Genomic DNA, 50,685 nt, shown 5'->3' with positions numbered 1-50,685 from the left:
GATCTTCGTGAAGGGCGAGGTCATCAAGACGGTGCCCGAGTCGAAGATCGTCGAGACGCTGATCGAGGAAGCGATGAAGATTGCGGAGCAGATGGAGAAGGCGGGCGTGACGTCGGGCGAGCCGCAGGTGTCTGTGGCGGGCTGATTTCCCCCCACCCCGCCCCTTCCCTAAACCCTCCGGGGGTGGGTGGGGCCGGGCCCCCGGGCCCCGTGCGGCATTTCGCTGCGCGTTTGCCTGCGGCCCGGTGGCGGGCTGGTCGCGCAGTTCCCCGCGCCCCTTAGGTAGGTAGGGCCGCAGCCGGAGACCTCAGCTAAGCCACCGGTGCTTTTAGGGGCGCGGGGAACTGCGCGAGAAGAGGCCACGACCCGCAGACGAAAGCGGGGTTAGGGGCGCGGGGAACTGCGCGACCAGCCACCCACCGACCCGCAGACAAAGGCCGGGCCAAAAGAGGGGCGGCCGCAGACGAGGGCCGGGGCAAAGCGGTCGCCGCGGACGGGCGCTCGGCCGGGTACAGTGCGGAGATCAGCAGACCGTATGGTGAGGCCCCACGTGTTGACGCAGACCACCACCCGGGTCCTCGAACCCGGCGACCTCGGCGCGGCGCTCGCCGTCCTGGAGAGCGATCCGGTCGCCAACGCCTTCGTGGCCTCGCGCGTCCAGGTCGCCGGCCTCGACCCCTGGCGGCTCGGCGGCGAGATGTGGGGCTGGTACGCCGACGGCAAGCTCCGCTCGCTCTGCTACTCCGGCGCCAACCTCGTCCCCATCTGCGCCACCCCCGAAGCCGTCCGCGCCTTCGCCGACCGCGCCCGCCGCACCGGCCGCCGCTGCTCCTCCATCGTCGGCCCGGCCGAGCCGACCGCCCAGCTCTGGAAGCTCCTGGAGCCGCACTGGGGCCCGGCCCGCGACGTCCGCCCGCACCAGCCGCTGATGGTCACCGAGCGCATGCCGGAGGGGATAGACCCCGACCCGTACGTCCGCAGGATCCGCAAGGACGAGATGGACGTGATCATGCCCGCCTGCGTGGCCATGTTCACCGAGGAGGTCGGCGTCTCGCCGATGGCGGGTGACGGCGGGCTGCTCTACCAGGCCCGCGTCGCCGAACTCGTCGGCTCCGGCCGCTCCTTCGCCCGCGTCGAGGACGGCAAGGTCGTCTTCAAGGCCGAGATCGGCGCGGCCACCGCGCGCGCCTGCCAGATCCAGGGGGTCTGGGTCGCCCCCGAGCACCGGGGCCGGGGCCTGTCGGTCACCGGCATGGCCGCCGTGCTGCGCTACGCGCTCGCCGACGTGGCCCCCGTGGTCAGCCTCTATGTGAACGACTTCAACACCGCCGCCCGCGCCTGCTACCGCCGCGTCGGCTTCCGGGAGACCGGGGCGTTCATGAGCGTGCTCTTCTGACAGTCTCTCCGGACGGCCCCCGGACAGTAGGGTGCGGACCATGGCACCTTCCTTTGGAGCCGGTCCCCGGACCCCCGAGGTGACGGTCGGACCGCTCGACCTCGCCGCCCGCGTGGACGAGGCCCTCGCCGTGCAGGCGGTCGCCTTCGGGCTCAGCGCGGAGGAGGTCGGCGTGCGCCGCCACATCGTGCTGCGCCACCTCGCCTGCCCCGGCGCACGCGCCCTCGGCGCCACCACCCCTGACGGACGGCTCGTCGGCTTCGTGTACGGGATGCCCAACGACCGCGCGCACTGGTGGTCCACGGTCGTCGAGCCGTATCTGCGCCACAACGGCACCGACGCCTGGCTGGACGACTCCTTCGTGATCACCGAGCTCCACGTCCACCCCACCCACCAGGGCCGGGGCGTCGGCCGCGAGCTCATCACCAGGATCACCGACAGCGCGACCGAGCCGAGGTCGATCCTCTCCGCCATCGACACCGAGAGCCCGGCACGGGCGCTCTACCGCGCGCTGGGCTATCTCGACCTCGCCGGCCAGGTCCACTTCCCGAGCGCGGCGAGGCCGTACGCGGTGATGGGCGCGCACCTGCCGCTGCGGCGGCCGTAAACCGATTTCCACGCGCGCGTGGCGCGCGGATAACCTCCTGGCACCACCCGTGTACGTACAGGAGAGTTCCCCATGGCAGCCGCCCAGGTCCAGCGCATGTCCCGTCTGATGGTCAAGACACTGCGCGACGACCCGGCGGACGCGGAGACGCTCAGCCACAAGCTGCTGGTCCGCGCCGGATACGTCCGGCGCAACGCGGCCGGCATCTGGACCTGGCTGCCGCTCGGCAAGAAGGTCCTGGACAACATCTCCCAGATCATCCGCGAGGAGATGGACGCCATCGGCGCCCAGGAGGTGCTGCTCCCGGCGCTGCTGCCCAAGGAGGCGTACGAGGCGAGCGGCCGCTGGGACGAGTACGGCGACCTGCTGTTCCGGCTCAAGGACCGCAAGGGCGGCGACTACCTCCTCGGGCCCACCCACGAGGAGATCTTCACCCAGACCGTCAAGGACCAGTGCACGTCCTACAAGGACCTGCCGGTGATGCTCTACCAGATCCAGACCAAGTACCGGGACGAGGCGCGGCCGCGCTCCGGGGTGCTGCGCGGGCGCGAGTTCCAGATGAAGGACTCGTACTCGTTCGACACCACGGACGAGGGCCTGGCCGAGTCGTACGCGCTGCACCGCGAGGCCTACCGGAAGATCTTCGCCCGGCTCGGCCTCGACTACCGGATCGTCTCGGCGGTCTCGGGGGCGATGGGCGGCTCGGCGTCGGAGGAGTTCCTGGCCCCGGCCGCCGCCGGTGAGGACACCTTCGTGGACTGCCCGGCGTGCGAGTACGCGGCGAACACGGAGGCGGTGACCTTCGTGGCGGCGCCCGTGGACGCGTCCGGGGCCGGTCCGGTGGAGGAGCTGGACACGCCCGACACCCCCACCATCGAGTCCCTGGCGGCCCACCTGGGCGTCCCGGCCTCCGCCACCCTGAAGAACCTCCTGGTCAAGGTGGACGGCGAGATCGTGGCGGTCGGCGTGCCCGGCGACCGCGAGGTGGACCTGGGCAAGCTGGGCGAGCACCTCGCGCCGGCGGTGGTGGAGCTGGTGACGGCGGAGGACTTCGCGGACCGGCCCGATCTCGTACGGGGCTACGTCGGCCCGCAGGGCCTGGACAAGGTCCGCTACATCGCCGACCCCCGGGTCGCGCCGGGGACGGCGTGGGTGACCGGTGCCAACAAGGCGGACACGCACGCGCGGAACGTGGTGTGCGGGCGGGACTTCTCGGTCGACGACTACCTCGACGTGGTCGTCGTCGAGGAGGGCGACCCGTGCCCCGCGTGCGGCGCGGGCCTGAAGCTCGACCGGGCGATCGAGATCGGGCACATCTTCCAGCTGGGGCGGAAGTACGCGGACACGTTCCAGCTCGACGTGCTGGGCCAGCAGGGCAAGCCGGTCCGGGTGACGATGGGTTCGTACGGGATCGGCGTCTCGCGCGCCGTCGCCGCGCTGGCCGAGCAGACGGCCGACGCGCAGGGCCTGTGCTGGCCCGCGGAGGTCGCGCCGGCGGATGTGCACGTGGTGGCGGCGGGCAAGGCGCTCCAGACGGAGGTGGCGCTGGAGGCGGCGTCGCTGCTGTCCTCGGCGGGGCTGCGGGTCCTGGTGGACGACCGGGCCGGGGTGTCGCCGGGCGTCAAGTTCACGGACGCGGAGCTTCTGGGCGTGCCGCGGATCCTGGTCGTCGGGCGGCGGGCCGGGGAGGGCGTGGTCGAGCTGAAGGACCGGCGGACGGGTGAGCGGGAGGAACTGCCCCTGGAGGAGGCGGTGTCGCGCTTGCGCGGCTGAGTCCCTCGTTCCGGGGGCTCCGCCCCCGGATTTCCCCCCGTTCGCGCCCCTGACCCGCCCGGCTTTCGTCTGCGGCTGCGTGGGTGGCTGGTCGCGCAGTTCCCCGCGCCCCTAACCCCGCTTTCGTCTGCGGCCCGGTGGCCTCTTCTCGCGCCGTTCCCCGCGCCCCTAAAAGCGCCTGTGGCTGAGCTCGGGTCTCCGGCTGCGGCCGACTACCTAAGGGGCGCGGGGAACTGCGCGAGAAGAGGCCACTGCCCGCAGACGAACGAGGTTTTTCAGGGGCGCGGGGAACTGCGCGAGCAACCCACCACGCACCCGCAGACGAAGGCCGGGCGGATCAGGGGCGCGGGGAACTGCGCGACCAGCCACCCACCGACCCGCAGACGAAGGCCGGGCCAAAACGGGGGCGTGAGCGACCCGCCACGCAGCCGCAGACGAGGGCCGGGGCCGGCTACAGCCACGTCGCGAACTCCAGCAGGAGCTCCGCCTCCTCCGTGCGGCCCGCCGCCCGCGCGCGGAGGCCGGACTCGACCGCCCGGAACAGGGTCCAGCCGTGCAGCCGCGCGGGGTCGACATCCAGCGCGTCCGCGAGCTTGTTCACCCGGCGGCGCGCCACCGACGCCCCGCTGGGCGCCGCGATCAGGTCCTCCACGCGGTCGCGGACCAACCGGGCCAGGTCGTAGGCCCGTTCACCCACCACCGGCTCCGGCCCCACCGTCAGCCACGGCGCGCGCTCCGCCGAAAGCACCTTGCTCTGGCGGAAGTTGCCGTGCAGGAGGAGTTCCTCCGAAGCGGAAGCGGTCAGGTGGTCGCGGGCCTCCAGGGCCGCCGCGGCCAATGGCGCCAGCTCGGGCGGCAACTCGCCCCGCATCGGCACCGATTGGCGCTCCGTGCGCGCCGCCACCGACTCGAAGGCGTGGGCCGCGGGCGGCTCCACCCACAGGCGCCGCAGCGTCCCCGCCGCCTCCAGCAGCGCCTTCGCCTCCGGCAGGGAGCGCAGGGACACCTCGGGGTGCAGGCGCTCCAGCAGAAGGGCGGAGGCGGCGTCCGGGGGCAGGAGCCGCGCCGCGTCCGAGCTCGTGTCCGGGGGCAGGAGCTGCGCCGCGCCCCAGCCGGCCCAGTGCCGCAGCGCGTCCCGCTCCAGCTCCGGCCGTGCCTCGGCGGGCGCCAGCTTCAGGGCCGCCGCGGTGCCGTCCTGCCGCCATACGAGCAGGACCAGGCTGCTGCGGCCGCCGGGCGCCTGCACCCGGTCCACCGTGAGGCCGAGCCCCGTCACCGCCGCCTCCGCGAGCTCCGGCAGCTGCCCGAGCCGGCGCGCCGCGACGGCGTCCCCGTACGTCTCGCCGAGCGCGCGGACCAGCCGCTCAGGCGGTTCGAAAGCCATACGTGCGTCGTCCCTTGGTCAGCTAGCCGGTCGGGCCCGGACGTTCGGCGAGCCCCGGAAAGGCTACGCTGCCGCCCCGCCACCTCCCCGCCCGCACCGCCGCCTCCCGCAGCGCGGCCGCCGCCTCCCGGCGCAGCGCGCCCCGGGCCGCCCGGACCAGGTCGGAGTAGACCCCCGCCACCCGGTCCTCCAGCTCGGCCGCCAGCCGTACCGCGGCCGCCGCGTCCGGCACCGGGAACGGCAGCGCGTAAGCGGCCGCCGACGCCACCGGCACCCCGCCCAGATCCCGCACGGTCCGGGTGAGCGCGTCGCGGCGGGCGCGGTGGGCGGCGTACGCCTCCCGGGCCTCGGCGCCGCGTGGCTCGGCGACCCGGCCGCCCAGCACCCCGTACCCGTACACCGCCGCGTGCTCCGCCGCGAGCGCGGCCTGGGCCGCTTCCAGGGCGGACATCAGCCGCCCTCCCGCCGGGTCAGCAGATACGCGTGCACCGCGCCCGCCGCCGCGACCGAGGCCAGCAGCCGGGCGAGTTCGGGGGGCGCGTCGGTGAGCGCCGCCGTATGGGCGTCCGAGACCTGGCGCGCCGTCGCCGCCAGCTCGCGCAGCGCCTCGGTCGGGTCGTCCGGCACGGGGGAGGAGGGCGGAGCGGATGGGCGCGGGTGGTCAGCCGCGAGGGCCGTCGTGTGCCGCGCCGCCTCCTCGCGCAGCGGGGCGAGCCGGTCCCGTACCGCCGGATGACGCAGCGCCACCGCCTCGTACCGGTCGCGCAGCGAGGCGCTCGCCGCCGAGGTCCGCAGCCGCAGGGCCGTCTCGGCCCGGGCCGCCCGCGCGCGGGCCCGCTCGGCCGCGACGCGCTCGGCGTCCGGCGCGCCGGAGTCCTCCGTACAGGCGGCGAGGAGGCCGGTCGCGGCGGCCGCGCCGGTCGCCGCCAGGGCGGCTCTGCGCGAGGGCGCGGTCCTGGTCACCGGCACGTCTGTCTCCCCTGTGGGCTCCGGGCCCGGGGGCCGCCACGTGATCACCGCAGGCGAGCGTACCCGCGCCCCGCTCCGGGTGGACGGCAACACCCCCCGGGACCGGATACCCTTTGATTCGACACGCGACGAACCCACAACAGCACACGCGGCCGAGGAGTCACCCGGATGAGCACGACCCAGAGCGAGAGGCTGCGCGGACTGCTGGAACCGCTCGTCAGCGCCAAGGACCTCGATCTCGAGGAGATCGAGGTGTCCAAGGCCGGGCGCCGCCGCATGCTGCGGATCGTCGTGGACTCCGACGAGGGCGTGGAGCTGGACACCTGTGCCGAGCTGAGCCGTGCCGTCTCCGACGCGCTCGACGAGAGCGACGTGATGGGTGACGAGGAGTACGTCCTCGAAGTCACCTCCCCCGGCGCCGAGCGCCCCCTCTCCGAGCCGCGCCACTACGTGCGCGCCACCGGGCGGCTCGCCCGGCTGACGCCGACCGAGGGCGGCGAGCTGGTCGCCCGCATCCTGGGCGTCGACGACGAGGGCGTGGACCTGGAGGTGCCGGGTGTGAAGGGCCGCAAGGCCACCGCCCGCCGCCTCGCGTTCTCCGAGATCGCCAAGGCGCGTGTCGAGATCGAGTTCAACCGCAAGGACAAGAAGGAAGAGGAGGCGTAGCCATGGACATCGACATGAGTGCCCTGCGGGGTTTGGTACGGGAGAAGGAGATCTCCTTCGACCTGCTGGTCGAGGCCATCGAGTCGGCCCTCCTCATCGCCTACCACCGCACCGAGGGAAGCTTCCGCCGCGCGCGCGTGCAGCTCGACCGCGAGAACGGTCATGTGACCGTGTGGGCGAAGGAAGACCCGGCCGACCTGGAAGAGGGCCAGGAGGCCAAGGAGTTCGACGACACCCCGACCGGTTTCGGCCGGATCGCGGCCACCACCGCCAAGCAGGTCATCCTCCAGCGTCTGCGCGACGCCGAGGACGACCTCACCTTCGGTGAGTTCGCCGGGCGCGAGGGTGACGTGATCACCGGTGTCGTGCAGCAGGGCAAGGACCCCAAGAACGTCCTGGTCGACATCGGCAAGCTGGAGGCCATCCTGCCGGTGCAGGAGCAGGTCCCGGGCGAGGAGTACACCCACGGACTGCGCCTTCGTACGTACGTCGTACGGGTGGCGAAGGGCGTGCGCGGTCCCTCGGTGACGCTCTCGCGCACCCACCCCAACCTGGTGAAGAAGCTCTTCGCCCTGGAGGTGCCGGAGATCGCGGACGGCTCGGTGGAGATCTCCGCCATCGCCCGCGAGGCCGGCCACCGCACCAAGATCGCGGTGCGCTCGACCCGCAGCGGCCTCAACGCCAAGGGCGCCTGCATCGGCCCGATGGGCGGCCGGGTGCGCAACGTCATGGCCGAGCTGCACGGCGAGAAGATCGACATCGTCGACTGGTCGGACGACCCGGCCGAGATGGTGGCCAACGCGCTCTCCCCGGCCCGGGTCTCCCGGGTCGAGGTGGTGGACCTCGCGGCCCGCTCCGCGCGGGTGACCGTGCCCGACTACCAGCTCTCGCTGGCGATCGGCAAGGAGGGCCAGAACGCCCGGCTCGCCGCGCGGCTCACCGGCTGGCGCATCGACATCCGGCCGGACACGGAGCAGCCGTCCGAGCAGGACTGAACAGTCGGCCGCGGGGTCCGGGAATAGTGCCGGGCCCCGCTGCCGTTGCCGTCATGGCGATCTTTTAGGACAACGGCCGTTCGATTTTTGCCCCAAAGGGGTGAGGTCGGTACGGGGAGGTAGACTTAAACGTGTCTGGCCGGACGCATGCCCGCGCATGCCCTGAGCGCACCTGTGTGGGGTGCCGGGAGCGAGCGGCCAAGACCGATTTGCTGCGCATCGTGGAGGTCGAGGGCGCTTGCGTCCCCGATCCTCGCGGTACGCTGCCCGGCCGGGGTGCGTACGTTCACCCCGCCTCGGTCTGTCTCGACCTGGCGGTCCGCCGCCGGGCGCTCTCCCGGGCCTTCAAGGTCAAGGAGCAGCTGGACAGCGAGGCCGTGCGTCAGCACGTCGAGCAGGCAGCACCGTAAGAAGAAGTACGGCACGGAACCCCGTGCGGTCAGGTACCTCGCGAGTTGGAAGTAGGTCGAGATTGCGATGAGCACTCGATGAGTACGCGATGAGTACGCCCATGAAGTAGCGACGGTCCGGCGGTAACCCGGACCTAAAAGGAGCGAAGTGGCTAAGGTCCGGGTATACGAACTCGCCAAGGAGTTCGGGGTTGAGAGCAAGGTCGTCATGGCCAAGCTCCAAGAACTCGGTGAATTCGTCCGTTCGGCGTCCTCGACGATCGAGGCGCCGGTTGTACGTAAGCTGACCGACGCTTTGCAGGGGCCCGGTGGCAACGCCGGCAAGTCCGCTGCCAAGCCGAGCGCGCCCCGCAAGGCGGCGCCTGCCAAGCCCGCTGCGCCCTCCCCGGCGCAGGCGGCACGTCCCGCTGCCCCCAAGCCCGGCGCCCCGGCCCCCAAGCCGGCCGCCGCCGAGGCCCCCAAGAGCAGCACCCCCGCCGCGGCGCCGGCCCCCGGCCCGCGTCCGGGTCCCAAGCCCGCGCCGGCCAAGCCCGCCCCGGCGGCTCCGGTCCCCGCGGCCGAGTTCTCGGCTCCGGCGGCCCAGGCCCCCGCGCCGCAGCAGCAGGCCCCGCGTCCCGCGGGTGCCACCCCCGGCCCGCGTCCGGCCGCCCGTCCCGCCGCCTCCGGCGGTCAGGGCGAGCGCCGCGACGAGCGTCAGGGCGGCGAGCGCCAGGGTGCCCGTCCGGGTGCCCCGCGCCCGCAGGGCCAGGGCGCCCCGCGACCGGGCGGTGCCCGTCCCGCGGGTCCGCGTCCCGGCAACAACCCCTTCACCTCCGGCGGCTCCACCGGCATGGCGCGCCCGCAGGCGCCCCGTCCCGGCGGCGGCGCCCCGCGTCCCGGCGGTGCCGGTGCCCCCGGTGGCGCCCCGCGTCCGCAGGGTGGCCCCGGTGGCGCTCCGCGTCCGCAGGGCCAGGGTGCTCCGCGTCCGACCCCGGGCGGGATGCCCCGTCCGCAGGGCGGCGCCCCGCGTCCGGGCGGTGCTCCGGGCGGTAACCGTCCCAACCCCGGCATGATGCCGCAGCGTCCCGCTGCGGGTCCGCGTCCCGGCGGCGGCCCCGGCGGCCGTGGTCCCGGTGGCCCCGGTGGCCGTCCGGGCGGCGCCGGCCGTCCCGCGGGCGGCGGCTTCGCCGGCCGTCCGGCCGGTCCCGGCGGCGGCGGTCGTCCCGGTGGCGGCGGTGGCTTCGGCGGCCGTCCCGGCGGTGGCGGCGGCGCTCCCGGTGGTGGCGGCGGCTTCGGTGGTGGGCGTCCCGGCTTCGCCGGTCGTCCCGGCGGCCCCGGTGGCCGTGGCGGCACGCAGGGTGCCTTCGGCCGTCCCGGCGGGCCCGCCCGTCGTGGCCGCAAGTCGAAGCGTCAGAGGCGCCAGGAGTACGAGGCCATGCAGGCCCCGTCGGTCGGCGGCGTGATGCTGCCCCGCGGCAACGGCGAGACCGTTCGCCTGTCGCGCGGTGCGTCCCTCACCGACTTCGCGGAGAAGATCAACGCCAACCCGGCGTCGCTGGTCGCGGTCATGATGAACCTCGGCGAGATGGTCACTGCCACGCAGTCCGTCTCCGACGAGACCCTCCAGCTCCTCGCGGGCGAGATGAACTACGAGGTTCAGATCGTCAGCCCGGAGGAGGAGGACCGCGAGCTGCTCGAGTCCTTCGACATCGAGTTCGGCGAGGACGAGGGCGGCGAGGAGTACCTCGTGGCGCGTCCGCCGGTCGTCACCGTCATGGGTCACGTCGACCACGGAAAGACCCGACTGCTCGACGCGATCCGCAAGACGAACGTCGTGGCGGGCGAGGCCGGTGGCATCACCCAGCACATCGGTGCCTACCAGGTCGGTACCGAGGTCAACGGCGAAGAGCGCAAGATCACCTTCATCGACACCCCCGGTCACGAGGCGTTCACCGCCATGCGTGCCCGTGGTGCCAAGTCGACCGACATCGCGATCCTCGTGGTCGCGGCCAACGACGGCGTCATGCCGCAGACGATCGAGGCGCTCAACCACGCCAAGGCCGCCGGCGTCCCGATCGTCGTCGCGGTCAACAAGATCGACGTCGAGGGTGCGGACCCGGTCAAGGTCCGCGGTCAGCTGACCGAGTTCGGTCTGGTGGCCGAGGAGTACGGCGGCGACACCATGTTCGTCGACATCTCCGCCAAGCAGGGTCTGCACATCGACTCCCTGCTGGAGGCCGTCGTCCTCACCGCCGACGCCTCGCTCGACCTGCGGGCCAACCCGGAGCAGGACGCGCAGGGCATCGCGATCGAGGCGCACCTCGACCGTGGCCGCGGCGCCGTCGCCACCGTCCTCGTCCAGCGCGGTACCCTCCGCGTCGGCGACACGATGGTCGCCGGTGACGCCTACGGCCGAGTCCGCGCCATGCTCGACGACAAGGGCGAGAACGTGGAAGAGGCGGGTCCGTCGACCCCGGTCCTCGTCCTCGGTCTCACCAACGTCCCGGGCGCCGGCGACAACTTCCTGGTGGTCGACGAGGACCGTACGGCCCGTCAGATCGCCGAGAAGCGCGCCGCCCGCGAGCGCAACGCGGCCTTCGCCAAGCGCACCCGCCGGGTGTCCCTCGAGGACCTCGACAAGGTGCTCAAGGCCGGTCTGGTCCAGGACCTCAACATCATCATCAAGGGCGACGCGTCCGGTGCGGTCGAGGCTCTCGAGTCCTCGCTGCTCCAGCTCGACGTCGGTGAAGAGGTCGACATCCGCATCCTGCACCGCGGTGTGGGTGCGGTCACCGAGTCCGACATCGACCTGGCGATGGGCTCCGACGCCATCGTCATCGGCTACAACGTCCGTGCGGCCGGCCGTGCCGCGCAGATGGCGGAGCGCGAGGGCGTCGACGTCCGGTACTACTCGGTGATCTACCAGGCCATCGAGGAGATCGAGGCGGCCCTGAAGGGCATGCTGAAGCCGGAGTACGAGGAGGTCGAGCTCGGCACCGCGGAGATCCGCGAGGTCTTCCGCTCGTCCAAGCTCGGCAACATCGCGGGTGTGCTCATCCGCTCCGGCGAGGTCAAGCGGAACACGAAGGCCCGCCTCCTCCGGGACGGCAAGGTCATCGCGGAGAACCTCAACATCGAGGGTCTGCGCCGCTTCAAGGACGACGTCACCGAGATCCGCGAAGGCTTCGAGGGTGGTATCAACCTCGGAAACTTCAACGACATCAAGATCGACGACGTCATCGCGACGTACGAGATGCGCGAGAAGCCGCGCGGCTGATCGTCGTATCGCGTTCGGGGCCGGTCGGCGGAAGATATTTCCGTCGATCGGCCCCGGCCGTTGCGTGTACGGTTCTGGTGTCCCCGCCAAGTCGTTGGTGGGGCCACCTACCCCGGACCGGCGGGATATCCGGACACTTATGTATGTGGGGACACTGTCCTTCGATCTGCTTCTCGGCGACGTACGGTCGCTGAAGGAAAAACGCTCCGTCGTCCGGCCGATCGTGGCCGAGCTCCAGCGCAAGTACGCGGTGAGCGCGGCGGAGGTCGGCGGCCAGGACCTCCATCGCAGGGCCGAGATCGGCCTGGCGGTGGTGTCCGGCGACACGGGGCACCTCACAGACGTACTGGACCGGTGCGAGCGTTTGGTCGCCGCCCGGCCGGAGGTGGAGCTGCTGTCGGTGCGACGCAGGCTCCACAGTGACGAAGACTGAAACCTGAGCTCGAAGCAAGGCAAAGAAGGAGAAGGACCAGTGGCCGACAACGCGCGGGCGAAGAAGCTGGCGGACCTCATCCGGGAGGTGGTCGCCCAGAAGCTGCAGCGCGGCATCAAGGACCCGCGCCTCGGTACGCATGTGACCATCACGGACACCAGGGTCACCGGCGACCTGCGGGAGGCCACGGTCTTCTACACGGTCTACGGCGACGACGAGGACCGGGCCAGCGCGGCCGCCGGGCTGGAGAGCGCCAAGGGCATCCTGCGCTCCGCGGTCGGCGCCGCCGCCGGCACCAAGTTCACGCCGACCCTGACGTTCGTGGCGGACGCCCTCCCGGAGAACGCCAAGACGATCGAGGACCTGCTCGACAAGGCGCGGGCCTCCGACGCCGCGGTGCGCGAGGTCTCCTCGGGCGCCAAGTACGCCGGCGACGCCGACCCGTACAAGAAGCCCGGTGACGAGGACGACGAGGGTACCGCCGCCGAATGAGCCAGAACCGGACGCCGGACGGGCTTGTCATCGTGGACAAGCCGTCCGGCTTCACTTCGCACGACGTCGTGGCCAAGATGCGCGGGATCGCCAGGACCCGCCGGGTCGGCCACGCGGGCACGCTCGACCCGATGGCGACGGGCGTGCTCGTCCTGGGCGTCGAGCGGGCCACCAAGCTGCTCGGGCACCTCGCTCTGACCGAGAAGGAGTACCTCGGTACGATCCGCCTCGGCCAGGACACCGTCACCGACGACGCGGAGGGCGAGATCACCTCGTCCACCGACGCCTCGAAGGTGACCCGCGAGGGCATCGACGCCGGTGTCGCGGCGCTGACCGGCGCCATCATGCAGGTCCCGTCGAAGGTCTCGGCCATCAAGATCGACGGCAAGCGCTCCTACGCGCGCGTGCGCGGCGGCGAGGACTTCGAGATCCCGGCCCGGCCGGTGACCGTCTCCTCGTTCCGCGTCTACGACGTGCGCGAGGCGGTGGCCGAGGACGGCACCCCCGTCGTCGACCTGGTCGTCTCGGTGGTCTGCTCCTCGGGTACGTACATCCGCGCCCTCGCCCGTGACCTGGGCGCCGGGCTCGGCGTCGGCGGGCATCTGACGGCGCTGCGGCGCACCCGGGTCGGCCCCTACGGCCTGGACGCGGCGCGCACGCTCGACCAGCTCCAGGAGGAGCTGACGGTGATGCCCGTCGCCGAGGCCGCGGCCGCCGCCTTCGCTCGTTGGGACGTCGACGAGCGCCGCGCCGGGCTGCTCCTGAACGGGGTGCGCCTGGACATGCCCGAGGTGTACGAGAGCGGCAAGCCGGTCGCCGTCTACGGCCCCGGGGAGAAGCTGCTCGCGCTGGTGGAGAGCCAGCGCGGCAAGGCGAAGAGCCTGGCGGTGTTCGGCTAGGCGTGTCCCGGCCGGGACCCGTCCCGGGATCTCAAACGTGTGGCGGGCTCCTTGCGAGCCCGCCACCGGTGTTTTCACCCCCGCGGGCAGGCGCTCGTAGTGAAAGAGGGGTGCACTGGGGGGCGCTTTCGCCGCGCGTTCTTCTCGGGCGGATCATCCCAGAACTACCGTTTCGGACATGGGACGCGGGGACGGTGACGGGGGCCGGGAGACGCTGGTACGGATCTGCGATCTGGCGGGACGTACCCGGGGCACCGGCTTCGTCGCCGACGACCGCGGCACCGTGGTCACCAGCCACGAGGTGGTGGACGGGCTCACCAGGGTGGTGCTGCACGCGCCCGGCGAGCGCACCTGCCTCGCCGAGGCCGACGCCGTCACCCCGCTGCCGGAGGCCGATCTCGCGCTGGTGCGCACCGAGGGGCTGGACGTGCGGCCGCTGCCGGTGGCCGCCCGGGAGTCGGTCACGGCGGGCACATATGTACGCATCGCCGCGCACGGCTGGCGCGAGGCGCGGGTGCTCGGCGAGTCGCCCGTCACCTACACCGCCACCGACCGCTTCCATCTGCTGGGCTGCGCGCTGGAGTTGGCGATCGGCACCGAGGGCGCCGACGCGCTGCGGCTCGGCGGCGAGGCGGCGGGCGGGCCGGTCCTGGACGCGGCGACGGGCGCGGTGCTCGGGGTGCTCGGCACCGCCCTGCACGCGGCGCACCGCGCGGCCGGGTTCGCGGTGCCGCTGCGCCCCGACCGGGGCCCGCTCCAGGAGCTGCTGCGGCGCAACGCGGCGACCGTGCCCGCGTACGGCGAGGATCTGAACCTGGCGGGCGCGCTCCAGCTCACCGCGACCTCGGTCGGCTCGGCGGGCGGACCCGGCGAGCGCCAGGACCCGGTCGAACGGCGTCTGACCGTACGGCACTTCACGGACTTCGCGGCCGGCACCGCCCGGGTGCTCGGCCTGGTCGGGGACCCCGGCACCGGCCGCACCACCGAGCTGGCCGCCCTCGCCGCCCGCCGCGCCCGGGGCGCCGAGCCCGCCCCCACGGTGTGGCTGCGCGGCGCGGACCTGCGCGCGGGCGACTCCTCGGTGGCCGACGCCGTGGCGCGGGCGCTGCGCCAGGCGGGCCGGATCGTGGCGGCCGCCGGGGCGCCCGGCGACATGGAGTGCGCCACCCCCGACCGGGTGGCCCGGCTCGCCTTCGAGGCGGGGCGCCCGCTGCTCGTCCTGCTGGACGGGCCCGAGGAGATGCCGCCCGTCCTCGCGTACCGGCTGGCCGAGTGGACGGCCGGGACGGCGGCGTGGCTGCGGGCGGCCGGGGCGAGGCTCGTGGTCGCCTGCCGCCCCGAGCACTGGGAGCAGGCCGGGGCGCTCTACCCGCCGGACGCGCTGCACCCGGCCGAGGCGGCCCGGCTGCCGCACGCCGTGCGCATCGGCGACCTCTCCCGCAAGGAGGCCGCCCGGGCCCGCGAGCGCTACGGCATCCCGGAGGGGGCGCTCGCGGAGGGGGCCGGGCGCCATCCGCTGACCCTGCGGCTGCTCTCCGAGGTGCGGGACGCGCTGCCGGGGGAGGTGCCGGGGCGGCCCGGGCGCGAGGACGTCTTCGCCGCCCATCTGGATCTGATGTGTCTGCGCATCGCGGTACGGCTGGCGGCCGCCCGGCGCCCCCCGCTGCGCGGCACGGCGGTGCGGCGGCTGGCCGCGCGGGTCGCGGGCCGCGTCCACGAGGCGGCCCGGCGCTGTCTGGGCCCGGGCCAGGGCGAGCTGGACCGCGAGAACTTCGAGGAGATCTTCCCCTGGCGCACCGGCTGGGCCTCGGCCGTCCTCACCGAGGGCCTGCTGGTCCCGGCGGGCTCCGGCTACCGCTTCGCCCACGAGGAGCTGGCCGACTGGCTCCAGGCCGCCCACCTCGACCTGGACGCGGCCCTGCACGCCCTGGTCCACCGCTGGTGCGAGGACGCGCCCGCCGCCGAGGACCGCGCCCCGGCCCGGCTGCCCTCCCGCCCGGGCACCAGCGGCCCGGACGGTGACGGCACGGCGTACGTACCGCCACCGCCGGGTTCGCGGGGCGCGGGGGGTGCGGGACCGGACGCTGCCGCGCCGCCGGATGCCACCGGGGCGCCGCCACGGGTCGTTCCCGACCAGCGCCGCTCCCCCCGCCGCGAGGACGGCAGGCGGGGGAAGAGGTTCCGGCCGGGTCCGCCGCCGCCCGCGCCCGGGGCGGAGCCCGCGCCCCCGCGGGACGAGCCGCGCACCCTGCCCGTGCCCCGGCACCGCGTCGGCCCGGTCCTCCAGGCCCTGCTGCTGCTCGACCGCGAGCACGGCGCCGACCGGCTCGCGCCCCGGCTGGAGAAGCTGGTCGACGCGCTCGACCGGCTGGTGGCGGCCGGGCCCGGGACGGGCGAGCCGGACCGGACGGACGACGCCGGCTGGTGGGCCGTGCACCTGCTCGCGCAGACGCTGCTGAGGGTGCCCGAGCCCCGCCCGTATCTGCGGGTGCTGCGGGTGCTCGCGGACCGGATCAGCGAGCGGTCGGTGAGCGCGGGCGGGCCGGAACACCTGGGGGTGCTGGGCGCGTTCGGGCCGTGGTTCTGGCAGCGGCTGCGGATCGGCGACGACCGCCGCATCGAGCTGATGCGGCGCCTGGTGCCCGCCGACGGGGCACCGGGCGCGGCGCCGGAGTGGGAGCGGTACCTGGACGCCGTGGACCGGCGGCTCGCGGCCGAGCCCCGGAGCGTACAGCCGCTGCTGTGCCGGTGGTTCACCGACGAGCGGCCGCTGCCCGCGCCGCCGGGCAGCGAGATGCGCCCGACGGTGGCCGGGGCCGCGCAGGCGCTGCTCTACGCCCGCCGCTCGCTGGCCATCGACGACCTCACCGAGGCGCTGGTCGCCACCGCGCACGCGCGCGCCGACGAACTGCTGGCCGCGCTCGCCGAGGACGAGCCGTCCGCGCTCTGCCGGGCCGTGGACCGCTGGGCGCACGACGACCGGCCCGAGCGCCGGGTGGCGGCCGCCGCGTACGGGCCGCGCGTCGCGCCGTACGTCACCACCGGCGCCGACCGCGACCTGCTGCGCTACGCCGCGCTCGCCCTGCTCGCCCGGTCCGCCGACACCCCGCTGCACGGCGCCGCGCTCGGGCTGCTCGTCCGCGACCCGCGCACCCGCGCCCGCTACCTCGACAAGACGCTCGCCCGGTACGCGGGCGGCGACCCGCGGCTGCCCGCCACCGCGCTCATCGCCGCCCTCGCCACCCACCCCGAGCCGGTGCTCGCCGCCTTCCAGGCGCGCCTGGAGCAGCCGGGCGACGGCGCGGCCGAGGTGCTGGAGGCGCTCGCCGAGATCAACACGCCCGCGCTCGCCCGCCGCGCGGCCGCACTCGTCCGCGGCTACGCGGACCGCCACCCCGAGGGCGCCGCCCACACCGCCGCGTTCGTAGAGCGCCGCCTGGAGTACGGACCGGCGGCCCGCGCCGTGCTCTTCCCGCTGGTCACCTCCGTACTGCGCGGATGTTCCCCCCAGCTGCGCCGGGCGCTCGCGCCGGTGCTCGCCGCCCCCGGCAGCCGCACCTCGCGCCCCCTGCGCGCCGAGCTCCTGGACGTACTCCTCGAGTACGAGCGGTACGAGTCGCGGGACCCGGCGGTCCTGCACGCCCTGCTGAGGGCCGCGGCGCTGGGCGCCGACGCGCGCCCCGAGGCCCGCACCCGCGACCTCGTCCACCGCACCGGGCTGCTACTGACCCGGACTCCCGAAGGGGCCTCCTGCTTCGACCGGCGGGTCGTCGAGCTGGCCAGGGAAGTACCGGAATTCGCCGTTCAGGTGGCGGGCTGGCTGCTCCAGGCGCCGCACGAGTGGTCGGCCGTGATCGGCCCGAGCGCCCGCCGCACGGTCGAGACACTTGCGGTGCCCATGCCGATGAGGGCCGAGCCCGCCGGGCATGGCAGTCTTAGACCTGTGTGAGAGGTCGACTCTCACGTACACGGGTTCGGATTTCGGGCGAGTTTCGGGCGAGGAGCGGTCACAGTGCAGCGCTGGCGTGGCTTGGAGGACATTCCCCAGGACTGGGGACGCAGCGTCGTCACCATCGGCTCCTACGACGGGGTGCACCGCGGTCATCAGGTGATCATCGGGCGGGCCGTGGAGCGCGCCCGTGAGCTGGGCATCCCCTCGGTCGTGGTGACCTTCGACCCGCACCCCAGCGAGGTCGTGCGCCCCGGCAGCCACCCGCCGCTGCTCGCCCCGCACCACCGGCGCGCCGAGCTGATGGCGGACCTCGGTGTGGACGCGCTGCTGATCCTCCCGTTCACCAGCGAGTTCTCCAAGCTGTCGCCGGCCGAGTTCGTGGTCAAGGCGCTGGTCGACAAGCTGCACGCGCGCGTGGTCGTGGAGGGCCCCAACTTCCGCTTCGGCCACAAGGCGGCCGGGAACGTGGCGTTCCTCGCCGAGCTGGGCGAGACGTACGACTACGAGGTGGACGTCATCGACCTCTTCGTCAGCGGCGAGGCGGGCGGCGGGCAGCCGTTCTCCTCGACCCTGACCCGGCGCCTGGTCGCCGAGGGCGACGTGGCGGGCGCCGCCGAGATCCTGGGCCGCCCGCACCGGGTCGAGGGCGTCGTGGTGCGCGGCGCGCAGCGCGGCCGCGAGCTGGGCTACCCGACCGCGAACGTGGAGACCCTGCCGCACACCGCGATCCCCGCGGACGGCGTCTACGCCGGCTGGCTCACCGCGGACGGCGAGCGGATGCCCGCCGCGATCTCGGTCGGCACCAACCCGCAGTTCGACGGCACCGAGCGCACGGTCGAGGCGTACGCGATCGACCGCGTCGGGCTCGATCTGTACGGGCTGCACGTCGCCGTCGACTTCCTCGCCTACGTCCGCGGCCAGGAGAAGTTCGAGTCGATCGAGGCGCTGCTCGAAGCGATCGCCCGCGATGTGAAGCGCTCGACGGAACTGATCGAGGCGGACGAGGCGCGCGGCGCCTAGGACCGGTCAAACGCTGGTCAACCAGCGACCAGAAACCGCCCAAGACCTGGCATCCATTGACCATGGGTGAAGGCTTTGGGCGGTTTTCGTCGTATTGACGGATCGCGGCGGCGCATAAGTTGAGACACGTGGCTGAACCACGAGTGTCCCGGATCCTCGGCATCGTCGGCGTCGACGTGGCCAAGAGCGCGCAACCAGGCGTCCCGCCGTACCACACGCCGGTCTTCGTCCCGGCCCACCCGCGCTATCCGGCCGGGGGCGCCGCCCCGCGCGTCGACTTCGAACTGCTGCGGCCGCCCTCGGGACCACCGGTCCCGGTGGCCTTCAGCACCGTGGCGAAGCTGGTCGAGGCGCTGGGCCCGATGCAGCCCTGGATCGCCCTGTCCCTCGGCCCGTTCGCGGAGGCGATGCGCGAGGCCCGGCTGCCGAAGGTGCGCCTCGACCCGGAGGTGGCGCCGGGCGGCCGCAGATGGCGGCCTGAGGACCTGGAGCGTACGTACGGAGAGAGCGGGGCAGGGGCATGAGCGCCGATGTGAAGGTCATCCTGGGCGACCTCGACTCGATGGCGTCCACCTTCCACAAGGAAGCCGGTGTCTACCGGGGCATGCACGCCAACGTGAAGCCCGCGGTGGCCGGTTCGGGCGACCCCGGGTGCGACGCGGCGATCAAGTCGATGGCCGACCTGATAGCGGGCCTGCACGACAAGCTGGCGGACCGGCTCGACGACAACAGCGACAAGGTGAAGTACGCGCACGACTCGATGCAGCGCAACGACATCGACGTGCACGGCCTCTTCGAAGACCTGATGTGAAGGGCGCGCGGTGAGCGACAGCTGGGTGGGCGGGGACATCGGCGGCATCCGCGCGATGGGCGACGCCTACAAGAACGCCAAGCACGACCTCGAATCGATCGTGAAGCCGCTCGGCACGGTCGTCGAGCAACTGGCCAAGGACGCGGCCTGGGAGGGCGAGGCGGCCGAGTCGTTCCGCGCCAAGTGGAGCGAGGACGCGCTCACCGCGGGCGGTTTCGCGGAGCTGGTCCACGCGACCAGCGAGATCCTCACGGACCTGGCCGACCACCTCTCCTCGGCCGAGAGCGCGCTCCAGAACGCCGAGGACGTGGCCGTGAAGGCGGGCGTCCCCATGGGCCCCAAGGGCGTACCCGGCCAGCTGATGACCAACAACCCGCCCAGCGCCACCGAGCAGAAGGCGATCGACGCGCTCCACGACTACGGGACCGTACGCGACGAGATCCTGCACACCGCCCAGCAGGCCCGCCTCGACGCGGCCGAGGCGCTGAACAAGCTGTACGAGGAGGACACCTCCAAGGTGTCGCCCGGGGACAAGGTCACCATCGCCGACTATCTGCGCGGCCTGTACGCGTACGACTCCGAGCGCACCCGGGTCAAGGGCCATGACGCCGCCGACAAGCTGGACGCCGCCAAGAAGGAGGCGGACGAGGCGAAGAAGGACCTGCGGGCCGAGCGCAAGGACTGGCAGAAGCAGGGCAGGACCCTCCCCAAGGACTCCCCGGCCAGGCTCGCCTACAAGGACGCGCTCACCAAGCTCGACAGCCTGGAGACCGACATCGCCCGCGCCGAGCACGGCAGCTCGGCGCTGCCCTACGACCACGCGCTCAACGTGAAGGTCGTGGACGCGGCGGACGCGCTGCGGCTGGGCAAGGGCCTGGAGAAGCTCCCCGACTTCCTCAAGGAGATCCCGGTCGTCGACGTCGCCGCGGCCAGTGTCTGCGGCCTTTTGGAGGCGAAGGACGACCACGACAAGGGCTGGTCGTGGACGCATTCGGTGGTGGTGGACGGGGGTGCGGCGCTGGGAGGCCTCGCGGCGGGCGCGGCAGCCACCGCGGCCGGGGTGGCCCTGGCGGCGAGCGCGGAGGTCACCGTGCCGGTGGCGGTGGTCGCCGGGGTCGGTGGCGCGGTCGTCATCGGCGCGACCGACCTGCTCGACGAGGCGTTCCACGAGCACTGGAGCGAGGACATCCACGACCACGGCGTCATCGGCGGACTCTGGCACGGCAGCGGCAATGTCCTGTCGGACACCGGCAAGGACATCGAGCGGCTCGGGGACGACGCGGCGGACCTGGGGAAGAAGGCGTGGAATGGTTTCAAGGGTCTCTTCTGAGCGAGCGGCCCCGGCCCCGGCCAAGTTGCCCATGCTGGGCAGGAGTTGGTACCGGCGGGGCGCGGGTTACTGGGCGCGCAGGATCGCGCTGGGAGCCTTCGTGCTCTTGGTCATGAGCGTGATGCTGGCCGTGCTGCTCATCGCCTTCGGCGATACGGTGAACGGCCTCCCCGGCGTGTGGCCGCTCCTCCTGTGGACCGCCATGGCGGCGCTGTGCCTCGGCTCGGCGGCCTGGGGCTGGATCCGGGCCCGGCGCCAGATGCGGGAGAAGCTGGCGCAGGTGGCTTCACCGGAGGAGTCCTGGAGGGCCCACCGCACCGGCCAGCGCGAGGTCGGCACCGCCCTCAGCAGCCCCTGGCGAGCCCTGGTCCTGCTGGCACTCCCGTTCCTGGCCCCCCTGTTCGCCTGGCTGCTGGGCACCTTGTGCGCGGCGACGTTCGTACGGGAGCTGCCGTCGGAGGTGGGCGCCCGGAGAGCACTGGCCGCGCATCGGTAGTACCTCGCCCCGTCCCCTTGAGGGGCGCGGGGAACTGCGCGAGAAGCGGCCACGGCCCGCAGACGAGTACGGGGTCAGGGGCGCGGGGAACTGCGCGACCAGCCGTCCACGGTCCGCAGACGAAAAAGAGGCTTACAGCCCGAGGGGCCCGTACCGTCGCCAAGACGGTACGGGCCCCTCGGTGTTGCCGGACTACTGCTGGGGCGGCTGCTGCCATCCCTGCGGGGGCTGCTGCCCGTACGGCTGAGGCGCCTGCGGGTGCGGGTACGGTTGCGGCTGCGGCTGCGGCTGCGGCTGCGGCTGCGGCTGAGCGGGGAACGGCTGCCCCGGGGCGGCCTGGCCGGGAACGCCCTGCCCGGGCACGGGCGGCGCGTACTGCCCCGGCATCGGCGGAGCCATGTGCGGCGGCGGATTGACCCCGTCCCCCGTCCACAGCCCCTGCTGCTGCTGAGCCCGTACGAAGTCCTCCGCCACCAGCGCCGACAGGTTGAAGTACGCCTCGCGCGTCTTCGGCCGCATCATGTCGAGGTCGACCTCCGCGCCCGCCGACAGATGCTCGTCGAACGGGACCACCACGACCCCGCGGCACCGCGTCTGGAAGTGCTGGACGATGTCGTCCACCTTGATCATCTTGCCGGTCTCGCGGACGCCGGAGATGACGGTGAGCGAGCGCTGGACGAGGTCGGCGTACCCGTGCGCGGAGAGCCAGTCCAGGGTCGTCGACGCGCTGGAGGCGCCGTCCACCGACGGGGTCGAGATGATGATCAACTGGTCCGCGAGGTCGAGGACGCCGCGCATCGCCGAGTACAGCAGACCCGTACCCGAGTCCGTGAGGATGATCGGGTACTGCTTGCCCAGGACGTCTATCGCCCGCCGGTAGTCCTCGTCGTTGAACGTCGTGGACACGGCCGGGTCGACGTCGTTGGCGATGATCTCCAGCCCGGACGGCGCCTGCGAGGTGAACCGGCGGATGTCCATGTACGAGTTGAGGTACGGGATCGCCTGGACCAGGTCGCGGATGGTCGCCCCGGTCTCGCGGCGCACCCGGCGGCCGAGCGTGCCGGCGTCGGGGTTGGCGTCGATCGCGAGGATCTTGTCCTGCCGCTCGGTGGCCAGCGTCGCGCCGAGCGCCGTCGTGGTCGTCGTCTTGCCGACGCCGCCCTTGAGGGAGATGACGGCGATCCGGTAGCACGAGAGCACGGGCGTACGGATGAGGTTGAGCTTCTGCTGCCGCTCGGCCTCCTCCTTCTTGCTGCCGAACTTGAAGCGCGAGGCGCCGCCCGGGTTGCGGCTGCTCTTCGCCTTCTGCTTGTTGTTGCGCAGCAACCGGTCGGAGGAGAGCTCCACGGCCGCGGTGTACCCGAGCGGCGCACCCGGTACGGAACGCTCGCGCTGGTCGTGCGCGACGGGGGAGGGCCACCCGGCCCCGGTCCGCGGGTCCACGGGCCCGGCGGGCGGCTGAGCCTGCGGCAACGGCTGGGCCTGCGACTGGGCCGGAGGCTGAGGCTGAGCCTGCGCGGGCGCCGGGGGCTGAGCCTGCTGCTGGGGGAAGCCGTAGCCGCCCTGGGGGGCGGGGGCGGGGGGCTGGGGCGCCTGCGGCGCGGCCGGGGCCTGGGCCTGGGCCGGGGTGGGCTGCGGGAACCCGTAACCACCCTGCGGGGCAGGGGAGTTGGGGTCGGCAGGCGGAGTCGGCGCGCCGGGCGTACTGGGCGTACTGGGCGTACCGGGCGTACCGGGCTGCGGGAACCCGTACGCACCCTGCGGGGCCGGGGTCGGAGCGCCCGGTGTGCCCGGCTGCGGGAACCCGTAACCGCCTTGCGGCGCCGGGGTGTTGGGGGCGGCCGGAGCCGGGGCAGGAGTCGGGGCCTGGCCGGGGGTCTGGGCGTTCGGTGTGCCGGGCTGCGGGAAGCCGTAACCGCCCTGCGGGCCCGGCGCGTTCGGCTGGGGTGCCGGGAAGCCGCCCTGCTGAGCCGTCGGCGGTACGGGCTGCGGAGCGCCCGGAACGCCCGGCGCACCCGGGATCGGCGGCTGGTCGCCCTGCGGCAGCGGCCACGCGGGCTGCCCAGCCTGCGGCTGCTGCGGCGCCGGCACCGGCCACTGCGGGGCAGCCGTGGGCGCGGCGGGCTGGTACGCGGGCGGCAACGGCGGCAGCCCGGCCTGCTGAGCGGGCTGCTGGGTCTGCGCGGCCCACGGCTGGTCGGCCGGGGCGACGGGAGCACCGGGCGAGCCCTGCGGCACAGCGTCCTGCGGGGCCGCGTCCGCCACGGCGGGCACGGCGTCGGCCGGTGCGGCCTCCGGGGCTGCCTGCGCGGCCACGGCGTCGACCGGCTCGGCCACCGGCGGTGCGGGAGCGGGAGCGGCGGGGGCCACCGGTGCGGCGGTGACGTAGTCCCCGGAGTCGTCGGGCTCGCTGGGGGCCCGGTCGGCGGGCGCCGGAGCGGGCGCGGCATCGGCGACGGGCGCCACCGGCGCCGCCTCACTCGGCTCAGCGACGGCGGTGGGCTCGGGCTGCCCCGCAACCGCGTCCGCCTCCGGCGCCGCGCCCTCGGCTCCACCCGGTACCGAGGCAGCAGCCTCGGCCTCGGCCTTGTCCGTACGGTCGGCACCGGCATCAGTCTCCGCAACGGCGTCCGGAGCAGCGCTCCCCGCGGCGGTCTCCTCCGTGACAGCCGCCTCGGCAGGCTCGGCAGACTCGTCCTCCGCGACAGGCGCGGGGGAGGCAGCGGCATCGGCCACGCCGGTGTCGGCCGCCGCACCCGTAGGCGCACCCGCCTCCGAGCCAGAGCCAGAGCCCGAGGCCGCCTCCGCCTCCGCCGCCTCGGACTTCGCCGCGTCCGCCGCCGCCAGCCGCTCCGCCAGCTCCCGCTTCAGCGAGCCCGGCGAGAACCGCATCGTCGCGCCGCTCTCGATGTCGCCGCCGCCGAACGGCTGCGGCTCGGCGGGCGTCTGCGCAGCGGCCGGCGCGGCCTCGGCTGGGGCGGGGCCCGGCGGCGGAGGCGTGGTCGTCCAGTTCGGCTGGAAGCCGCCGCTGGCGGGCAGGCCGGGCACCGCGACCGGCGGCCCGGCGGGCGGCGGGGGAGGCGGCGTCACCGCGTCCGTGCTCGCCGCCGCGTTCTGCGTGTACCAGGCGGGCGGGGTGTAGTCGATGGTGAACTCACCCGTGGGCTCGGGATCGGCGTCGGACCGATTCTCGTCGCGCGCGTTCCCGCCGGTGCGGAACTGGTCCTGATCGCTGTTCACCGGATTCCTTTCGTTCGCAGGCCGTCCCAGCCTAATCGCCGACAACACCGCACCGGCAGGCCCGGCCACCCCTCACCGACTGTCCCTTCCCTCACGACGTGCCCGTACGCTGCCGTCAAGTGACAGCAGGGCGTCGCCGTGTGGCCGGAGTGTGAACAACCGTTCACCTACGCCGGTCAGGAGCGGCCGTACCTGCTCAATTCCTTGTGATCCTTGTGACGGAACGCGCCCGGCGCGGACCGCTCAGTCCATCCGCCGCGCGGAACCGAGCAGTCCGGTCTCCGCGTCCGTGGCCTGGGTCATCACGAACTGGCGGTCGCGGGCACCGCACCACAGTGTCACGCCGTCCGCCAGCGTGGACAGCGCCTCCGTCTCGGCCTGCGGGAGATGCAGGATCCGGCCGATCTGCGCGGCCTCGTCCGGCGACACCCGCTGCACTCCGACCAGGTCCGACTTCTCCAGCAACCGGGGCGCCACGGGGCTCAGATACGGCAGCAGCGTCAGCACCGACTGCCACGGCCCGGAGACCACGCGGCCGCGCGGCGGACGCATCCCGCAGTCGCGCACGACCACCACCGGCGATCCGGCGGAGGCGCCCTGCGGAGGCACCCGGCCCACGTCGTGCAGCGCGATGCACTGCTGGCCGCCGCCCGCCGCCTGGGCGAGCGCCGTCCACGCCGGGGCGCGGCCGGTCTCCACGGTCACGCGCGCGCCCGTGGCCGCCGCCCGCAGGGCGAGCACCTGCGCGGTCCACAGGCCGCCGATGAGCGTCACGTCGTACGCCGTGGGGCGGTTGATGCCGAGGACCGAGGGGCGGCCCGAGGCGTCCACGCCTATCACCATGCCGTCGTCGCCGACGGGCAGCGCCAGCGCCTCCACCTGGTCGGCGGAGAGCGCGTGCCGGTCGCGCCGCGGCCCGAGGAGGCCGAAGCCCAGCCGGGCGCGCCCTCGCCGTACCTCCGGGGAGGCGGGCGCGGGAGCGGGAGAGACAGAGGACGTGGTCATCAGCGCGCACCCCCGAGCGGCAGTGTGGCCAGCATGCCCGGCAGCTGTTCGCGGTCCAGGCGCACCAGGCCGGTCTTCACTCCGCGCGCGGTGCGCTCCAGCTCCCGGCGGGCGGTGACCAGTTCCTCGTCGCTGCGGCCGGTTATCCGGATGTGGCCGGTGAGCGTGACCTCCTGGCGGTCGCCGGCGGACAGCGTCAGGCTGAACGTGGTGGCGAGCGCGGGGAGCGAGGTCAGCAGGGCGACCAGCTGGGGCATCGCGGCCCCGCCGCCGCCCAGTTGGGGCCAGCGGCCCACCCAGTACGTCGTGTGGCGGCGGTCGTCGCACCGCCAGGTCCTGGCCGTCTCCTCGGTGCGCCGCCCCGGCGTACCGGCGCGGCCCGCCTGGGTGATCGCCATCGGGTTGGCGCAGGTCGAGGTGGCGATGGCGCCCGTCAGCTCCTGCTCGGTGAGGACGGTGGCGCGGAACCCGGCGCCGGTGAGCCGGCTCGCCAGCTGGTCGGCCGCGCGCACCAGACACTTCTGGGCACCGGTCAGCCCGCCGCCGCGCGCGGCCACCGCCTCCGCGCACAGCTCGGGGTCGAGCTTGAGCGCGATCCAGGTCAGGCGCACCGCGGGGGATCCCGTCTGGGCCTGCAGCGGTGCGTAGTTACGGGCGGCCACCGACTGCTGCGGCAGGTGCGGGGCGGGCGCGGGCTGGGTGTGCTGGACGATCTGCGCGGACTCCAGACGGATCCCGTCGACCTCCAGCGCGTCCCGCACCAGCGCCACCGGCAGCGGGCGGGTGCCGCGCTCGGGGCGCAGCGCCGTGGCGTCCATCTCGACCTGGAGCACGGCGGTGAGGAAGGTGCCGTCGCCCACCATGCCCACGGGGCGGCGGTCGCGGTCGCCGAACGTGTACGTCCGCAGGGCCGGGTCGCACTCGACCACCGGGGCGAAGCCGGGTTCGGTGCCCGCCGGGACGGGCAGGCTCGCCGCCCTGCGCGTACGCGCGCGCAGCGCCAGCACCGTGCCGAGCCACTCGGGCAGCGAGCGGCGGTGGCGGCGGACGACGGCGAGCAGCACCAGCAGCGCGGCGACCACACCGGCCGGCACCAGCATCAGTGTGTCGATCACCCATGCGACGAGCAGCAGGGCGGCGGCGAGCTCCACCAGCACGAGTTGTTGCAGTCGGAACGACCCGAAGTGTCCGGGGCGGGCCTTGAGACGGGGTGCGGAGGCTCCCGGGGCGGGGGCCGAAGGGGCGGCGGCAGCAGGCCGCACACGCGTCGCGGACGCCATCACTCCACCACCCCCCAATCGTGCGCAAGCACCCAAAACATCCGGATTCCCCCAGCTCGGCAAGGGGTCTTGACGGCGGCTTCACCCTACCCGCCCCACAGGCACCCTCGGTCAACAGGCATAGTAGGGGGCCGGTCTGACAATCGAGGCCCGGGGACCGCAGGACCAGGTCCGACCAGGGGGCCGCGCGGGGAGAGACAGAGGCGCATGGCATCACGGCGGGACGAGCTCAACGCGTACACCTTTGCGAAGAAGCGCACGGTGGCGGCGTTTCTGCAACCGTCTCCCACGGGCACGGAGGAGGGCGCTCCGCGTCCGCTGAAGGCCATCGTGCCGAGCGTGATCGTGGCCGCGCTCTGCCTCGCCGGCTTCGGCGCCTGGGGGATGTTCAAGCCCAAGGCGCCGCAGGGCTGGGACACCCCCGGTGCCAAGGTGATCGTCGGCAAGCAGTCGACGACCCGCTATGTCGTCCTGTCGACCGGCAAGGGCAAGGACAAGAAGGTCCTGCTCCACCCGGTGCTCAACCTGGCCTCGGCGCGCCTGCTGCTCGATCCGCAGAAGTTCGACGTCATCCAGGTCAGCGACGACATCCTGGACTCGGGCAAGCTCGCGCGCGGCCCGATCCTCGGCATCCCGTACGCCCCGGACCGGCTGCCCGCCGCGAGCGAGGCCGGCAAGGCCAAGCGCTGGGCGGTCTGCGAGCAGCCCGGCGGCGGCAAGGACTCGGTCCAGAAAGCCGCGTTCGTCTTCGCCGACCGCGACTTCAAGCTGACCGACGACAAGCACCGGCTCACCGGCGGCCAGGTGATGTACGTCCAGGGCCAGAAGAACAAGGCCCGTTACGTGGTGGACGCCAAGGGCACCAAGTACCTGGTCAAGGGCGCCTCCGGCGATCTGCTCGCCCGTACCCTGTTCGGCGCCGACGAGCAGCCGCAGCCCGTCACCGACGACTGGCTCGCCACCCTGCGCGACGGCACCCCGGTCGACTTCCCGGAGATCCCCGGCACGGTCGGCGCCCCCGCGGGCACGGGCGGCGGGCTCTCGCCGCAGCAGGACAAGGTCGGGATGGTGCTGAGCGCCCCGACCGGCGCGGGCCGCCAGCAGTACGTGGTGCTCAAGGGCAAGGTGCAGCCCGTCTCCGACTTCACGGCCTGGCTGGTGCTCAACTCCCCCCAGACCACCAGGCTCGGCATGCGCGGCGACGTCAGCAAAGTGAACGCGGGCGACATCACGCCGGTGCCCGAGTACTTCGGCGCCGCCAACAACTGGCCGGAGGAGAGGGCGAAGCAGGTCAACGCGGGCGGCACCGCCCCGGGCGCGCGCAGCACCGTGTGCAGCGTGCTGCGCAAGGTCGACGACAAGGGCAACACCACGCTCTCCACCTGGGCCGGCACCGAGTACCCGGCGGCCATCACCGCGGGTGGCACCAGCACCTACGTCACCCCCGGCACCGGCCTCCTCTACACCCAGGTGCAGGGCCGGCAGACCAGCCCCGACGGTTCGCTCTTCCTGGTGACCGACACCGGACTGCGGTACGCGGTACAGGCCAACGGCGACAGCGACGCGGCCCGTTCCGACATCGGCGCCGGCGACCGGCAGAAGCCGGACGACGGCCGCCCCGAGCCCAGCCAGGCCCAGCAGCGCCTCGGATACGAGAAGGTCACCCCGGCCCTGGTCCCCATCAACTGGTCGGAGTTCCTGTCCAAGGGCCCGCGGCTCGACACCAACAGCGCCCGCCAGCCCCAGGGCTCGTAGGGAAGGACTGACCCAGTGTCGAAAGCCCCAGTGTCGAAAGCCCCGAAGCCGAATCGCGTACGGCAGCAGCTCCGGAAAACGGTGTTGGTGACCACCGCCACGGCCGTCGCCGCGCTGGCGCTCGCCCCCTGCGCGTACGCCTCCCCGGTGCCCGCGCGGCCCGCCCCCGTCCTCGACGGCAGCGGCGAGTGCACCTTCCCCATGAAGAAGCAGATCGAGGGCCGCCCCTGGTCGCTCCAGCGGGTGCTCTTCGACGAGCTGTGGCAGGACACCAAGGGCAAGGGCGTACGGGTCGCGGTCATCGACACCGGTGTCGACATCGCCAACCCGCAGCTGAAGCCGGCGGTCGACGCCAAGAGCGGCGCGGACTACCTCAAGCCCGAGAAGGACGCCTCCGGCGAGCAGAACGACAAGCGCGGCAAGACCGGCGGCACGGTCGACGAGGTCGGCCACGGCACCAAGGTCGCGGGCATCATCGCCGCGCGCCCGCGCGCGGGCACCGGGTTCGTGGGCCTCGCGCCCGAGGCCACGATCATCCCGATCCGCCAGAACGACGAGAAGAACAGCGGCAAGACGGACACCATGGCGAAGGCGATCGACCACGCGATCGCCCAGCACGCCGACGTCATCAACATCTCGCAGGACACGACCGAGCCGCAGGGGCCCGAATCGGACCTGGCCAAGGCGGTGCGGCGGGCCCTGGACAAGCAGATCGTGGTGGTCGCTTCGGCGGGCAACGACGGCATGGACGGCAAGCTGAAGGAGACCTACCCGGCGGCCTTCCCCGGCGTGCTCGCGGTCGCCTCCTCGGACCGCAACAACGAGCGTGCGGTCTTCTCGCAGCCGGGCACGTTCGTCGGGGTCGCGGCGCCCGGCGTCGACGTCGTCTCGACCGTGCCGGGCAACGGCCAGTGCTCCGACAACGGAACGAGCTTCTCCGCCCCGTACGTCGCCGGGGTCGCCGCGCTGCTGCGCGCCAAGTACCCGTACGCGAAGACGAAGTGGACGGCCGCGCAGATCGTCGCGCGCATCGAGCAGACGGCCGAGCGGTCCGTCAACGGCCATGACAACTTCGTCGGTTGGGGCGTGGTCGACCCGGTCCGCGCGGTGACCGACGACTCACCGCCGCAGGCGGCGGCCCACCCGGACCCCGGCCCGCCGAAGGCCGCCGCGCCGGACGTGGCCGAGCTGGCGCTCTCGGAGACACCCCAGGAGCGCAACGAGCGGTACGCCACCTACGCGTTGGGCATCGCCGCCCTCCTCGTGGCGGTGGTCGCGGGCACGGCGACGGTGCTGCGGGACGCCCGGCGACGCGGCGCGCGGAGGATGAACGGGGTGCCGGAAAGGTCCTGACAGGTTTCGGTACGAGCCTGGGACATCCGTGCGAGCCTGGGACACCTTTGGGACATCTTTGAGTACGGATACTCATTCGGCTCCGAATCCGGAGTGACTAGAGTGATCACATGCTTCGCGCGCTTCACGAGTGTGACGAGTGAGACGGGCGAAGCGAGAGAGGTTTTGCGGTACCGGTGGCAGAGCGGTGCCGGCGGGGAATTCACGGGGAGGAACAGTGGCCGAGCCGAACGGTGGCGGCAGCGGCGGCAAAGGCGGCGGCGGAAAGCCGGACCTCGGAGTCGACGGGGTGAGCCTCGCCGACTTCAAGGGCCGCATGGAGGAACTCCTGCGCAGCCTGGACAAGTCCCCCGCCCGGCACACCAAGATCGCCGACCAGCGGGTGCAGCCGGGGTCCTACGGCACGGGGTTCGCGGCGGCGGACGAGCTGCACAAGGCGTACGACAAGGTCCGTACGAACCTGGAGCGGCTCACCAAGATCTTCGGTGAGCAGATCGAGGGCATGGGCATCGCGGTGCACATCGCGGACAAGGGCTACGGCGGCATCGACGTGGACGAGGCCCACCGCTACCAGGCCATCCGCAAGGAGACGGAGAAGTACTACGAGACTCCGGCAGCCGGTACGGACGGTACGGACGGTACGGCCGGTACGAAGGGCTCCGACCACGGTCCGGGGGCGACTCCCGGTGCGAAGCAGGCGCCCGACCAGGGCGGTCACGGCAAGGACGCCGACTCCGGCGGTCTGAAGTAAAGGGGGCATGACGATGGCGAAGGACAATTTCGAGGGCATGTCCCTGGAGGCCCTCAACGCGATGTTGGCGTCGGCCAAGCCTGCCGAACTGACCGGCGCGGCCGAGACGCTGGCCGCCGCGGCGCCCGACATCGCGGACATCGCGCGGGACCTGCGCTGGTACATCGACCAGGTCAAGTGGCACGGCGCCGGTGGCGACGCGTTCCGCGAGTGGGGCCGGGGCATGGTGTCGGAGACGCTGGTGCTGAGCGAGTACGCCGGGGTCGTCGGCCAGGAGATGGCCCGCGCGGGCCAGGCCCTGACCGAGGCGAAGGCGGCGGTCCCGGCGTCGGACGGCATGTGCTACGCCGACCCCGAGAAGGAGAAGGCACGGCTGAAGGCGCTGGGGCCGAAGACGAACGAGGCGATCAATGCGCTGAATCGGCTCGCGTCGTTCTACAACACGTCGAAGGACCGGATCACGGCTCAGCCTGAGCCTCGGTTTGCGCCGTTGCCGGGGGGTCCTGGCACGGATTTCGCGGACGAGCGACGCTACAGCGGGTCCGGCTCGGGCTCCGCTAGGGGCGTCACCGGCGGTGCTGGTGGCCACACCACCGTGGCGGTTACGGCTGCGCATGGCTCCGGCACGTCGGTTACGACGAGCTCCCCGTCGCACACGACCGTGGGGTCCACCTTCACCCCACATGAGCCGTCGACTCGCACCACTATCGACTCCGTGACGATGACTCCGCCTCCAGAGACCACGACACGGCCGACGATCCCCACGGGGCCCACGTCCGTGCAGGGGCAGCCGCTTGTCCCTTCCCCGACCCCGGTCCTGCCCAGTCCGCTCGGCAAGGCGGGCCAGGAGCGGATTCCCGGCGCGAGCCGCGTGGGCAGGCCCGGCGAGGGCCCCTCCGTTGGTCGTGCCGTAGGCAACCCGCGCGGTCCGGGTATCGCTCGTCCGAGTGGTCTTCCGGGCACCACGCGCGGGATCACCCCGGAGGGCATCACCGGCGGGCGTCCCACGCCCGTGACCGGCCGTGGCTCCACGCCCCGGCTGCCGATGGGCACGGTCGTCGGCGAGGAGCGCGCCGGAACCGGCATGGGCCGTGGGCCCATGGGCGGCGGCATGGGGCACGGCCCCGTCGGCGGGCCGCGTGGCGCCACCGGCATGGGCGGTCGCAGGCTGGCCTCCGAGCCGGGTGGAACTGTTGGGGCTCCGCGTGCGTCTCTCGGCGGGCGTGGTGAATTCACCCCCGGCGGTACGGGGTTGGTGAACGGCAACAAGCGAGGCACGGACCGGCGTCGTTCCACTTCTTCCGAGGCCCCCGACTACCTGGTCGAGGACGAGGAGACGTGGGCGATGGACCACCGCAAGGTCGTCCCGCCGGTCGTCGACTGACGTACGCAAACCATCGCCGCTCAAGGAGTCCGCAGTCCCATGTTCAGCTCAGCCCGCGCAGTGCGCAGCCGCTCGGCGCTCTTCGGTGCCGCGCTGGTTGCGGCGCTGGCCTGCTCGGTCGGCACCGCGCCGACGGCGCTGGCCGACGACATGCGGTCCAAGCAGTGGTACTTGGACGCGATGGACGCGGACGCGGTGGGGAAGGTCAGCACCGGCAAGGGCGTCACGGTTGCGGTGATCGACACCGGCGTTCGTTCCGAGCCGGAGCTGACCGGCCGGGTGCTCGGTGGCCGCGATTTCACTGGATCCGGTGATGGTCGCAAGGACACCAGCGGGCACGGGACGAGCATGGCGGTGCTCATCGTCGGCAGCGGGGCCAACGGGGGGCTCAAGGGACTGGCACCCGATGCGAAGATCCTGCCTGTCAGGGCCGTTGTGGGAGACCATGACTTCGCCGGGACGGCCATCACTGCCAAAGCGATCCGTTACGCGGCTGAGTCGGACGCCCGCATCATCAGTATTTCGCTGGGAAGTGACTCGGCCAGTGAGGGCGAGAAACAGGAGCTGGCCTCGGCCGTCACCTACGCCCTCGGCAAAGGGAAGTTGATCTTCGCCGCTGCGGGCAACACTGGTGACAAGGGCAACCGCATCGAGTATCCGGGTGCCACCCCCGGGGTCGCGGCAGTAGGGGCGATTGGCACGGACGGCAAGGTGGCCAAGTTCTCCACTACCGGCAGCCAACTCGCGCTCGCCGCGCCCGGCGACAAGATCCCGTCCCACTGCAGTGACGGCAACGGCTACTGCGAAACCAACGGCACCAGCCAAGCCACCGCCCTCACCTCCGCCACAGCCGCCCTGATCTGGTCCGCCCACCCCGACTGGACCGGCAACCAGGTGCTGCGCGTGATGATGGAGACCGCCGGGCACAACGGCAAGGTGCCGAGCCAGTTCATCGGGTACGGCACCGTCCGCCCCGCCCAGGTCCTCCTCAAGGGCAACGGCGACCCGGGCCCCGCCGACGTCAATCCGCTGCTCGCCGCCCGAGGCGGCGGCGCAGCCACGACTTCCCCCTCTCCCGCAGACACAGCAGACAAGGGGGCAGGCGGTGGCGACCAGGAGAAGCCGCAGGCCGGCAAGGCCGCGGACAACGAGTCCCAGGACGAGGACTCCGCGCCCTGGACCGTCATCGCCATCATCGCCGCGGCCGTCGTCCTCATCGGCGGCGCCGTCGCGGCGGTACGTGTACGCAACAAGCGAGCGTGAACACTCGCTCGGACACTCACGAGAGGGAAGAGAATGAGCTCCAACCCCGGTGGTCAGAGTATTGGCTACGAGGCCGTCACCAAGGCCAAGAGCGCCATCGAAGAGACCGCTCACGACATGAGCCAGCAGATCCGCGTGCTGGCCGACGCGATCGCCACGGTCGGCGCGGGCTGGACCGGTGCCGGTGCCGATCAGTTCAAGATCGCCCAGGACACTCTGAACACGCGCCACGACGACATCCGCCGCAAGCTGGACGTCCTCTACAACGCCGTGGTCGGTACGAAGAACCTCAACCAGCAGAACGACGAAGAGGTCGACGCCGCGTTCCGGGCGATCAACGCCCAGGGTGGTGCCACCAGCGGCGGCGTGCCCAACACCTCCGGCCTGAACCACCTCTAGGCACGGCCCGCGGCCGGCCCGCAGGCGCCGCGGTTCATCCGCGTACGTACATACGCGCGTACGCACCCACCACAGTTCAGACTTCACGAGGAGCAGACATGGGCGACTTGGGTCCCGACCTCAAGATCCGGTATGAGAACGTCCAGGAGATCGCGAACAGCATCCGCGCCATCTCCAAGCGCATCACGGACGACCTCGCGCGCATGGAGTCGGCCGTCAACGTCGTCGCCAACACCTGGGACGGTGAGGCGCACGGCCAGTACCTGAAGGTCCAGAAGGACTACCGGGCCGACGCGCACGACATCCAGCAGACGCTGGAGAAGATCGCCAAGACGATCGAGCACGGCAAGGACAGCTACCACCACACCGACGTCAAGGCGTCGCGGCTGTTCACCGAGGCTTACTGACAGCAGCCGACAGCAGCAGCGAGGCGCAGGAAAGGGGGTCACGCCCGAGGGGCGTGACCCCCTTCCGTATGCCCCGGCCGGCGGGCCGGCGCCGTCAGCGCAGGTCGAACTCCCCGTCCCTCGCCCCGAGCACGAACGCCCTCCACTCCGCCTCCGTGTACCGCAGCACGGTGTCCGGGTCGAGGGACGACCGCATCGCCACCGCGCCGCCGGGGAGATGGGCGATCTCCACCCGCTCCGCCTCCTGCTCGGTACCGGGCGCGCTCACCCACTCCGCGCCCGAGATGTCCAGGGCGTACAGCTCTTCCTTCTCACGTTCGCTGCCCATGTAGCACGTTCCCTTCGAAGTTCAGTGCCTGTCAGGGTAGTTGGAGCGGGCGGCTCGCACCGCCCGTTCCTCCTACTGTCACCCCGGCCGTCACTGCTCCGGGAGCCAGCCCAGCTGCACCAGCGGGGTGCCGCGCTTGCGGGAGACGAAGTAGCCGCGGCCCTGCGGCATCGGGCGCGGGCGGACGTTGCCGAGGACGTCGCCCTCGCTCGGGTCGCCGGACAGGACCACGCCCTGCGCGCCGAGCTCCTTGACGCGCTGCATGAACGACTCGTACATGGAGCGGGAGGCGCCCGCCGAGCTGCGGGCGATGATGAAGCGCACGCCCACGTCACGGGAGAACGGCAGGTTCTCCACCATCACCGAGAGCGGGTTGCCCGCGTTCGTCGAGACCAGTTCGTAGTCGTCGACGATGATGAACACCTGCGGGCCGGTCCACCAGGAGCGGTCGCGCAGCTGCTGCGGGGTGACGTCCGGCGGCGGCTGGCGGCGCACCATCAGGTCCGCCAGCGCGTTCATGTGCATCTCCAGCGCGCTGGACAGCGGCGCGTACTCCAGCAGATGCGTGTCCGGGACCGCGTCCAGGAGCGAGCGGCGGTAGTCACCGACGACGATCTTCGCCTCGTCCGGCGAGTACCGCTCGGAGATCTTCTGGGCGAGGTGGCGCAGCAGCGCCGTCTTGCCCGACTCGCTCTCGCCGAAGACCAGGAAGAACGGGTCGGTCTCGAAGTCGACGAACACCGGCTCCAGATTGGTCTCGTCGATACCGATCGCCACGCCGTGCTGCGGGTACTCGAAGCCCTTCGGCAGCTGGTCGGCGGGGAGGCGGCGGGGGAGCAGGCGGACCGTGGGGGCCGCCGGGCCCTGCCAGGCCTCCTTGACCGTACGGACGAACGCCTCGGTGGCCTGGGAGAGCGTCTCGGGGTCGCAGGAGCCGTCCATGCGCGGCAGCGCCGACATGAAGTGCAGCTTCTCGGCCACCTGGCCGCGGCCCGGCATGCCCACCGGAACGTTGGCGGCGACCTTGCGGTCGAACTCGGAGTCCATGGAGTCGCCGAGCCGCAGTTCGAGGCGGCCCAGGATCTGGTCCTTGAGCGCGGCGCGCACCTCCATGTAGCGGGAGGCGGTCAGGATGACGTGGATGCCGTAGCCGAGGCCCCGGCTCGCGATGTCCTGGACGACGCCGTCGAGCATCTCGTAGTCACCGCGGAAGGCGCCCCAGCCGTCGATGACCAGGAACACGTCGCCCCAGGCCTCGCCGGGCAGCTCACCGGCCGCGCGGCGGCGCCGGTAGGTGGAGATGGAGTCGATGCCGTTGGCGCGGAAGAACTCCTCGCGCCGGTTCAGCACGCCCGCGACCTCCGCCACCGTACGCCGCACCCGCTCGGGGTCCAGACGCGAGGCGATGCCGCCCACGTGCGGCAGGTCGGCGACGGCCGTCAGACCGCCACCGCCGAAGTCCAGCCCGTAGAACTGCACTTCGTTCGGGGTGTGGGTGAGGGCGAACGACGAGATCAGGGTGCGCATCAGCGTCGACTTGCCGGACTGCGGGCCGCCCACGACCAGCATGTGGCCGGCGGCGCCGGAGAAGTCGCGGTAGAGCACCTCGCGGCGCTGCTCGAAGGGCTTGTCGATGAGGCCGAGCGGCACGATCAGGCCGCCCGGGCGGGTGTACTCCGTCGCGTTCAGACCGCGCTCCGCCGTCGGCGCGATGCCCGGCAGCAGCTGGTCCAGCGAGGGCGCGTCGTCCAGCGGCGGCAGCCACACCTGGTGGGCGGGCACGCCCTGCCCCTCCAGGCGCCGCACGATCACGTCGAGGACGGTGTCCGCCAGCGCGTCGTCCTCGCCCGGGCGGGTGGCGGCCGCCGGGTCGGGCGCCGCGTAGACCACCGGCACCGGGGCGGCCGTGAAGACCGCGGGGCGCCGCTCGATCGGCAGCGGGCCCACGGTGAGGTCGGGGCCGCCGGAGCGGTAGGTGCCCGACACGTACGCCGCCTTGAAGCGGACCATCTCGTCCGTGCCGAACTTCAGATAGCCCGAGCCCGGCACCGACGGCAGGTGGTAGGCGTCGGGGACGCCCAGCGCGGTGCGCGACTCGGCCGCCGAGAAGGTGCGCAGACCCACGCGGTACGAGAGGTACGTGTCCAGGCCGCGCAGCTTGCCCTCCTCCAGGCGCTGCGAGGCGAGCAGCAGATGCACGCCCAGGGAGCGGCCGATCCGGCCGATCTGGATGAACATGTCGATGAAGTCGGGCTTGGCGGTGAGGAGTTCGGAGAACTCGTCGATCACCAGGACCAGTGAGGCCAGCGGCTCCAGCGGGGCGCCCGCGGCGCGCGCCTTCTCGTAGTCGTGCATGTTGGCGTAGTTGCCCGCCGAGCGCAGCAGCTCCTGGCGGCGCTGGAGCTCGCCGCGGATCGCGTCGCCCATGCGGTCGACCAGGGTGAGGTCGTCCGCCAGGTTGGTGATGACCGCCGCCACGTGCGGCATCTGGGACATGCCGGTGAAGGTCGCGCCGCCCTTGAAGTCGGCGAGGACGAAGTTCAGCGTCTCCGAGGTGTGGGTGACGGCGAGGCCGAGCACCAGGGTGCGCAGCAGCTCCGACTTGCCGGAGCCGGTCGCGCCCACGCACAGGCCGTGCGGGCCCATGCCCTCCTGCGCCGCCTCCTTGAGGTCCAGCATCACCGGCTGGCCGTCCTCGCCCACACCGATCGGCACCCGCAGCCGCTCGGCCGTCGAGCGCGGCCGCCAGGTGCGGGCCACGTCGATGGAGCCCGCGTCGCCCAGGTTGAGCAGATCCGTGAAGTCCAGGTTGGCGAGCAGCGGTTCGTCGTCGTCCCCGCCGCCCATCTGGAGCGGGGCCAGCTGACGGGCCAGCGCCTCGGCGGCGGGCAGCGACATCTGGTCCGGCACCCCCTCGTACGCCATCCCGAAGCCCGACTCCAGGCGCAGCCGGTTCGGGCGCACGACCACCGAGAGGCCGCCGCGCGGCTCGTCGAGCTCGCCCGGCACGACCTCGATGATGGTGACGCCCTGGAGCCCCTCGGCGGCCGCGAACGCGGAGTCCGGCGGCACCATCCCGCCGTCCAGGACCACCACCAGGTGCGGCTGGTCCAGGACCGGCTGGTTGTCCCGGCTGAACCGGGGCCGCCCGTCCAGCCTGCTGTGCAGCAGCAGCTCCAGCTCGCCCAGGTCGTCGCCGAACAGCCGCTTGGTGCCGGCCCCGTCGACCTGGCCGGGCACCTGGGTGTGCGGCAGCCACTTCGTCCAGTCCCAGCGCCCCACCGCGCCCGGCGCCGCCACCACGGCGACCATCAGGTCGTCGGGGGAGTGCAGCGTCACCAGCTGCGCCACCAGCGCGCGCGCCGCCGACTGGGCGGCGTCCGGGTCGCCGGAGACCGTCACGTGGTAGAAGGCGCGCATCGAGACGGCCATCGGCAGCCCGTCCAGCGAGCCGTGCACCGCGAGGAACTGCTGCATCGCCCCCGCGCACAGCGGCTCCAGCTCGTCCACCGGCGCCGTCTCCGGCGCTATCAGCGGGGTGGCGAGCTGCTGGGCGCCCAGGCCGATCCTGGCCTGCCCGAAGTCGTCGTCGCCGACCCGGCGCTCCCAGACCCGCGAGCCCTCCGCGACCACCGACCACAACTGCTCGGGCGCCGGGTGCAGATACAGCTGCGCGTCGCGCTGTCTGCGCGCCGTCTTGCGCACCGCGCGCCGGGTCTGGGCGAGGTACTTGAGGTAGTCGCGCCGGACATCGGCCATTTGCCCCTGCGCACCCTTGCGGAACTTCACCAGCTGCGCGATGACCATGGCCAGGGTCGACACCAGCATCAGCGCGCCCATGATCTTCATGAAGGGCGCCGAGTTGGGCATGAAGAAGAACACCACCGATGAGCCCATGCCGAGCATCGGCAGGAGCTGCATCAGCATCGACTCCTGCTGCCCGCGCGGCAACTCCGGCGGCGCCTCCAGGCGCAGCTCGTCCGAGGACACTTCAGGCGGCAAGGACCGCGGCGGGCGTTTGACGACGATCTGGCTCACCGGAGCATCAATCCCTCAATACGGACGGTCACTTGCGTTCCGGCGCCCCCCTGACCGGTCGTTTCGGGGACTGCCTGCGCGCGACGGTGATCCTACTTGCAGCCTGTGACACCGGAGCCCGGTAGGGTGGCGCGCGCAGTGTGCGCAACCGCGAATCAGGGGGTCCGAGGACGTGAGTACGACCGCAGCGACAGGCTTCTGCCGGGTCACGGTGGTGGCGCCCGACAGTCGCATCGATGTGGCCCTCCCGGAGGACATCGCCGTCGCCGACGTCTATCCGGAGATCCTCCGGCTCACCGGGCAGACCCAGCCCGCGGGCGCGCCCACCGGCTACCACCTGGTGCGCCGCGACGGCACCGTCCTCGACGGCGCCCGCACCCTGGCCGCCCAGCAGGTCCTGGACGGCGAGCTGCTGAGCCTGCGCCCGTTCGCCGAGTCGCTGCCGCCCGCCGTCTTCGACGACGTCTCGGACGCCGTCGCCTCCGCCGTCACCCGCGACCGCCATCTGTGGAGCGACGACCTGCTGCGCTGGGCCGGCCTGGTCGGCGGTGTGCTGCTGCTCGTCCTGCTGGGCTTCGTCCTCTGGTACGCGGACCCGGTCGACCACGACATGCACGGCCTGCCCGGCGTCATCGCGGGCTCCGCGGGCCTGCTGCTCACCGCCCTCGCGGGGGTCCGGGCCCGCGTCTACTCGGACCGCGCCGGCGCCGTCGCCCTGGGCCTGGGCGCGCTGCCGCTGCTGCTGATCGCGGGCTCCGGCATCATCGGCCCGGACAGCGGCGACGGCCCCGGCAAGCTCCAGTTCCTGCTCGGCTGCGTCACCGTCCTGGTCGCCTCGGTATCCCTGGTCGTGCTCACGCCAAGCGGCGACGCCCCGTTCGTGGCGGCCACCTTCCTCGCCGCCACCGGCACCCTCGCCACCTTCGTGGCCATCCTCACCGAGTCCAGCGCCACCCGGACGGCCGCGGTCTGCGCCCCGGTCGCCATCGGCCTGGTCGCCTTCCTGCCCGGCCTGTCCGCCCGCTTCGCCCGGCTCCCCATCGGCTACGCCTCCCCGCGCAGCGCCGCCGCCGACGACTTCGGCGCCGAGCCCAGCAGCACCCCCGACGCGCGCCCCGTCGACGCCGAGCGCATCGCCGCCCAGGCCCGGCGCGGCCACGAGATGCTGCTCGGCCTGGTCGGCGGCTGCGCCGCGACCGTGGTCGGCTCGGCGGCCGTCCTCGGCTTCTCGGACAGCCTCTACGGCCAGCTCCTCGCCCTGATGGCCGGGCTCGCCATGCTGCTGCGCGCGCGTCTGTTCCGCTACACCTCACAGGTCGCCTGCGTCCTGGTGGCCGGGATCGCCGCGATCGCCCTGCTGGTCCTCGGCCTCTCCCTGAACCCGCCCGGCGACCTGCTGTACGACTTCGTCCGCTACGGCGACCGCGGCTCCCTGGACATCCGTACGATCTGGCTCTCCGCGGCGGTCGCCGCCGGCGCCGCGCTGATCACCGCCATCGGCCTGATCATCCCGAAGAAGGGCCTCTCGCCCTTCTGGGGCCGTACCCTCGACCTCGCCGAGGGCGCCGTGCTGCTCTCGCTGGTCCCGCTCTGCTTGGCCGTCCTGGACGTCTTCGACCGGGCCCGCTCGCTCACCAGCGGCTGACGGGCCCGGCGCGGCCGCCCCGGGACACGCCCGGCGGCCGCGCGCCCCCCGATCGGACGAGTCCCGGCGTACTGGTACGCTGTGTGACGGCCGTTTGTGTACGCGTCTTCGGATTCTTCTGGAGGCTGCGCCCAGCGGATCCCCGCCTCCCGAGTAACGGAAGCTCCCCTGAGACAAAGACCAGGGGCACTCGGTGGCACATCACGACTACGAGGAGTACCGAGTGTCTCTCGACGCCGCTACGAAGAAGCAGATCATGTCCGAGTTCGGCCAGAAGGAGGGCGACACCGGCTCCCCCGAGGTCCAGGTCGCCATGCTCTCCCGCCGCATCTCGGACCTGACCGAGCACCTCAAGACCCACAAGCACGACCACCACTCCCGCCGTGGTCTGCTGATCCTGGTCGGCCAGCGCCGCCGCCTGCTGCAGTACCTGGCCAAGAAGGACATCCAGCGCTTCCGTACGCTGGTCGACCGCCTGGGCATCCGCCGCGGTGCGGCCGGCGGCGCCAAGTAAGTCGCCGTGAAGGGAGCGGTTCCCACCTATTAGGGGGCCGCTCCCTTTGCTGTACGTGCGGGACGTACCGGACGCTCAGTAGTCTGGTCGTACAACGCAACACAGAATGAGCGAGAAGCCTCCTCCCGCCGCCGGTCCTCGGTAGTGGCCTCCGGGGAGACAACGCCCCCGGATGCTTCGATCGAAGACCGGCCAGCCCAGGAGCGCTTCTCCGCTGCACCGTCCCCCCGCCACACGGGCCCGGGGACGAAAGACGATGAGTATCGGAGAAAACGCTGGTGGAGAACGAGACCCACTACGCCGAGGCCGTTATCGACAACGGTTCCTTCGGCACCCGCACCATCCGCTTCGAGACGGGCCGCCTGGCCAAGCAGGCCGCCGGCTCCGCCGTCGCGTACCTGGACGACGACACGATGGTCCTTTCGGCCACCACCGCGTCCAAGAAGCCCAAGGACCAGCTCGACTTCTTCCCCCTGACGGTGGACGTCGAGGAGCGGATGTACGCGGCCGGCAAGATCCCCGGCTCCTTCTTCCGCCGGGAGGGCCGCCCCTCCGAGGACGCGATCCTCACCTGCCGTCTGATCGACCGCCCGCTGCGCCCGTCCTTCAAGAAGGGCCTGCGCAACGAGATCCAGGTCGTCGCCACGATCATGGCGCTCAACCCCGACCACCTGTACGACGTCGTCGCGATCAACGCCGCGTCCGCGTCCACCCAGCTGGCCGGCCTGCCCTTCTCCGGCCCGATCGGCGGCGTCCGCGTCGCGCTGATCCGCGGCCAGTGGGTGGCCTTCCCGACGCACACCGAGCTCGAGGACGCCGTCTTCGACATGGTCGTCGCGGGCCGCGCCCTGGAGGACGGCGACGTCGCGATCATGATGGTCGAGGCCGAGGCCACCGAGAAGACCATCCAGCTGGTCAAGGGCGGCGCCGAGGCGCCGACCGAGGAGGTCGTCGCCGCCGGTCTGGACGCCGCGAAGCCCTTCATCAAGGTGCTCTGCAAGGCCCAGGCCGACCTCGCCGCCAAGGCCGCCAAGCCGACCGGCGAGTTCCCGGTCTTCCTCGACTACCAGGACGACGTCCTGGAGGCGCTCACCGCCGCGGTCAAGGGCGAGCTCGCCCAGGCGCTCACCATCGCGGGCAAGCAGGACCGCGAGGCCGAGCTGGACCGCGTCAAGGAGCTGGCCGCCGAGAAGCTCCTGCCGGCCTTCGAGGGCCGCGAGAAGGAGATCTCCGCCGCGTACCGCGCGCTGACCAAGAAGCTGGTCCGCGAGCGCGTCATCAAGGACAAGGTCCGCATCGACGGCCGCGGGATCACGGACATCCGTACCCTGGCCGCCGAGGTCGAGGCCATCCCGCGCGTGCACGGCTCGGCGCTGTTCGAGCGTGGCGAGACCCAGATCCTGGGCGTCACCACCCTCAACATGCTCCGCATGGAGCAGCAGCTGGACACCCTCTCCCCGGTGACCCGCAAGCGCTACATGCACAACTACAACTTCCCGCCGTACTCCGTCGGTGAGACGGGCCGCGTCGGCTCCCCCAAGCGCCGCGAGATCGGCCACGGCGCGCTCGCCGAGCGCGCGATCGTGCCGGTCCTGCCGACGCGCGAGGAGTTCCCCTACGCGATCCGCCAGGTCTCCGAGGCGCTGGGCTCCAACGGCTCGACGTCCATGGGCTCGGTCTGCGCCTCCACCATGTCGCTGCTGAACGCCGGTGTGCCGCTCAAGGCCCCCGTCGCCGGTATCGCCATGGGCCTGATCTCCCAGGAGATCGACGGCAAGACGCACTACGTCGCCCTCACCGACATCCTCGGGGCGGAGGACGCCTTCGGCGACATGGACTTCAAGGTCGCCGGTACGAAGGAGTTCGTCACCGCCCTCCAGCTCGACACCAAGCTGGACGGCATCCCGGCCTCCGTCCTGGCCGCGGCCCTCAAGCAGGCCCGCGACGCCCGCCTCCACATCCTCGACGTGATGATGGAAGCGATCGACACGCCGGACGAGATGTCCCCCAACGCCCCGCGGATCATCACCGTCAAGATCCCTGTGGACAAGATCGGTGAGGTCATCGGCCCCAAGGGCAAGATGATCAACCAGATCCAGGAGGACACCGGCGCCGAGATCACGATCGAGGACGACGGCACCATCTACATCGGTGCCCAGGTCGGCTCGCAGGCCGAGGCCGCCCGCGCCACGATCAACGGCATCGCCAACCCGACCATGCCGGAGGTCGGCGAGCGCTACCTGGGTACGGTCGTCAAGACCACCACCTTCGGTGCGTTCGTCTCCCTGCTCCCGGGCAAGGACGGCCTGCTGCACATCTCGCAGATCCGCAAGCTCGCCGGTGGCAAGCGTGTGGAGAACGTCGAGGACGTGCTGGCGATCGGCTCCAAGGTCCAGGTCGAGATCGCGGAGATCGACTCCCGCGGCAAGCTCTCCCTGATCCCGGTCGTCGAGGGCGAAGAGGGCGACGAGAAGAAGGACGACACCGACAAGTGACGTCCCGTAGCTCCAAGGCGACGGCCCGCACCTCCTCGGAGGCGCGGGCCGTCGCCCGTACCCAAACGCTTCTCAAGGGCACGGGCGGCATCGGCACGGTCCGGCGCACCACCCTGCCCGGCGGCCTGCGCGTCGTCACCGAGACCCTGCCCTCCGTACGGTCGGCGACCTTCGGCATCTGGGTCCAGGTCGGCTCCCGTGACGAGACGCCCACGCTCAACGGCGCCACGCACTATCTGGAGCACCTCCTCTTCAAGGGCACCCGCAAGCGCAGCGCCCTCGACATCTCCGCCGCGATCGACGCGGTCGGCGGCGAGATGAACGCCTTTACGGCGAAGGAGTACACCTGCTACTACGCGCGCGTGCTCGACACCGACCTGCCGCTGGCCATCGACGTCGTCTGCGACATGCTGACCGGCTCCCTCATCCTCGAAGAGGACGTGGACGCCGAGCGCGGTGTCATCCTCGAAGAGATCGCGATGACGGAGGACGACCCGGGCGACTGCGTGCACGACCTGTTCGCGCACACCATGCTCGGCGACACCCCGCTGGGCCGCCCGGTCCTCGGCACCGTCGACACGATCAACGCGCTGACCCGGGCGCAGGTCGCCCGCTTCTACAAGAAGCACTACGACCCGCGCCACCTGGTGGTGGCGGCCGCCGGGAACGTCGACCACGCCACCGTCGTACGCCAGGTCCGCAAGGCCTTCGAGAAGGCCGGCGCGCTCACCGACACGGACGCGGTCCCGCTGGAGCCGCGCGCCGGCTCCCGCACCCTGCGGACGGCCGGCCGCGTCGAGCTGCTCAACCGGCGCACCGAGCAGGCGCACGTCGTCCTCGGCATGCCGGGCCTGGCCCGCACCGACGAGCGCCGCTGGGCGCTCGGCGTGCTGAACACGGCCCTGGGCGGCGGCATGTCCTCCCGCCTCTTCCAGGAGGTACGGGAGAAGCGCGGCCTCGCCTACAGCGTGTACTCGTACACCTCGGGCTTCGCCGACTGCGGACTGTTCGGCGTGTACGCGGGCTGCCGGCCCAACCAGGTCCACGACGTCCTGAAGATCTGCCGGGACGAGCTGGACCGGGTCGCCTCCGAGGGCCTGTCGGACGAGGAGATCGGCCGCGCGGTCGGTCAGCTCTCCGGCTCCACGGTGCTGGGCCTGGAGGACACGGGCGCGCTGATGAACCGCATCGGCAAGAGCGAGCTGTGCTGGGGCACCCAGATGTCGGTCGACGACATGCTGGCCCGGATAGCCGCGGTCACCCCGGACGACGTCCGCGAGGTGGCCCGTGATGTGCTGGGTCAGCGTCCCTCGCTGTCCGTCATCGGCCCGCTGAAGGACAAGCAGGCCGACCGCCTCCACGAAGCGGTCTCCTGATCCGTACGCAATCCGTACGTACGTGTACGCAAGGACGTGAGGAAGCAACATGAGCAAGCTGCGCGTGGCTGTTCTCGGCGCCAAGGGCCGTATCGGCTCCGAGGCGGTACGGGCCGTGGAAGCGGCCGAGGACATGGAGCTGGTGGCGGCCCTGGGCCGGGGCGACAAGCTGGAGGCGCTCGCTGACGCGGACGCCCAGGTGGTGGTCGAACTGACCACCCCCGCCTCGGTGATGGGCAACCTCGACTTCTGTGTGCGCCACGGCATGCACGCGGTCGTCGGCACCACCGGCTGGACCGAGGACCGCCTCGCGCAGCTCACCACCTGGCTGGACGGCTCGCCGTCCACCGGTGTGCTCATCGCGCCGAACTTCTCCATCGGCGCCGTCCTGACCATGAAGTTCGCCCAGCTCGCCGCCCCGTACTTCGAGTCCGTCGAGGTCGTCGAGCTGCACCACCCCAACAAGGTGGACGCGCCCTCGGGCACCGCCACGCGCACCGCGCAGCTGATCGCGGCGGCCCGCGCCGAGGCGGGGGTCGGCCCCGCGCCGGACGCCACGGCGACGGCGCTGGACGGGGCGCGCGGCGCGGACGTCGACGGCGTGCCCGTCCACGCGGTCCGGCTGCGCGGTCTGCTGGCGCACCAGGAGGTCCTCCTGGGCGCCGAGGGCGAGACGCTGACGATCCGTCACGACTCGCTCCACCACAGCAGCTTCATGCCGGGCATCCTGCTCGGCGCGCGCCGCGTGGTGTCCACCCCGGGCCTGACCTTCGGCCTGGAACACTTCCTCGACCTGAACTGAGCTGGACTGCCGGTCATGCGCGCAAAGATCACTTACTTCGTCACGGCTGCCGTCCTGGTCTTCTACTTCGTCCTGGTCGGCAGCCGGGGCCTGATGCTCATCCAGGACGGCAAGCTGATCACCGTCACCATGGGGATCGCGGTTCTGGTGCTGCCGCTGATCGGCATCTGGTTCCTGTGGGCCAACACCCGCTTCGTGACCCGGGCCAACGCCCTCGCCGCCGAGCTGGAGGCCGAGGGCGGCCTCCCGGTCGACGAGCTGGTCCGCACCGCGGGCGGCCGCATCGACCGCGACTCGGCCGACGCGGTCTTCGCCCGCCGCAAGGCCGAGACGGAGGAGGCGCCGGACGACTGGCGCTGCTGGTTCCGGCTCGCGGTCGCCTACCAGGACGCCCGCGACACCCCGCGGGCCCGCAAGGCCATGCAGCGGGCGATCACCCTGCGGGAAGCCGAATAGCTCCGGGTCAGGGACGCCCGTACTCCGCGCTCCACGCCTCCACCGTGTCGGCCGCCCGGTCGAACGCCTCCACGCGCGACAGGAAGTCCGCGTTGTGGTCGGTGAGCAGCACCCCGAGCGCCGCCCCGCCGTTCCGGGAGGCGAGCAGCGCCTGTCCCTGCACGGTCCGGGGCAGCCCGAGCAGCCGCACCGGCTGCTGCACCGTCCGTACGTCCGCGATCTGCTGCCAGGGCACCGTGGCGGTGCTCAGGAAGCGGACCCGGCGCAGCCCGCCCCGGCTGACCCAGACGCCCATCCGCAGCATCCGCAGCGCCGAGGCGATCACCAGCAGCGCGACGACCAGGACGGCGAGCGCTCCGCCCGGACCGCCGGTGAAGGTGATGATCACCGCGGCGAGCAGCACGAACGAGGCGAGGAGCAGCAGCACGGCGGCCGCTCCGACCCGCCAGGGCCCCGGTCGGTAGGGACGCCGCCAGCGGTCGTGGTCGTCGAAGGGCAGCGCGACGTCGTCGGCGGTCGCATCGAATGCGCGGTCGGCCGTCAGGAAAGGCAGGGGCACGACTGATCCTCACTCACAAGCACGCTCGATTGGCTGTGCCCGGTGAGGCTACCCAGGAGGCCGTCGGACGACCACCTCCGGGGGGCCATGGGGGTGCCTCCCACGCCATTCGGCCGATGGGGGCCGAGGGGGGCGAGGGGGGAGAGTCAGCGGCCTTCCGTCGCCTGGGAGTGCTCGGTGTGGCCCGGAGACTGGCTCGGCTCCAGCGCGGGCACCCCGAGCAGGAGCGAGCCCGCGAGCCCGGCCACCACGGTGAGCCCGACCAGCGTACGGCCCACTATTCGGCCGACGCCGGCACGCTCGCGCGGCGGCGGGGTGACGTTGCTACGGAAGGCGTCGGCCTCGGCGACGAACGCGAAGGGGACGGGCTCACGCCGGCGGAACATGAGGGGCTTCTCCTTGTCTGTGGGTGGTGCGCGGCCTGGGGTGGTCGAACTTTGATACGTCTACTGGTACAGACGTACGGAGTTGGGGTTTGGTGCCCGAATTCCCCGAATTGGCCGAAGAATTCGGTGACGGATCGTCAGGGCGGGCGTTGTCGGTGCCGGGCCGTAGAGTGGTCGCCGCCGTACCAACTGGAAGGACCCGCCGGTGACCGACACCCCCGCCGCAGACCCCAAGCCCAGCTTCCGCAGTGACGTCACCGTCGAGCTGGTGAAGCACACCGCCGGCGACTCCGACGTGCTGTGGGCGGCCCGCGTCTCGACCGCCGGCGAGCAGTCCCTGGAGGAGCTCCAGAAGGACCCCGAGCGCTCCCGCGGCCTGATCAACTACCTGATGCGGGACCGGCACGGCAGCCCCTTCGAGCACAACTCGATGACGTTCTTCATCAGCGCCCCGATCTTCGTCTTCCGCGAGTTCATGCGGCACCGGGTCGGCTGGTCGTACAACGAGGAGTCGGGCCGCTACCGGGAGCTCCAGCCGGTGTTCTACGTGCCGGGTGCCGACCGCAAGCTGGTCCAGCAGGGCCGCCCCGGGAAGTACGAGTTCGTCGAGGGTAGCGACGCCCAGCAGGAGCTGACCGCGCGCGCCATGGAGGACTCCTACCGCCAGGCGTACGAGGCGTACCAGGAGATGCTGGCGGCGGGCGTGGCCCGCGAGGTCGCCCGCGCGGTGCTCCCGGTCGGCCTGTTCTCGTCGATGTACGCGACGTGCAACGCCCGCTCGCTGATGCACTTCCTGGGTCTGCGCACCCAGCACGAGCAGGCGAAGGTGCCGTCGTTCCCGCAGCGGGAGATCGAGATGGTCGGCGAGAAGATGGAGGAGCACTGGGCGAAGCTCATGCCCCTCACCTATGCCGCCTTCAACGCCAACGGGCGCGTCGCCCCGTAAGTGGCCCGAATCCGCCCGTACGGGCACAGATGTGCGGATAGCCCGCGCAAAGTGTCCGTATTGCGGCGTTTCGTGAAGTTCATCTAGGCTGATCAAACGGACCCGGCACTGCTTGAACCCCCGAGCAGGCAGTGCCGGGCTCCCTCTGCCACGTCCCCCGAGGGGACACCCTGCGCTGAGCAGCGAGTAGCGTGTTACCCATGGCTCCGATCTCCACTCCGCAGACCCCCTTCGGGCGGGTCCTCACCGCCATGGTCACGCCCTTCACGGCGGACGGCGCACTCGACCTCGACGGCGCCCAGCGGCTCGCCGTCCACCTGGTCGACGCAGGCAACGACGGACTGATCGTCAACGGCACCACCGGCGAGTCCCCGACCACCAGCGACGCGGAGAAAGACCAGCTCGTACGGGCCGTACTGGAAGCGGTCGGAGACCGGGCCCATGTCGTCGCGGGCATCGGCACCAATGACACGCGTCACACGCTGGAGCTGGCCCGCACGGCCGAGCGCTCCGGCGCACACGGCCTGCTCGCCGTGACGCCGTACTACAACAAGCCCCCGCAGGAGGGCCTGTACCGGCACTTCTCGGCCATCGCCGACGCCACCGAGCTCCCGGTGATGCTCTACGACATCCCCGGCCGCAGCGGTGTCCCGATCGACACCGAAACCCTGGTGCGCCTCGCCGAGCACCCGCGTATCGTGGCCAACAAGGACGCCAAGGGCGACCTCGGCCGTGCCAGCTGGGCCATCGCCCGCTCCGGCCTCGCCTGGTACTCCGGCGACGACATGCTCAACCTCCCGCTGCTCTCGGTCGGCGCGGTCGGCTTCGTCTCGGTCGTCGGCCATGTGGTCACCCCCGAGCTGCGTGCCCTCCTCGACGCCTACCTCTCGGGCAACGTCCAGAAGGCCACCGAGATCCACCAGCGGCTGCTCCCGGTCTACACGGGCATGTTCCGTACCCAGGGAGTGATCACCACCAAGGCCGCGCTCGCCCTCCAGGGCCTGCCCGGCGGACCGCTGCGACTGCCGATGATCGAGCTGACGGCGGAGGAGACCGCCCAGCTCAAGATCGATCTTGCGGCCGGCGGGGTAGAGCTGTAGCTCCTGCGGGGTAGAGCTGTCACCACAGACTTCACAACTGAATACGAAGAACGAAACAGACAACAGCAAGTGCACGAATGTCATGCGCGCCACGTGCCCTATAGGTACGTGGCGTGTGTGGTGAGGAGAGTCTTTTGAGTCATCCGCATCCCGAACTCGGCACCCCGCCGAAGCTTCCCAAGAACGGCCTGCGCGTCACCCCGCTCGGCGGTCTCGGTGAAATCGGCCGGAACATGACGGTCTTCGAGTACGGCGGCCGCCTGCTCATCGTCGACTGCGGCGTCCTCTTCCCCGAGGAGGAGCAGCCCGGTGTCGACCTGATCCTGCCGGACTTCAGCAGCATCAGGGACCGCCTCGACGACATCGAGGGCATCGTGCTCACGCACGGCCACGAGGACCACATCGGCGGCGTCCCCTACCTCCTGCGCGAGAAGCCGGACATCCCGCTGATCGGCTCCAAGCTGACCCTCGCGCTGATCGAGGCGAAGCTCCAGGAGCACCGCATCCGCCCCTACACGCTGGAGGTCGCCGAGGGCGACCGCGAGCGCCTGGGCCCCTTCGACTGCGAGTTCATCGCGGTCAACCACTCCATCCCGGACGCGCTCGCGGTCGCCATCCGCACCCCCGCGGGCCTGGCCGTCGCCACCGGCGACTTCAAGATGGACCAGCTCCCGCTCGACGGGCGCCTGACCGACCTGCACGCCTTCGCCCGGCTGAGCGAGGAGGGCATCGACCTCCTCCTCTCCGACTCGACGAACGCCGAGGTCCCCGGCTTCGTACCGCCGGAGCGGGACATCTCCAACGTCCTGCGCAACGTCTTCGCCAACGCCGACAAGCGCATCATCGTGGCCAGCTTCGCCAGCCACGTGCACCGCATCCAGCAGATCCTGGACGCCGCCCACGAGTACGGCCGCCGGGTCGCCTTCGTCGGCCGCTCGATGGTCCGCAACATGGGCATCGCGCGCGACCTCGGCTACCTGCGGGTTCCCGCGGGCCTGGTCGTGGACGTCAAGACGCTCGACGACCTGCCGGACGACGAGGTCGTGCTGGTCTGCACCGGTTCGCAGGGCGAGCCCATGGCGGCGCTGTCCCGCATGGCCAACCGCGACCACCAGATCCGGATCGTCCAGGGCGACACGGTGATCCTGGCGTCGTCCCTGATCCCCGGCAACGAGAACGCGGTCTACCGCGTCATCAACGGCCTGACCCGCTGGGGCGCCAACGTCGTCCACAAGGGCAACGCCAAGGTGCACGTCTCGGGCCACGCCTCGGCCGGCGAGCTGCTGTACTTCTACAACATCTGCAAGCCGAAGAACCTGATGCCGGTCCACGGCGAATGGCGCCACCTGCGGGCGAACGCGGAGCTCGGAGCCCTCACCGGCGTCCCGAAGAACCACATCGTCATCGCCGAGGACGGCGTGGTCGTCGACCTGGTCGACGGCGCCGCGAAGATCGTCGGCAAGGTCCAGGCGGGTTACGTGTACGTGGACGGCCTCTCGGTCGGCGACGTCACGGAGTCCTCGCTCAAGGACCGCCGGATCCTCGGGGACGAGGGCATCATCTCGGTCTTCGTGGTCGTGGACTCGTCGAGCGGCAAGATCGTCAGCGGTCCGACGATCCAGGCGCGCGGTTCCGGCATCGAGGACTCGGCCTTCACCCCCGTGGTCTCGAAGGTCGAGGAGGCGCTGAACAAGTCCGCTCAGGACGGTGTCGTCGAGCCGCACCAGCTCCAGCAGCTGATCCGCCGCTCGGTCGGCAAGTGGGTGTCCGACACCTACCGTCGCCGCCCGATGATCCTCCCGGTGGTCGTGGAGGTCTGACGACCCGTCTGATACCCACGGCGTACGCCCGGAGCGGGGCCCCTCGATTTGCGTCGGGGCGCCCCGCTCCAGTACGTTTACATCTCCTCCAGACGGGAACCCGGCACCTTCGTGTGCCTCCCGCGTCCATGACGCGGGGCCAGGGAAACCGAGCGGGAGGGAAATTCCGACTCAGAACTTCTGATAAAGTCGGAGCCGCCGGAAAGGGAAACGCGAAAGCGGAAACCTGGAAAGCGCCGAGGAAATCGGATCGGAAAAAGATCTGATAGAGTCGGAAACGAAGGAAGCGCCCGGAGGGCCCGGAAACGGGAACAAAGGAAGCGTCCGTACCTTGAGAACTCAACAGCGTGCCAAAAGTCAACGCCAGATTGACAACCCCGGCCCACCGCTTGGCGGTTGGGTTGGAGGTTCCTTTGAAAAGTCCTGCCGATCGTTTCGATCGGTAGGCAACAACACAGCGAGGACGCTGAGGACGACTGGTCATATTCCGACCT

42 protein-coding genes and 1 pseudogene are annotated in these 50,685 nt (G+C 72.1%); 33 read left to right on the top strand and 10 right to left on the bottom strand.

Features of this window, described 5'->3' with window-relative positions:
* From ABD236_RS29915 to ABD236_RS29900, 4 genes and pseudogenes are all read left to right on the top strand, one after another.
* Positions 1-145, top strand: a pseudogene (locus tag ABD236_RS29915) (flavodoxin-dependent (E)-4-hydroxy-3-methylbut-2-enyl-diphosphate synthase); the annotation flags it as partial.
* Between the two features lie 408 nt (positions 146-553).
* On the top strand, positions 554-1,396 hold the full coding sequence (locus ABD236_RS29910) for a GNAT family N-acetyltransferase (protein WP_344079039.1): 843 nt from the start codon (positions 554-556) through the stop codon (positions 1,394-1,396).
* A 40-nt stretch (positions 1,397-1,436) separates the two neighbouring features.
* The gene (locus ABD236_RS29905; protein ID WP_344079034.1) at positions 1,437-2,003 is read left to right on the top strand and encodes a GNAT family N-acetyltransferase; all 567 of its coding nucleotides are present in this window, start codon (positions 1,437-1,439) and stop codon (positions 2,001-2,003) included.
* A gap of 72 nt (positions 2,004-2,075) precedes the next feature.
* A complete protein-coding gene (locus tag ABD236_RS29900; protein WP_344079032.1) occupies positions 2,076-3,776 on the top strand; it encodes a proline--tRNA ligase in 1,701 nt (566 codons plus the stop codon).
* A gap of 451 nt (positions 3,777-4,227) precedes the next feature.
* On the opposite strand, the gene ABD236_RS29895 is transcribed toward ABD236_RS29900, so the two are convergent.
* The 3 genes from ABD236_RS29895 to ABD236_RS29885 are packed head-to-tail and all read right to left on the bottom strand — an operon-like array spanning position 4,228 to position 6,129.
* The gene (locus ABD236_RS29895) at positions 4,228-5,160 is read right to left on the bottom strand and encodes an aminoglycoside phosphotransferase family protein (protein WP_344079029.1); all 933 of its coding nucleotides are present in this window, start codon (positions 5,158-5,160) and stop codon (positions 4,228-4,230) included.
* Between the two features lie 22 nt (positions 5,161-5,182).
* Positions 5,183-5,611 (bottom strand): ferritin-like domain-containing protein, encoded by a 429-nt coding sequence (locus ABD236_RS29890; RefSeq protein WP_344079027.1) that lies wholly within the window; start codon positions 5,609-5,611, stop codon positions 5,183-5,185.
* The gene (locus ABD236_RS29885) at positions 5,611-6,129 is read right to left on the bottom strand and encodes a hypothetical protein (RefSeq protein ID WP_344079025.1); all 519 of its coding nucleotides are present in this window, start codon (positions 6,127-6,129) and stop codon (positions 5,611-5,613) included. Before ABD236_RS29885 ends, ABD236_RS29890 begins: the two co-directional genes overlap by 1 nt.
* Positions 6,130-6,297: 168 nt before the next feature.
* On the opposite strand from ABD236_RS29885, the gene rimP reads away from it, so the two are divergent.
* The 13 genes from rimP to ABD236_RS29820 all read left to right on the top strand — a co-directional run bounded on the left by rimP (position 6,298) and on the right by ABD236_RS29820 (position 20,889).
* Entirely contained in the window at positions 6,298-6,795 is a 498-nt protein-coding gene (gene rimP / locus ABD236_RS29880) for a ribosome maturation factor RimP (RefSeq protein ID WP_344079022.1), read from the top strand.
* A gap of 2 nt (positions 6,796-6,797) precedes the next feature.
* A complete protein-coding gene (gene nusA / locus ABD236_RS29875; protein ID WP_344079020.1) occupies positions 6,798-7,790 on the top strand; it encodes a transcription termination factor NusA in 993 nt (330 codons plus the stop codon).
* A gap of 131 nt (positions 7,791-7,921) precedes the next feature.
* Positions 7,922-8,200 (top strand): YlxR family protein, encoded by a 279-nt coding sequence (locus tag ABD236_RS29870; protein WP_344079018.1) that lies wholly within the window; start codon positions 7,922-7,924, stop codon positions 8,198-8,200.
* Positions 8,201-8,348: 148 nt separating this feature from the next.
* Positions 8,349-11,456 carry a translation initiation factor IF-2 gene (gene infB / locus ABD236_RS29865; protein WP_344079016.1) on the top strand — a complete coding sequence of 1,036 codons (3,108 nt, stop codon included), beginning with the start codon at positions 8,349-8,351 and terminating at the stop codon, positions 11,454-11,456.
* A 139-nt stretch (positions 11,457-11,595) separates the two neighbouring features.
* Positions 11,596-11,889: a DUF503 domain-containing protein gene (locus ABD236_RS29860; protein WP_344079014.1), complete on the top strand. Its 294-nt coding sequence runs from the start codon at positions 11,596-11,598 to the stop codon at positions 11,887-11,889.
* Between the two features lie 39 nt (positions 11,890-11,928).
* Positions 11,929-12,381, top strand: a complete 453-nt coding sequence (rbfA, locus tag ABD236_RS29855) for a 30S ribosome-binding factor RbfA (protein WP_067164900.1) — start codon at positions 11,929-11,931, stop codon at positions 12,379-12,381.
* The gene (truB, locus tag ABD236_RS29850) at positions 12,378-13,280 is read left to right on the top strand and encodes a tRNA pseudouridine(55) synthase TruB (RefSeq protein WP_344079011.1); all 903 of its coding nucleotides are present in this window, start codon (positions 12,378-12,380) and stop codon (positions 13,278-13,280) included. Before rbfA ends, truB begins: the two co-directional genes overlap by 4 nt.
* 178 nt (positions 13,281-13,458) lie before the next feature.
* Complete coding sequence (locus ABD236_RS29845) at positions 13,459-17,229, top strand: trypsin-like peptidase domain-containing protein (protein WP_344079008.1); 3,771 nt, start codon at positions 13,459-13,461, stop codon at positions 17,227-17,229.
* Positions 17,230-17,292: 63 nt separating this feature from the next.
* Positions 17,293-18,252, top strand: coding sequence for a bifunctional riboflavin kinase/FAD synthetase (locus ABD236_RS29840; RefSeq protein ID WP_344079006.1), 960 nt, complete (start codon positions 17,293-17,295; stop codon positions 18,250-18,252).
* A gap of 128 nt (positions 18,253-18,380) precedes the next feature.
* A complete protein-coding gene (locus ABD236_RS29835; RefSeq protein WP_344079004.1) occupies positions 18,381-18,776 on the top strand; it encodes an SAV_915 family protein in 396 nt (131 codons plus the stop codon).
* Positions 18,773-19,063 carry a DUF6317 family protein gene (locus ABD236_RS29830; RefSeq protein ID WP_344079002.1) on the top strand — a complete coding sequence of 97 codons (291 nt, stop codon included), beginning with the start codon at positions 18,773-18,775 and terminating at the stop codon, positions 19,061-19,063. Before ABD236_RS29835 ends, ABD236_RS29830 begins: the two co-directional genes overlap by 4 nt.
* Positions 19,064-19,073: 10 nt before the next feature.
* Positions 19,074-20,393, top strand: a complete 1,320-nt coding sequence (locus ABD236_RS29825) for a WXG100 family type VII secretion target (RefSeq protein ID WP_344079000.1) — start codon at positions 19,074-19,076, stop codon at positions 20,391-20,393.
* 112 nt (positions 20,394-20,505) lie between these two features.
* Positions 20,506-20,889, top strand: coding sequence for a hypothetical protein (locus tag ABD236_RS29820; RefSeq protein ID WP_344078998.1), 384 nt, complete (start codon positions 20,506-20,508; stop codon positions 20,887-20,889).
* A 192-nt stretch (positions 20,890-21,081) separates the two neighbouring features.
* Here the strand turns inward: ABD236_RS29820 and ABD236_RS29815 are convergent, their stop codons facing one another.
* From ABD236_RS29815 to eccE, 3 genes are all read right to left on the bottom strand, one after another.
* Positions 21,082-24,129, bottom strand: coding sequence for an SCO5717 family growth-regulating ATPase (locus ABD236_RS29815; RefSeq protein ID WP_344078996.1), 3,048 nt, complete (start codon positions 24,127-24,129; stop codon positions 21,082-21,084).
* Positions 24,130-24,372: 243 nt separating this feature from the next.
* Positions 24,373-25,134 (bottom strand): hypothetical protein, encoded by a 762-nt coding sequence (locus ABD236_RS29810; RefSeq protein ID WP_344078994.1) that lies wholly within the window; start codon positions 25,132-25,134, stop codon positions 24,373-24,375.
* Positions 25,134-26,414, bottom strand: coding sequence for a type VII secretion protein EccE (eccE, locus tag ABD236_RS29805; RefSeq protein WP_344078992.1), 1,281 nt, complete (start codon positions 26,412-26,414; stop codon positions 25,134-25,136). The genes ABD236_RS29810 and eccE overlap by 1 nt, the downstream gene beginning before the upstream one ends.
* Positions 26,415-26,621: 207 nt before the next feature.
* Here eccE and eccB point away from each other — a divergent pair, with 207 nt between their 5' ends.
* From eccB to ABD236_RS29770, 7 genes are all read left to right on the top strand, one after another.
* A complete protein-coding gene (eccB, locus tag ABD236_RS29800; RefSeq protein WP_344078990.1) occupies positions 26,622-28,169 on the top strand; it encodes a type VII secretion protein EccB in 1,548 nt (515 codons plus the stop codon).
* Between the two features lie 87 nt (positions 28,170-28,256).
* Positions 28,257-29,522 (top strand): type VII secretion-associated serine protease mycosin, encoded by a 1,266-nt coding sequence (mycP, locus tag ABD236_RS29795; RefSeq protein WP_425543988.1) that lies wholly within the window; start codon positions 28,257-28,259, stop codon positions 29,520-29,522.
* Between the two features lie 217 nt (positions 29,523-29,739).
* Positions 29,740-30,273, top strand: a complete 534-nt coding sequence (locus ABD236_RS29790) for a hypothetical protein (RefSeq protein WP_344078988.1) — start codon at positions 29,740-29,742, stop codon at positions 30,271-30,273.
* A 13-nt stretch (positions 30,274-30,286) separates the two neighbouring features.
* The gene (locus tag ABD236_RS29785) at positions 30,287-31,657 is read left to right on the top strand and encodes a hypothetical protein (protein WP_344078986.1); all 1,371 of its coding nucleotides are present in this window, start codon (positions 30,287-30,289) and stop codon (positions 31,655-31,657) included.
* A gap of 39 nt (positions 31,658-31,696) precedes the next feature.
* Entirely contained in the window at positions 31,697-32,920 is a 1,224-nt protein-coding gene (locus tag ABD236_RS29780) for a S8 family serine peptidase (protein WP_344078984.1), read from the top strand.
* 33 nt (positions 32,921-32,953) lie between these two features.
* The gene (locus ABD236_RS29775) at positions 32,954-33,319 is read left to right on the top strand and encodes a WXG100 family type VII secretion target (RefSeq protein ID WP_344078982.1); all 366 of its coding nucleotides are present in this window, start codon (positions 32,954-32,956) and stop codon (positions 33,317-33,319) included.
* 98 nt (positions 33,320-33,417) lie between these two features.
* Positions 33,418-33,726 (top strand): WXG100 family type VII secretion target, encoded by a 309-nt coding sequence (locus tag ABD236_RS29770; RefSeq protein ID WP_344078980.1) that lies wholly within the window; start codon positions 33,418-33,420, stop codon positions 33,724-33,726.
* Positions 33,727-33,820: 94 nt separating this feature from the next.
* Here ABD236_RS29770 and ABD236_RS29765 read toward each other — a convergent pair whose 3' ends face one another.
* Together ABD236_RS29765 and eccCa are read right to left on the bottom strand one after the other, a co-directional pair.
* The gene (locus ABD236_RS29765) at positions 33,821-34,054 is read right to left on the bottom strand and encodes a DUF397 domain-containing protein (protein WP_344078978.1); all 234 of its coding nucleotides are present in this window, start codon (positions 34,052-34,054) and stop codon (positions 33,821-33,823) included.
* A gap of 90 nt (positions 34,055-34,144) precedes the next feature.
* On the bottom strand, positions 34,145-38,092 hold the full coding sequence (gene eccCa / locus ABD236_RS29760; RefSeq protein WP_344078976.1) for a type VII secretion protein EccCa: 3,948 nt from the start codon (positions 38,090-38,092) through the stop codon (positions 34,145-34,147).
* Between the two features lie 172 nt (positions 38,093-38,264).
* On the opposite strand from eccCa, the gene eccD reads away from it, so the two are divergent.
* The 6 genes from eccD (at position 38,265) to ABD236_RS29730 (ending at position 45,380) form a co-directional block, all read left to right on the top strand.
* The gene (eccD, locus tag ABD236_RS29755; protein ID WP_344078974.1) at positions 38,265-39,737 is read left to right on the top strand and encodes a type VII secretion integral membrane protein EccD; all 1,473 of its coding nucleotides are present in this window, start codon (positions 38,265-38,267) and stop codon (positions 39,735-39,737) included.
* A gap of 223 nt (positions 39,738-39,960) precedes the next feature.
* A complete protein-coding gene (gene rpsO / locus ABD236_RS29750) occupies positions 39,961-40,251 on the top strand; it encodes a 30S ribosomal protein S15 (RefSeq protein ID WP_344078972.1) in 291 nt (96 codons plus the stop codon).
* Positions 40,252-40,529: 278 nt separating this feature from the next.
* Positions 40,530-42,746 (top strand): polyribonucleotide nucleotidyltransferase, encoded by a 2,217-nt coding sequence (locus ABD236_RS29745; RefSeq protein ID WP_344078970.1) that lies wholly within the window; start codon positions 40,530-40,532, stop codon positions 42,744-42,746.
* A complete protein-coding gene (locus tag ABD236_RS29740; protein ID WP_344078968.1) occupies positions 42,743-44,122 on the top strand; it encodes a M16 family metallopeptidase in 1,380 nt (459 codons plus the stop codon). Before ABD236_RS29745 ends, ABD236_RS29740 begins: the two co-directional genes overlap by 4 nt.
* Positions 44,123-44,171: 49 nt before the next feature.
* Positions 44,172-44,924: a 4-hydroxy-tetrahydrodipicolinate reductase gene (gene dapB / locus ABD236_RS29735; protein WP_344078966.1), complete on the top strand. Its 753-nt coding sequence runs from the start codon at positions 44,172-44,174 to the stop codon at positions 44,922-44,924.
* Positions 44,925-44,939: 15 nt separating this feature from the next.
* Positions 44,940-45,380: a hypothetical protein gene (locus ABD236_RS29730; protein ID WP_344078964.1), complete on the top strand. Its 441-nt coding sequence runs from the start codon at positions 44,940-44,942 to the stop codon at positions 45,378-45,380.
* A 7-nt stretch (positions 45,381-45,387) separates the two neighbouring features.
* Here the strand turns inward: ABD236_RS29730 and ABD236_RS29725 are convergent, their stop codons facing one another.
* On the bottom strand, positions 45,388-45,939 hold the full coding sequence (locus tag ABD236_RS29725; protein WP_344078962.1) for a hypothetical protein: 552 nt from the start codon (positions 45,937-45,939) through the stop codon (positions 45,388-45,390).
* Between the two features lie 146 nt (positions 45,940-46,085).
* Positions 46,086-46,325, bottom strand: coding sequence for a hypothetical protein (locus ABD236_RS29720; protein ID WP_344078960.1), 240 nt, complete (start codon positions 46,323-46,325; stop codon positions 46,086-46,088).
* Positions 46,326-46,530: 205 nt separating this feature from the next.
* On the opposite strand from ABD236_RS29720, the gene thyX reads away from it, so the two are divergent.
* The 3 genes from thyX to ABD236_RS29705 all read left to right on the top strand — a co-directional run bounded on the left by thyX (position 46,531) and on the right by ABD236_RS29705 (position 50,191).
* A complete protein-coding gene (gene thyX / locus ABD236_RS29715; RefSeq protein ID WP_344078958.1) occupies positions 46,531-47,271 on the top strand; it encodes an FAD-dependent thymidylate synthase in 741 nt (246 codons plus the stop codon).
* Between the two features lie 200 nt (positions 47,272-47,471).
* Entirely contained in the window at positions 47,472-48,371 is a 900-nt protein-coding gene (gene dapA, locus ABD236_RS29710) for a 4-hydroxy-tetrahydrodipicolinate synthase (RefSeq protein WP_344078956.1), read from the top strand.
* A 134-nt stretch (positions 48,372-48,505) separates the two neighbouring features.
* The gene (locus ABD236_RS29705; protein ID WP_344078954.1) at positions 48,506-50,191 is read left to right on the top strand and encodes a ribonuclease J; all 1,686 of its coding nucleotides are present in this window, start codon (positions 48,506-48,508) and stop codon (positions 50,189-50,191) included.
* The last annotated feature ends 494 nt before the right edge of the window (positions 50,192-50,685 follow it).

This window comes from Streptomyces crystallinus, assembly GCF_039521265.1.
GTDB lineage: Bacteria > Actinomycetota > Actinomycetes > Streptomycetales > Streptomycetaceae > Streptomyces > Streptomyces crystallinus.
The sequence above is the reverse complement of the archived record's forward strand: the minus strand, read 5'-3'. Positions and strand labels throughout refer to the sequence as shown.

Excerpts from the sequence above, each read along its gene's own strand:
- ABD236_RS29905 (WP_344079034.1), top strand. The coding sequence starts at position 1,437 with ATGGCACCTTCCTTTGGAGCCGGTCCCCGGACCCCCGAGGTGACGGTC.
- ABD236_RS29820 (WP_344078998.1), top strand. The coding sequence starts at position 20,506 with ATGAGCGTGATGCTGGCCGTGCTGCTCATCGCCTTCGGCGATACGGTG.
- ABD236_RS29830 (WP_344079002.1), top strand. The coding sequence starts at position 18,773 with ATGAGCGCCGATGTGAAGGTCATCCTGGGCGACCTCGACTCGATGGCG.
- ABD236_RS29765 (WP_344078978.1), bottom strand. The coding sequence starts at position 34,054 with ATGGGCAGCGAACGTGAGAAGGAAGAGCTGTACGCCCTGGACATCTCG.
- ABD236_RS29890 (WP_344079027.1), bottom strand. The coding sequence starts at position 5,611 with ATGTCCGCCCTGGAAGCGGCCCAGGCCGCGCTCGCGGCGGAGCACGCG.
- truB (WP_344079011.1), top strand. The coding sequence starts at position 12,378 with ATGAGCCAGAACCGGACGCCGGACGGGCTTGTCATCGTGGACAAGCCG.
- rimP (WP_344079022.1), top strand. The coding sequence starts at position 6,298 with ATGAGCACGACCCAGAGCGAGAGGCTGCGCGGACTGCTGGAACCGCTC.
- ABD236_RS29810 (WP_344078994.1), bottom strand. The coding sequence starts at position 25,134 with ATGACCACGTCCTCTGTCTCTCCCGCTCCCGCGCCCGCCTCCCCGGAG.
- eccE (WP_344078992.1), bottom strand. The coding sequence starts at position 26,414 with ATGGCGTCCGCGACGCGTGTGCGGCCTGCTGCCGCCGCCCCTTCGGCC.
- ABD236_RS29770 (WP_344078980.1), top strand. The coding sequence starts at position 33,418 with ATGGGCGACTTGGGTCCCGACCTCAAGATCCGGTATGAGAACGTCCAG.
- ABD236_RS29720 (WP_344078960.1), bottom strand. The coding sequence starts at position 46,325 with ATGTTCCGCCGGCGTGAGCCCGTCCCCTTCGCGTTCGTCGCCGAGGCC.
- ABD236_RS29895 (WP_344079029.1), bottom strand. The coding sequence starts at position 5,160 with ATGGCTTTCGAACCGCCTGAGCGGCTGGTCCGCGCGCTCGGCGAGACG.
- ABD236_RS29900 (WP_344079032.1), top strand. The coding sequence starts at position 2,076 with ATGGCAGCCGCCCAGGTCCAGCGCATGTCCCGTCTGATGGTCAAGACA.
- ABD236_RS29785 (WP_344078986.1), top strand. The coding sequence starts at position 30,287 with ATGGCGAAGGACAATTTCGAGGGCATGTCCCTGGAGGCCCTCAACGCG.
- dapA (WP_344078956.1), top strand. The coding sequence starts at position 47,472 with ATGGCTCCGATCTCCACTCCGCAGACCCCCTTCGGGCGGGTCCTCACC.
- ABD236_RS29775 (WP_344078982.1), top strand. The coding sequence starts at position 32,954 with ATGAGCTCCAACCCCGGTGGTCAGAGTATTGGCTACGAGGCCGTCACC.
- dapB (WP_344078966.1), top strand. The coding sequence starts at position 44,172 with ATGAGCAAGCTGCGCGTGGCTGTTCTCGGCGCCAAGGGCCGTATCGGC.
- nusA (WP_344079020.1), top strand. The coding sequence starts at position 6,798 with ATGGACATCGACATGAGTGCCCTGCGGGGTTTGGTACGGGAGAAGGAG.
- ABD236_RS29730 (WP_344078964.1), top strand. The coding sequence starts at position 44,940 with ATGCGCGCAAAGATCACTTACTTCGTCACGGCTGCCGTCCTGGTCTTC.
- ABD236_RS29860 (WP_344079014.1), top strand. The coding sequence starts at position 11,596 with ATGTATGTGGGGACACTGTCCTTCGATCTGCTTCTCGGCGACGTACGG.
- eccB (WP_344078990.1), top strand. The coding sequence starts at position 26,622 with ATGGCATCACGGCGGGACGAGCTCAACGCGTACACCTTTGCGAAGAAG.
- ABD236_RS29780 (WP_344078984.1), top strand. The coding sequence starts at position 31,697 with ATGTTCAGCTCAGCCCGCGCAGTGCGCAGCCGCTCGGCGCTCTTCGGT.
- ABD236_RS29845 (WP_344079008.1), top strand. The coding sequence starts at position 13,459 with ATGGGACGCGGGGACGGTGACGGGGGCCGGGAGACGCTGGTACGGATC.